This window comes from Aureimonas fodinaquatilis (assembly GCF_008369445.1).
In the GTDB taxonomy this organism is placed as follows: domain Bacteria; phylum Pseudomonadota; class Alphaproteobacteria; order Rhizobiales; family Rhizobiaceae; genus Aureimonas; species Aureimonas fodinaquatilis.
This window is the reverse complement of sequence record NZ_VTWH01000002.1, coordinates 746,324-802,191: the sequence shown is the minus strand read 5'-3', so window position 1 is coordinate 802,191 and position 55,868 is coordinate 746,324. Positions and strand designations below refer to the sequence as shown.

Here is a 55,868-nt window from a genome sequence, read left to right as displayed (position 1 = left end):
CCGAAAACGAAGAGATTTCGGCGTGAATGGCAATCTGGATCCCCGCGCGACTTTGAATTTGATTTAATTTTGTGCGATTGCGTCAGATGCCCGAGACTTGTTTCGCAGGTGGCAAAAAAGGACATCGCCGAGAGCTGCTGAGTCGCGGCGCTTCAGGCAGTCCAAAATCGTTTCATGCTCGCGCATGGCCTGTGCCCAGCGGTCGTAGGAGTTGGACTGGTTTGCTGCGAAGCGCGCTCGTTGCAGCCGAGTGGAGTAGCTCTGATGCAGGCTCGCAAGAGCCCTGTTGCGTGTGGCGTCAACAATGGCACTGTGAATTGCCTGATTGCAGCGAAAATACTCCGGCAAATTCCGGCGCATGTAGTGACCGTACATCTCATAGTGGAGGGTTTCGATTTCCAGTACCTCTGCATCTGTTATCCGCTCGCAGGCAATTCTGCCTGCCATGGATTCTATGCCTCCCATAATATCGAAGAGGTCGCTCAATTCCTGGCCGGTAAGAACTGGCACTCTGGCACCGCGATTGGGCAGCAATTCAATTAGTCCTTCTGCCGCCAGCACCTTCATTGCCTCACGCAGAGGCGTGCGCGAGATTTTTAGAGTTTCGCACAATTCCCGTTCCGGTATGCGCTCTCCGGCATTGAACTGACCTTCAATTATTTTGGTGCGAAGGCTGTTGAGCACCTCAGAATGAAGGCTGCTTTCCTCTGTCGGAAGAGTGTCGGCGCTCATCTCACCTCCATATTGCATTCAAAAATCTATCCGGTCGCTTCCATAAAAATACATTTTTGCGCCGGAGTTGTCGAGCCGCCCGCTTCATCCTTGCACGGGGCAGTCAAAAACCAAAAACGGCTACGGGCTAATCTGGACAAAATATGAAACTGTGTTTTATATATTGATAAAGAGATTGGCTGATATGATACCGGGAACACGTTCGGAGGAAGAAATGTCGAAGATCGAGATTACTCGCAGACGAATTTTGATGGCGGGTGGAGCGGGAGCAGCCTTGGGCTTGTTCGGGGGAGCCTTTGCAGCATTTGCACAGACATCGGGGCCTACAAACCTGAACTCATGGTATTTTGCGCAGGAACCTAACAACACTGTTCTGCAAGCGATACTTTCTGCCTATGCGACGCAGGGTGGCGGACAGGTGTCTACATCCGGGGTCGCGTTTAACTCATATCTCGACCAGGCCATTCTTGCCGCGCGCTCGCGCCGCCTGTCCGGTGTGCTGCATCTGGACTTCAATTGGCTTCCTGCCATGTCGCAGCTTGGAATTCTGCGCCCAATGGACGACCTGATGGAAACGCTGGGGTATACGCAAGCCGGCAAGCAACTGGGCACTTTGGACGGCAAATCGCTGGGCCTGCCTGTTACAGCGGCCACCATCAATATGGTCACCAATAGCGATTTACTCGAGGCGGCTGGCATCGCTGCAGTTCCGTCCACAACTGCCGAATTCGAGGTGGCGCTGGACAAGCTGAAGGTGCTCAAGGCGGATATGATCCCCTACGCGCTGAGCACCGTTCCGTCTGAATCCATCGATTACCTTGTGTGGATGTGGCAATTTGGCTCCGAGGTCATGCGGGGGCGCGAATGTCTGATTGGCGATGAGCCGAGCGTCAATGCGATGGAGTGGATCAAAGGGCTCTATGATGCCGGCTACATGGCACCTAGCGTGACACGAGCCGATGCTCGCGCAATGTTTGCACAGGAGCGAACCGGCTTTTATGAGGATGCAATTGTTGCCCGTTCAAACGCCATTGCCGTTTCCGGCAATCCGGATTTTGGACGCAAGGTTGTGCCAGTTCCGCGGCCGGGGCTAAAGGCTGGAGACAGGCCGCGCTCTTCGCTATGGGGCAATGTTATGACCGTGATTGACGATGACGGAGCTGCCAATGGCGTTGAGCTTGCAACCTATCTGACTGCAAACACCGACACGTCTGTGGCGCTCTACAATGGCATCGGCCTGCCACCTGCCACCGAGGCGGGATTGAAGCTGCCCGAAATTGCCGAGGACGAATACACATCCATCTGGAGCAACCAGATCACCGCCTATGCGGACATCAAGCCTTTCGGCCGTTTTCCCCAGGTGCTTCGATTGGAAGGGCTGGTTGGTGAGGCAGTGCAGCGCATACTTCTGGGCGGAATTCCGGCCAAGGAAGCGCTGGAGCAATGTGCCTCCGAAGTTCGCAATATTCTGGCATAGGACCGCGATCCCCGTGTTAAATATTCTCCATTGGGCCGACACGAATGACAGTGTTGAATCTGTTTTCAAAAGCCTGGCACCCGCCAACTGGCGCTACATTTCGGCGCGCACGCTTTCTGATCTTGAGCGACATGAAGAGTTACGCAGGGCTGACGCCGTTATTGTCGTCAATCTCGATTTTACTGCAAGCGAGATAGACGTGCTGGAACACTGCAAATTGGTGGTTCATCAGGGCGTCGGCACAGACAATGTGGATGTTGACCGGCTCCTTCAGAGAGGCATTCCGCTTGATGTAACCTCAGCAGGCACAACCGAAGAGGTTGCCGAATATGCAATCATGCTGATGCTTGCATCATCCCGCTTTCTGAAGGCAATCAGTGGCGAGGTAGACGCGAGGCGATGGCCGACATGGAACTACCGCTCGGTTTCGCGGAGTCTGGCCGGTCGCAATGTCGGGTTGGTGGGCTTTGGCAGGATAGGTCAGGCTGTAGCGAGCAGACTGCTTGCCATGAAAGCGCATGTGCATGTTTTTCCTGGGCCGGGGCGTGACCTTTCTGTCGATTGGCAGGGCCGTGTTAACACGGCACCATCGCTGGAGGCTCTTTGCAGGGCGGTCGACCTGTTGAGTCTTCATGTGCCATTGCGGGCTGATACAGCGGGAATGGTTGACGCGAAGATGCTTGATTGCCTTCCGCATGGTGCCATGCTGGTCAATACGGGTCGCGGTCAATTGATTGACGAAATAGCCCTTGCCGAGAGGCTTGCGGATGGGCGTCTGGCGGCTGCAGCGCTTGACGTGGTGGTGCCAGAACCGCCGCCAGCAGATCATCCATTGCTTGGGCTGCCCAATGTGCTGGTAACGCCGCATTTGTCGTCCGGCACCCGCGACTCTCTTGAGGCAAAAGTACACTCGATCATCAGCCGTATCAGCGCTACACTGGCACCCACTTCCGCTGCTGTAAAATGACGGAAGCTACGCGGCAAATGGGGATTGGCCAGTTGCTGCGCAGTTTTTCCGACGGTTTGTCGCCTGTTACAGTTGCCGAGGAACTGCTGGCTGAAGCGCGGCTTGCGGGCGAACGACATCACCACATTCTGGCCATGGATGCTGATGCAGTTATCGCCAGCGCAAGGCTGAGCGAGAACCGATGGAAAACAGGCACAGCGCGCCCGCTGGAGGGAATACCAATCGCATCAAAGGGCAGCGTTGAGTTTTCCAATCTGCTGGCAGATGCGGGGGCTTACATGCAGTGCGTGGTTGTTCCAAATGCAGGTGGTACTCCGCTCAATCAACCGGAGGGCATGGACCCTACAAACCCTGGGGCTGAAGCTCACATGCCGGGCGGCTCCTCCACTGGCTCAGCGATCGCGCTTGCATGCCGGCATGTTCCTGCAGCTATTGGCTCGGATGCGGCGGGCTCCATACGCATTCCCAGCCTGTGCTGTCATGTTGTGGGGCTAAAGCCGAGCCGGGGTGCGCTCGGGCCCGCCCTGCAAGGTTTGTCTCCCACGCTGTGTGAGATCGGGCCCATGGCACGGTCGGTTGAGGACGCAGCTTTGCTTTATGCGGCAATGAGCGGACAGGCCGCAGGCGAGCCTCTTGCAAAGCCACCGATTTTCGGGATTTTCGACGATGCCTCACTTCCACCAGCCATGATGCAGCACCTGAATGAGGTCGCCAATAGACTTGGTGCGCAGGGCGCATTTGTGGTCAGGCGAAATATTCCGGACTTTGCGCTTTCGGCGGAAGCTGGCTGGACAGTCCTGTGTTATGAAGCAGCGCACAACATGGCCGACATGCTTCCTGCTTTGCGCAATTCCCCGACGAGCTATCTGAAATATGTTGAAAAAGGGCTTTCCATCACCGCAACAGCCTATCAGGCTGCCTTGGCTTTCGGCGCGCAATTTGCTGCAGGACTGGATCGTGTATTGGAAGGCTTAGACGCCCTTATGTGCGCAAGCGCCTGGTCAGCTGTTCCGCGTCGGAATGACTCGGATATCGCGGAAATCACTGCGAAATGGGGTGAGTTGTGTCTGCCGTTCAATTTGAGTGGTCATCCGGCACTGGCTTTGCAAGGGCCAAACCATAACGGCCTGCCAACCGGTTTTCAGCTTGTCGGCCACCGCGGCAGTGAAGTGGAATTGCTGGCTTCTGGTGTCTGGGTTCAGCGCAGCACCGACTATCATCTGGCAATGTAGCTCAAACCCGGGCCGAACGTGCATCGCGCTCAACCTCTGTAGAAGCGGCCCTTGCCCAGGGCGGGTTTTGCGGCGGGTGCATTTTAAACTGGAGTGGCTTTCCAACTTTCCTGAAAATGCTTTACACCGGGCGTGCTGTTGGGGGACGATATGCGCAAAGCCAAAACATCGCCGGATAAAGCCAAGGTTTCTGACTCGCCTGTAGCAGGCACCGCTTCCCTGACCAAGGGTTTGCAGGTTCTGCTTCTTCTCGGTGAAGAATCCCAGGCCATGCGCTTTACGGACCTTGCAAACAGGCTTGGCCTCAGCAAGGCAACTTTGCACAGAATTCTCTCTGCACTCGCACGGTTTGATTTGGTTCGCTATGATTCCAGCGAGCAGGTTTATGTGCTTGGCCCGCGCTTTCTGGCTCTGGCTCATTCCGTTTGGGGCAATGTGGATGTGCGCAGCGTTGCCGCTTCGGAAATGGAGCGGCTGGTCATTGAGTTGCAGGAAACGGTAGGGCTGGCGCAGCTGGATGAGCTGAACATCACCATTGTTGACGAGCGGGAGACTGATGCGCCGCTGGGCGTGCGTTTTGCCGTTGGTCGCCGGGATCCGGCATTCTGTACCGCACCGGGCAAGATTATGCTGGCCTATCGGGATGCAGAGCAACGGACAGAGCTGCTGAATGCCATTCCGTTTCAAGCATTTACGGACAAGACTTTAACCGATGCCCGTGCCTTTGAGGCGGAACTGGAACTTTGCCGGGCGAGAGGTTACGCAATTTCAGATCAAGAGCAGATTGCGGGCGTGCGATCGGTCGCTGCCCCGGTGTTTGCGCCGAACGGTATAGCAACCGCAGCCATATTTGTTTCAGGGCCCACTGTGCGCCTTGATATGGAGCGTCTGCACATTGTCGGGCGTGACCTGATGAAGGTCGCGCATCGCATCACCGGCAATCTGGGCGGAACTGCCTTGCATCTGGATACGCCAGAAGCCGCAGCGGTCCCGACTCGCGGTGTTGAGCTGCTTTATGAAACACATGCGTTGCTGGGGGATTCACCCTACTGGTCCATGCGCGACCAGAAATTTTACTGGGTGGATATTCTTCATCCGTCAGTAAGCCGCATGACTCTTGGCGGCAGCGATGTAGAAACTGTAGCATTGACTGAGCTTGTCGGCTTTGTGGCAGATCGTCAGGCCGGCGGCTGTGTCATTGCCACCCAGAGTGGTGTGCAGGGGCTGCATTTTGAAAGCGGCGCCCTGACTGCTATTGCTGACCCCGGCGAAACTCGCGCCTTCATCCGTTTCAACGATGGCAAGTGTGACAGGGCCGGGCGGCTGTGGGCCGGAACAATGAGTATGGACGTAGCGCCTGAAAAAGGCAGTCTTTACAGTCTGGATAAAAACCTTCGGCTTAAGCGCATGGTCTCTGATGTTACGATCAGCAATGGCCTTGCGTGGAGCCCGGACAATCGAACCATGTATTTTGCCGATTCCGGCAAGCAAACAATCTACGCTTATGATTTCGACTTCGAAACCGGGGAAATTTCCGGGCGTCGAGAGTTTTACAACGGCAGTCGCCTGCAAGGCAGACCTTCAGGTTTGACCGTGGATGCAGAGGGTGCGGTGTGGTGCGCAATCTGGGACGGATGGTCGGTCATTCGTCTGCGTCCAGACGGGCAGCTGGATCGCACAATCACACTGCCGGTGCCGCGCCCTACAAGCTGCTCATTTGTGGGTGAAAAACTGGACATTTTGGCCATAACTTCCGCGCGCATTCGCCTTAGCGAGGCCAGCCTTAAGGCAGCACCGCTCTCTGGCAGCATCTTTGCCTTTACCCCAGGGGTGAGCGGTCTGCCGGAAGTGCCGTTCCACGGCTGATTTTACCGCTTCGCAACCTGTCTCTTTCCTATGTTCAACAGATTTCCCGGCTTCAGATTTGGGGCTGGCAGCAGCGACATGTCTTGCCATCGCTTGCGCTCACCGTTATCATTATGTAAAACAGTGGTTCATAATGTGAAATAAGGGTGGAGGAGCAGGTGAAGATCAAGTCCATTGACCATTGGGTCGTGAGCATTCCCTACCGTGAACAGATCGCCTTCTCTTCCACCGCCCGCAACAATGCCACGCGGCTTGTCGTGCGGCTTGAAACGCAATCGGGTGTTGTTGGTTGGGGGGAGACGCTCTGTCTCTTGGACTTTATCGAACCTGTGCTCAGATCAACGGTCATTCCGACGGCGCTTGAGCTTGAGGTGCACGAAATTGAGCGGCTGTTTCGGCTTGTGGAGGCGAGCGGTTACTACCACCACCAGCGTGCAGGGGTCATGGCAACGAGCGCTGTTGAGATGGCGATGTGGGACGCATTCGGCAAAACGCTGGGTGTGCCATGCCATCAGCTTTGGGGCGGGCGCTTCCGCGATAAGGTGGAGATCGCGGCCTACACCATGTCCGGCGACATTCGGGCGTTTGAAACGCATCTGCGCGCCATGCTTGAGCGCGGCTACCAAACATTCAAGATCAAGATCGGATTTGGTGAAGAGCTTGATCTGGATATGGTTCGGTTGGCGCGCAAGCTTGTTGGCAACCGAAAATTGCGGGCTGATGTGAATGGTGTGTGGACTCAGGCAACCGCGCGCAGAATCTTGTCGAAACTGGCAGATTGCGACCTGCAATACATTGAGCAGCCGCTTCCGGTTTCCGACCTTGCTGGCCACGCAGAACTTCGCAATGTGCAGTCGGTGCCGGTGGCACTGGATGAAAGTGCCTACACCACGGGGGATGTGGGTGCCATAATCGCCGCCCGGGCGGCGGATGCGCTGCTGCTGGACCCGAGTCAGGCGGGCGGCATGTGGGAAGTGCGCAAGCAGGCTGCGGCAGCCGAGGCAGCCTTTCTGCCGGTGGGCTTGCACTCCGGGGGAGAGATGGGGCCTTCCATCGCCGCCTACATACAGCTTGCTGCCTGCACTCCAAACATGTGGCTGGCGATTGACTGGTCGGCGGAACACATGAGCGATGTGCTGTGCACCAATATTCAGTATTTGCCGGAAGGTGGCTTTGTTTCCGTGCCCACGGCGCCGGGCCTGGGCGTCGAGATTGATATCGACAAGGTCGAAAAATACGCGGTCACCAGCATTCCATCTTCTTACCGGCCACCCGCACGGGTTGATGGTTACATTCCAATCAAGCCGCATTACTGAGAGAAACGATGTCCAGAACCGTTAAAAGACGCGGCTTCAGTGACACACAGTTTGCAATCTTTCTGGTCGTCCCAGCGATGGCGCTTTTTGCTCTGGTGTCGCTTTATCCGCTGTTTTCCTCGCTTTCGCTCGCGTTTTTTGAGAGAAGCCTGCTCTCTTCCGACATGCGCTTTGTCGGGGTGAGCAATATTGTTCGCGTGTTTAACGCGTCATTCCTGCCCGTTCTCTGGAACACAATTGTCTTTTCTGTCGGCTCTGTCCTGTGTTCGACCTTTCTTGGATTCATAGCGGCGCTGCTGTTAAATCGGGGCATTCACGGGCAGGCTGTTCTGCGCGGCATATTGCTCTTCCCCTGGGTTACACCCAGTGCGGTCGTCGCCTTTATCTGGCTGTGGATCTACAATCCCAACTACGGCGTTCTCAATGGCGCGCTGCGGGTTATGGAGGTTATCGACACCAACGTTCACTGGCTTGGATCTCCAACGCCAGCAATGATCGGGCTGATTGTTGCCAAAACCTGGTCCACCTTTCCGTGGATGATGACGATGTTTCTTGCGGGTTTGCAAACAGTGCCGCGAGAACTGGTTGAGGCATCGGCGATTGATGGTGCAGGGCCGGTACGCCGCCTCTGGTATGTGACCATTCCACATTTGCGCAATCTCTTTGCTGTAGTGCTGCTGCTCGGCACGATTGGCAATTTTCAGCACTTCGAAACAATCTATGTGCTGACCGAGGGTGGGCCCTTTGGTTCAACCACCACTCTGGCTGTGGAAATGTATCGGCGCGCATTCCAGTCATACGATCTTGGAATGGCCGGAGCGCTCGGACTGCTGTGGATGGTTGTGCTCAGCGTTCTGGCAATCGCATATTTCTGGGTTTCAGAACGCACTGCACGCCGTGAGGGAGCAATCTGATGATCTCGTTTGCCAATTCCTCAAGCCCTGCAATGCGCTCTTCGCTTGCCAACCAGTTTGGTGTTGCCGTCAGCCTGATTGTGTTGGTGGGTTTTGCTGTTTTCCCGATGTATTGGATGATCAAGACGTCACTGACACCTTTGGAAGATGTCTTTGAATTTCCCCCACGCTTTTTCTCCAGTGATTGGACGATCGACGCTTACTCTCGGCTCATGGACAACGCGACACTGCTGAATTTCATGAAGAACAGTCTCATCGTGTCAGTTCTGAGTGCGTTGGGAAGCCTTATCGTGGCGACATTTGCCGCATATTCCTTTTCGAAATTCCGGTTCAGCGGTCGCAACAGCCTGATGTATTTGATTCTTGCGGGGCAGATGATTCCGGAGGTGTTACTACTTGTGGCTCTTTACCTTCTGTTCGACTCACTCGGGCTGATTGAAACTTATGCGGCGCTGATCCTGTCATTCGCCACTTTCACGCTGCCTCTATGCATCTTCATGCTCAAATCATACTTCGACAATATTCCAGACGATTTGCTTGAAGCCGGGCGCATTGATGGCGCATCGAATTTCCAGATCATGACACAGATTTTTCTGCCGCTTGCCCGCCCGGGTCTCGTGGCCGTGGGGCTGTTTGCCTTCATCCGTGCGTGGAACGACTTCATCTACGCGCTTACCTTAGGTGGCCAGACGCGCATGACCCTGCCGCCGGGTCTTGTGTTGCAGTTCGGCGGCGAGTTCCGGTCGCTCTGGCCGGATCTCATGGCGGCCTCCTTTGTTACGGCACTGCCCGTGATGATCTGCTTCATGTTTCTTCAGAAGCATTTCATTGAAGGGCTCACCGCCGGCGCTGTCAAAGGGTGAGACGCGGCAGCGTTAGAAAAAGGGAGGTGAAAAAATGGCAAATCTGAGCGTCGATAATGTCGGCAAATTTTACGGCAGTCACGAGGCAATGAAGAATGTTTCGGTCGAGATTGCAGATGGCGAGTTTGTTATTCTGGTCGGGCCATCCGGCTGCGGCAAGTCCACATTGTTGCGCATGATTGCCGGGTTGGAGGCGATTTCTTCCGGCACCATACGGATTGATGACACGGTGGTGAACGAGCTGCCGCCCAAAGAGCGCGACATTGCCATGGTGTTCCAGAGCTATGCTTTGTATCCCCACATGACGGTAGCGCAGAATATGGGCTTCGCGCTTAAAATTCAGGGTACTTCGCGTCAGGAAATTCAGACAAAAGTCAGCAAGGCCGCTGGTATCCTGAGCCTGGAGACCTTGTTGGACCGCTACCCCCGCCAGCTTTCAGGCGGCCAGCGCCAGCGCGTCGCCATGGGGCGTGCCATTGTACGGGATCCAAAGATATTTCTGTTCGATGAGCCGCTATCCAATCTGGACGCCAAGTTGCGGGTTCAAATGCGATCTGAAATCAAAGAGCTGCACCAGCGTCTGAAGACAACAATTGTTTATGTAACTCATGATCAGGTTGAGGCCATGACCATGGCAGATAAGATAGTGGTTATGCGAGATGGCGTTATTGAGCAGATTGGCCCGCCAATTGAATTGTATGACAGCCCGGAAAATCTGTTCGTTGCCGGTTTTATCGGTTCACCGTCAATGAATCTTATCAAAGGTAAGGCAGCGGAAGCAGGCTTCTGCACTCTGGATGGCTTGATCGTGCCTTACAACGACAGAGTGCCACCTGAAGCGGTAACATACGGCATCCGACCCGAGCATATTATAATAGATCACTCGGGCGTGCCGGTCGAAGTGGCTGTGGTTGAGCCTACCGGCTCAGAAACCCAACTCATCATGCGTATGGGAGAACAGCTTATAACCGGGGTGTTCAGAACCAGACTGCACGTGCGGGCAGGCGATAAGATAGCAATTCTGCCGGAAGCAGGTCATGCGCATTTTTTCGATCGGCAGGGGCGGCGCATTTCGTGATGCAATGATGACTGCCAGAGGCAAAGAATTTGCGCTCTGGCAGTGGTCTTAAGCGTTGGCCGCTTCCTGATTTCCGGTAGCAACGCCCTTTTGTGCTAGAAAATCCTGCAATTCGCCAGACTGGAACATTTCGCGGATAATGTCGCAACCGCCGACAAATTCACCCTTGACGTAAATCTGCGGAATTGTCGGCCAGGAACCATATTCCTTGATGCCATTGCGCAGCTCGTCTGAAGCCAGGACGTTGACGCCCTTATAAGTCACGCCCAGATAGTCCATGATCTGAACAACCTGACCGGAAAAGCCGCATTGCGGAAATGCCGGCGTTCCTTTCATGAAGACGATGACATCATTCGTCTTCACTTCATTATCAATCCATTCCTGAATGCCGCTCATATCGGGCTCCAATTTCGAGATAGTTTAGGATTTTTCCGGGACGCTGGTTTGCAGTGCCAGAGCATGCAACACGCCGCCCATATTGCCCTGCAAAGCCTGATACACCATCTGATGCTGCTGAACGCGCGTTTTGCCGCGAAAGCTTTCAGCCACAACCTCTGCGGCATAGTGGTCGCCGTCGCCTGCCAGATCGCGGATAGACACAACCGCGTCCGGGATGAACTCTCGGATCATCTTTTCGATGTCTTGGGCGTTCATAGCCATTGCCAAGCAGCTCCCTCTTTTAAACTCGTAACCAACCCACCACGCGCGCCGCGAGATTGCCGTTCAACAAAGAATAGGCATTCACAGCAGGTCTCGCAATGTCTGACGCTATTCTGCTGCTTCCCGCACAGGCGAATTGCCTGCCATGTAATTCGGGAACCAGCTCTCATGCGCCTGGGACAGCGCTGCCAATGGCAGATCAAGCACGCCCTGCACAACAAGATTTGTGCCGCCAGCCGTGCCGAGGTGTCGCACTGGTACGCCTGCGCTTTGGGCCGCAGTCACCGTCGTCTGCAGGGCCGCAGAATCAACGGCAATGACATAACGGGCCTGATCTTCACCAAACAGCTCTGCATGGCGTGGGCCAGTGCCCAGAGCAATGGCAGCACCAACGCCGGAAGCCATGCACATTTCCGCCAGCGCTACAGCCAGCCCGCCATCTGACAGATCGTGGCAGGTTTTGACCGTACCGGAGCGGATGAGGCCGCGGACCAGATCACCGTGCCGTTTTTCAGCGGCAAGGTCGACCATTGGCGGGGCGCCGGCCTCACTTCCCGCAATCTCCCGCAGGAAAATGCTGGAGCCGAGGTGGCTGCCATCCACACCGATCAGCAAAAGTTCCTGCCCGGCTTGCAAAGTGTCGGTGCGCGCAGTGAATGCGCGGTCATCGATCAGCCCGACACCACCAATAGTCGGCGTTGGCAGAATGCCTGTTCCCTGAGTTTCGTTGTAAAGCGAGACATTGCCTGAAACGATTGGGAACTCCAATGCTTCACAGGCTGCGCCTATGCCCTGAACGGCTTTGACGAACTGCCCCATCGCCTCAGGCTTTTCCGGATTGCCGAAGTTCAGATTGTCGGTGGCAGCCAATGGTTCGGCGCCAACGGCAGTCAGGTTGCGCCAGCACTCTGCCACGGCCTGTGCGCCGCCTTGATAGGGATCTGCCTCGCAATAGCGCGGCGTAACGTCGGACGAAAAGGCGAGTGCCTTGGTGGCATGGCCATCGACCCGAACAACCCCGGCATTGCCGCCCGGGCGTTGCAGCGAGTTGCCCTGAATCAGGGTGTCATATTGTTCAAAAACCCAACGACGGGATGCGATGTCCGGTGATCCGATCACCGACAACAGCGCCTGTCCATAGTCCTTCGGCTCGGAAACATCCACGGCGTGAACCGCGGCAGCAGGGCGCGGCTCCATCCATGGGCGATCATATTCCGGTGCCTCGTCGCCCAGTTCTTTGATCGGCAGATTGGCGACCTCGACCCCGTCAAACAGGATGCGGAACCGCAAATCATCCGTGGTGTGGCCAACGACCGCAAAGTCCAGACCCCATTTGCGGAAGATCGCTTCTGCCTCTGCCTGACGTGATGGTTCCAGAACCATCAGCATCCGCTCCTGACTTTCAGAGAGCATCATCTCATACGGAGTCATGTTTTCTTCGCGGACCGGCACCGCATTCAGGTTGAGCTCGATACCCAGATCGCCCTTGGCACCCATTTCCACGGCCGAACACGTCAGTCCGGCTGCACCCATGTCCTGAATGGCAATGACCGAGCCGGTGGCCATCAATTCCAGACAGGCTTCCAGCAGGCATTTTTCCGTAAACGGATCACCAACCTGAACCGTGGGGCGCTTTTCTTCAATCTTCTCGTCGAACTCTGCCGAGGCCATGGTTGCGCCGCCAACGCCATCACGGCCGGTTTTCGCACCCAGATAAACCACCGGCAAACCAATGCCTTCTGCCTTGGAATAAAAAATGGCATTGCTCTTGGCCAGTCCGGCAGCAAAGGCGTTGACCAGGCAATTGCCGTTGTATCGAGGGTGGAAATTCACCTCGCCTCCCACCGTCGGCACGCCGAAGGAGTTGCCGTAACCGCCGACACCGGCCACCACGCCCGCCACCAGATGACGGGTTTTTTCATGGTTCGGGTCGCCAAAGCGCAGGGCATTCATGGCAGCAATTGGTCGCGCGCCCATGGTGAACACGTCGCGCAGAATGCCGCCGACACCAGTTGCCGCGCCTTGATATGGCTCAATAAAAGAGGGGTGGTTGTGGCTTTCCATCTTGAAAACCACGCAGTCGCCATCACCAATATCCACCACGCCGGCATTTTCGCCCGGGCCTTGAATAACGCGAGGGCCCTTTGTCGGCAGCGTGCGCAACCACCGCTTGGATGACTTGTAAGAGCAATGCTCATTCCACATCGCTGAGAAAATACCGAGCTCGGTAATGCTTGGCACACGCCCGATCAAATCCAGAATCCGCTGATACTCATCCGGCTTCAAACCATGTGCGGCGATCAAATCGGAGGTGATGGCGATCTCGGTCATAGTGCGGTTTCCTGAGGCGGCAATGGTTGGTCAGTGGCTTGCGGAGGTTGATGTCTGGACCGTTTCAGGCGATCTCATGATCAGTTGAACCGGTCCAATTCTGTATTGTCTTGCCGCTGAACCGTAACCGTTTCAACGGGGAATGCTCAAAGGCAGCGTTCATTCACAATGTAGTCCAGTTGCCGGGGCGTTCGCCCAGCTTCCGGCAGGGCAGGGTTTCTGTGGCCGAACGCAAAATCACCACGTCATCCGCTGCCTGCGGGATATAGTCATCGGTCACACGTCTTTGCAGAACCAGCAACGCATAGTCCGCTGGCTGCGAACCTGTGGCCGGCGCACGTACACATACCGCATAACCGCTGCCACCGGTGAAGAGGAAGCCTCGTGCCCGCTCTATCGGCTTGCCGCGAAACAGGGATCTGCCCGTCTGCATGACATAATTGTGCTCTGCAGGGGTCAACGCCAGCTCTGGTTCGCTGGTTGATGCACAACCACTCAACATCAGTGCCAGCGCAAGACTGATTTGGCAAAACCGGTTGCGCATGGCGTCAGGCATCGGAGCAGGTGCGGTTGCCACCCTGCCAGCGCGCTATATCATCGGCAATGCGTTTGCCGTCTTTTCCGTGCAGCATCGGACCGAAACTGCTGATACGGGCAGGTTTGCCCTGTCCCTCAACCACCAGAAGCGGCAAGCCGCCGGGATTGCTGGCTGGAACAATCAGAATGCGTGGACGGCCGGAATGCGAATCCAGCTCTGGGGCCAGGGTATAGCGGGCAAAGGCCGGGTCTTTGGCACGAAACCAGCAATCACGGGCTGAAAGCGCGACTCGTTCCATGATTTTCAGCGCCGTTTCACCGCCGGGGGCAGCTACTGGCTGCTGTGGAGCCTTGCTGGCGCAAGCGCCAAGACCAAGTGCGATGCCCGCTAGAAGTGCAATGCTCAGCGCACGCTTCACGCTGCCAAACCTTTTTGTGCCAGACCCAACACACTTTCAAAAAGGCCGCGCCCATCTACGCCGCCATGCTCCGGCTCGATAAGGTTTTCCGGATGCGGCATCAGGCCCAGCACATTGCCACTTTCATTGAGAATGCCGGCAATATTGTTGATGGACCCATTTGGATTGGTGTTTTCAGCGTAACGGAACACAACCCTGCCATCACCCTCCAGCCGATCAAGAGTGGCGGTATCGGCAAAATAATTGCCATCATGATGCGCCACCGGGCAGCGAATGATCTGCCCCTGTGTATAGGCCGAGGTGAAGCGAGTGTTGGCATTGGCCACTTCCAGCTTAACCTCGCGGCAAACGAAGTTCAGGCTGGTGTTGCGCATCAAAGCGCCTGGCAACAAACCGGTTTCACACAGAATCTGGAAACCGTTGCAAACGCCAAGAACCGGCACACCGGCCCGTGCACGCTCCGCCACCGCCTGCATGACAGGGGAGCGAGCGGCAATGGCCCCACACCTCAGATAATCGCCAAATGAAAAGCCGCCCGGTATGACAATCAGGTCAACTTCCGGAATTCTGGTTTCAGTTTGCCAGATTGTCAGAGGCGCTTGTCCGGAAATTTTGGTCAGCGCGGCGATCATGTCGCGGTCGCGGTTCAAACCCGGCAAAAGAACGACGGCGGATTTCATGGGAATGCTCCGGATCAGAAAAGACCTGTCAGGCGAAGGCCACAACAGGTCAGAGAATTTCCACTGCGAAATTTTCTATCACGGTGTTTGCCAGCAGCTTTTCGCACATGGCTTTCAATTCAGCTTCGGCCTTTGCCTTGTCTGTGCCTTCCAGCTCCAGATCAAAAACCTTGCCTTGCCGCACTGAACCCACGCCGGAAAAGCCGAGATTGCCGAGTGCACCCTCGATTGCCTTGCCCTGCGGGTCCAGTACGCCGTTTTTCAGTGTGATAACAATGCGCGCCTTGATCACTGTTTAAGCCTGCCTTGCGAATATATGAGTCTAACAGCCGGAGTTGAGCGTAACGGAGGACTTGACGTTACTTCACCAACACCGGCCCTGAGGGGCGGGGCTGGTCATTTTCGTTCATGATGCCAAGCCGCCGTGCAACCTCTTGATAGGCTTCCACCAGGCCGCCCATGTCCCGCCGGAAACGGTCCTTGTCGAGCTTGTCCTGGGTGTTCACATCCCAAAGGCGGCAGGAGTCAGGTGAAATCTCGTCCGCGACGATGATTCGCATCATGTCGCCTTCAAACAGCCGGCCGGTTTCAATCTTGAAATCCACCAGTTGAATGCCAACGCCAAGGAACAGGCCGGACAGGAAGTCGTTGACGCGAATGGCCAGAGCCATGATGTCGTCAATCTCCTGCGGGCTTGCCCAGCCGAAAGCCGTGATATGCTCTTCGGACACCATAGGGTCGTCCAACGCATCGGCCTTATAGTAAAACTCGATGATCGAGCGAGGCAGAACCGTGCCTTCCTCGATTCCCAGCCGTTTGGCCAAAGACCCGGCTGCGATGTTGCGCACCACAACCTCAAGCGGAATGATTTCCACTTCCTTGATCAACTGCTCACGCATGTTCAGCCGGCGGATGAAATGCGTCGGAATGCCGATCCGGTTCAGATGCGTGAAGATATACTCGGAAATCCTGTTGTTCAGGACTCCCTTGCCATCCACGACTTCATGTTTTTTCTTGTTGAACGCCGTAGCGTCGTCCTTGAAAAACTGAACTAAAGTGCCAGGTTCCGGGCCTTCATAGAGAATTTTGCCCTTGCCTTCGTATATACGGCGGCGACGTGTCATGGATAAAGCTCTATCGTGGTGGGTCGGCGCGGGTGGGAGGCCCCGTCGAAAACTAGATTAAGCCGGGTCAATAGACCAAAGCGCGCATTTTCACAATCACTATGCCAAAATTCCTGCGCCCTGACATAATTCTTATCATGTCACGCCTTCTAATGCGCGGTATGAGCGACTAAATAATTTCCGACATGGCAGCAACGAGGAGAGCACGTTTCCATGACTTTTGATGACCGTAAGAACGAGTTCGAGAACCGTTATGCCCATGATGCGGAATTGAAGTTCCGAATTGAGGCGCGACGTAACAAACTGCTGGGCTTGTGGGCGGCTGAAAAAATGGGGCGCAGCGGCGCAGATGCAGACGCTTACGCCATGGAAGTGGTGAAGGCTGACCTTGCAAGCCACGGCGAGGAAGACGTTTACGCCAAGGTGCACGGCGACTTTGCGGCCGCTGGCGTGCAGCAGTCCGAGCACCAGATTCGTCGCCAGATGGCGGAGTTGCTGATCGAGGCTGAGGCGCAGGTTCGCGCCGCCTGAATCTGAGAATGACTAATTAAAAGCGATTCGGCCTTGCAGGTCATGCAGGGCCGTTTCAAAGCGGTCAGGTCATTGTCTGGTCCATAAACCGCTTCAGAGTTTCAGTTTCGTCTGAATGTCCAGCCGTGGAACAACTCCGTTCCGCCGACAGATACATCAGTGATGGTGCGGTGGCGCCTTTAACTGTGACAAAAACTTGCCGAAGGTCAAAAGCCCTTCTGGCCACGGACCATGCCCGCTCTCTGCGTTGATATGGCCCACCTCTCCGGCATCAATGAACAGTGAGCCCCAGGCGGCAGCAATGTCTTCAGCGGCTTCAAATTTTGAATAGCCGTCATTGCGGCTGGCCACGACAATTGACGGAAATGGCAGTAGGTCGCGCGGATAGGGGCCAAACGTCATCAGGTGCTTTGGCCGAATATCCGGGTCTGCCACGTCTGGCGGCGCTACAAAAAACGCACCGGCAATCGGGCGTTTGAACAATGGCAATGCCTGGACGGCGATGGCCACACCCAGCGAATGGGCCACGAGAACCACGGGTTTCTGTGCCTGGTTCACGGCGTCTGCCACTTCATGAACCCAGTCTTCACGAACCGGCTTGGTCCATTCGGCCTGCTGCACCCGACGCGCAGTGGAAAGCTTGCTTTCCCAGCGGCTTTGCCAGTGGTTCTCAGAAGCGCCCATATAGCCGGGAATGATGATGATGTCTGTTTCTGATGCTCGCATGCCTGCGCAAATGTGCGGTAGGCAGTCGGATGTCAAGTTCAGAACGCACCGGCATCTACAGCAGCGGGCTGATGAGGCGCATGATATTTTCCATCAATTGCGTGGCAAAACCGCGTTTGGCCCATTGGTCCGCATCCAGTCGATGACTTTTGGTGCGGTAGTCCTGCTCAATCTTCCGCAACCGGGTGACAAGTCCGTTGTCGTAGACCAGCAGCGTCACTTCCGAGTTCAGCTCAAAAGACCGCCGGTCCATATTGGCCGAGCCGATAACCGCTATGTCTTCGTCGATCGAAAGATGTTTTGCGTGCAAAAACCGCTCGCGATACAGCATGACCTCCACACCGGCGGTCAGCAACTCTTCATAGTAAGAGCGTTGGGCATGGTCGATGAGAAAGGAATTGGTGGTGGAGGTGACAAACAACGTCACCTGCACACCCTTTGACACCGCAGTCTGAAACGCCTGTAACAATGGCTCGTTGGGAATGAAATAGGGCGTGGCAAGCACCACTTTTTCACGCGCATTGTAAATCAGGTCCGTGAAAAGAATGTCTACCTGGGAACCGGGGTAATCGGGACCAGACGGCAGGACCTGCGCCTTTGCGCCATCGGTCATGTCGATAAAATCTGAAAACGGCATCAACTCCGGCGAACTGATATCCTCGCCGGTTTCCAGATACCAATCGCCGATGAAGATGGCCTGCAATTCCAGAACCACTGGGCCGATGACGCGGGCCATGACTTCGCGGTAAAAGGTCTTGGGTTCATATTCAATGCGATGCATGTTTTGAGAACCGACCCAGCCAAGCATGCCGTCTACGACCACAATTTTCCGGTGATTGCGCAGATCTGCCCGTGTGGCGCGGTTCCAGATGCTGAGGGGCAGAATCACCCGTAACTGCACGCCGGTTCCGGCGAGCCTGCGCGCAATGGCGCGCCGGTCACCGCTTGAGCCGATGGCATCGATCAACAGGCGGCATTGCACGCCGCGTTCCGCGGCTCGCTCCAGCGCGCTCAGCACTTTGTTGCCAGCCTCGTCATTCTGCAAAATGTAAAACATCAGGTGCACGTGATGGGTGGCGCGGTCGATATCCCCGGCTATCCTGTCCACCACGCGGTTGTAATCCGCATCCAGATCAATGTGGTTGCCGGCAAGGCAGGGCAGGCGCCCAATGTTGCGAACCAGATTGGCCGTCATCTGGTGGCGCGGTGCAAGGCCGACGCGGCCGGATTTTTCATCCAGTGAAAGATGCCCCAGAGCTTGCTGGAGAATGCCCGGCAGCTTTTTCAACCGCTGCTGCCGCCAGCGCGGATGTTCTGTATGGCCAAACAGGAGGTAGATGAGCAATGCGGCAATCGGCAGAAAAAAGAACAGAATCATCCAGGCTTGCGCCGCCGCCGGCGACCGGCGGAACGGAATGTAAATCAGCGAACCGAAGATGATGGTCCAGTTGGCAATCGCTATTGCGATGGACCAATATGACCAGTGTGAACCGTCAAACTGCATGAAACGCGCGACCCGGAAACAAAATTTGCCCAACCTTATCACATAGTCTGCATCGCCAGCATGAGTTGAAACCGGCAAAGACTGTGCCAATATAAGGCAAACCCTCTGATGTGGGCTGGGCCGGAAAATCCGGGAAGGTAAAGCAGTGCGGATTGTTTATGCCAATTTGGGCTATGCCCGGGATATCGACGGTTCTTTCACCAAACATGTTAAGCGGGTCCACCATCACATATTCACGCCAAGGGATGTACAGCTTCGTGGTCTGCATTTTTTGAAGCAGACCTTGCGGGAGCTGCAACCCGATCTCTCGTGCTTTCTGGAAATTGATCAGGGGTCGCTGACCAACGGCTTTTTCGATCAGTTTCCCCTGCTGTGTGAAGCCCATCACCAGACTGTGCGGATTGACGGCAAGTACAGCGCCGACAAGCAGTTCCGGCGGCTTTCCATCTCACGGGGCAAATCCAGCGCCTTTCTGGCAACCGGACAGCTACCCTATACAGCGCGCTATCTGCAGCACGGCAAGAAGCGGCTGGTTTACGATATTGACCTGCCGGGAGTTCGCGTGCTGCTGGCGCATTGTTCGCTGCTGGGCAAAGTGCGTGAGCGGCAGTTGCATCAACTGGCGGATTGGGCAAGCGAGCGCGACACACCAACCATTGTCATCGGTGATTTCAACATGTTTCGCGGGCCGCGAGAACTTGCACCCCTGCTGAAGGACGGGCGGTTCACTTATTTGAATGAAGCGCTTGGCCCGACATTCCGGCTGGGGCCATGGCGTGCCAGCCTGGACCCATGTCTGGTTTCCAGTGATCTGGCCTCGCGCTGCCGTGTCGAAATTGTCGATATGCCTTTTTCCGACCATCAGATGCTGATGCTGGATATTGGTGAGCCACACGAGCTGCAGACGAGTCTGGCCAAACCGGATCTGGCCAGAGCCGGTTGAAACGGCTGCCGTTGAAGCTGGCTCGCTTCAACGGTTGGACAATGAGGCAATTTCGCAACGAGACGTATCAGCCAAACACTCTGTCGAAAATCGTGCCGACATGCTTGGTGTGATAGCCAATGTCGAACTTTTCTCGAATATCGCTTTCCGACAGCGCGGCCATCACTTCCTTATCGGCCAGAAGCTCGGTCATGAAATCTGCGCCATGCTCCCAGACCTTCATGGCATTGCGCTGCACCAGCCGGTAGGAATCCTCACGCGACAGGCCAGCCTGCGTCAGCGCCAGCAGCACGCGCTGCGAGTGAACCAGCCCACGGAACTGGTTAAGATTGCGGTCCATACGCTCTGGATAAACCAGCAGCTTGTCGATGACGTTGGTCAGGCGGGCCAGTGCGAAATCCAGCGTAATCGTGGCATCCGGCCCGATCATGCGTTCAACTGAAGAGTGCGAAATGTCGCGCTCATGCCAGAGGGCAACATTTTCCATTGCAGGCATGGCGTAAGAGCGGACCATGCGGGCCAGACCGGTGAGATTTTCCGTCAACACCGGATTGCGCTTGTGCGGCATGGCGGAAGAACCTTTTTGCCCTGGTGAGAAATATTCCTCAACCTCAAGCACTTCGGTGCGCTGCAGATGACGGATCTCTGTTGCCAGACGCTCAATGCTGGAAGCGATGACGCCCAGCGTGGCAAAATACATGGCATGCCGATCACGCGGGATCACCTGCGTGGAAACCGGTTCCGGCTTCAGGCCCAGTGCCTTCGCCACATGCTCTTCCACTCGCGGGTCAATATTGGCAAAAGTGCCGACCGCGCCGGAAATGGCCGCGGTGGAGATTTCCTCCCGCGCAGCAACAAGGCGGGTGCGGCAACGCTCAAATTCGGCATAGGCAAGTGCCAGTTTTACGCCAAAGGTCGTTGGTTCAGCATGAATGCCGTGGCTGCGCCCGATGGTAACGGTGTCGCGGTGTTCAAATGCCCGCCGCTTCAAGGCCGCCAGCAGCGCATCCATATCCGCCAGCAAAATGTCGCTGGCGCGCTTGAGCTGAATGTTGAAGCAGGTGTCCAGCACGTCCGATGACGTCATGCCTTGATGGATGAAGCGTGAGTCCGGGCCGACAAACTCGGCAAGATGCGTCAGAAACGCAATCACGTCATGCTTTGTCTCACGCTCAATCTCGTCAATCCGGTCAACGTCAAATGTCGCCGCATTGCCGGCTTCCCAGATTTTTTTCGCCGATTCCACCGGTATCACGCCAATTTCGGCCAGGGCGTCACAGGCATGCGCCTCGATTTCAAACCAGATCCGGAATTTTGTCTCCTGCGACCAGACAGACACCATTTCGGGGCGGGAGTAGCGAGGGATCATTGGCGGGGGTCTCACATCAATGTTGAAATATCTGCCTGCCGTCTAACAGACCAATGGCCGCGCCTCAACTTTCATCCGGCAAAGGTACCGGCAGGGCGATGTAGCGCATGTCCGGTCCTTCAAAACCAACGCTGCGAACGCCAATCAGAACCACAGCCCGCCATTCACCCGGCATGGTGCCATGCACCTGTACCTGGGCTAGTGTGTAGTCATACGGGCATCTGCGACTGTCCGGTATGGTTTCATCTTCAAACAGCACGCGGTTTTCGCCATCCAGTTCCTGGATCAGACGAAAGCCGGAAATCTCATGACCAAAGGCCGTGCAATGCTCCTGCGTTTCCAGGGGAAAGGTCTCAAGCTTCAGAACAATCGGCGTGTCGGGCGTCGGTTCGACCGCGCGCGGCAAAAAACGAATCAGGTCCGGCGTGGTGTTCAGGTGGGTGGGCAGATTGGCCGCAACCACAAGGCCGGGTTTAAACGGGCCATGTTCTTCCAGCAGTTTTGCCGCCTGACTGGCTGCGGCCTGCCGCGCGTCTGCCAGATCTGCAGACTCGTCGTCCAGCCTGATCCTGATCGGCGACCCGGCAACAAAATCGTCACGGTCGAGGTCAACGAAAAATATTTCGGAATAAGGAAAGCCGGAACCATCCTGAATGCCGTGCTGCTCAAAGGCGAAAACATTGCCTTCGGGAGAGAAGCCCAGTGTTTCCAGCGTTGCAAAATCCCCGGCACGGGCCGTACCTGCCGTAAGCAACAGACAGGCAATCAGAGTTCGGACCAGCATGGCAAAAAATCTCCGGTTGCAGGGCGGGCTGCGTAAACGCCACGGGCAATGGCTCTTGCCATAGTTGCCGCCGCCGCAGCGCCAAGGTCAACCTGCGAGACAGGGTCCAATGGGCCGTCCAGCTCGCCAGTGGCAACGCCGAACACCAGATCTCCGTCGAAATTGGTATGGGCTGGCCAAAGAGCATGGGCAAAACCATCATGCGCGGCAATAGCCAGACGCTTGGCTCCGCCTTTGTCCAGCCGAGCGTTGGTGGCAATCACCCCGATTGTCGTGTTGCCGCCGGGCGTCGGGTTGAACTTCGTTGGCGGCGAGCCGTCATGAATGTAAGTTGTCCGGGGCAGGCCCAGATTGCCAAATTCACCGTTCAGCTCAAAACCCGCAGCACGAAAATGCTTGCCCGTTGGAAACAGGGGTGAGCCAACGGCATTAACCGCGACCAGCGCACCAATGGTGATGCCATTGGGCAGCACGGTAGAGGCTGAGCCAAGGCCGCCTTTGCACTGGGCGGTGGTGGCACCATAGCCCGCACCAGAAGAGCCGATGTCAAAGCTGCGACCCGCATTCTGTGCTGCCAGATAGCCCAGTTCGCGATAGGGGGAATGCAGGCCCCAATCCTTGTTTCCGCCATTGATCAGATCAAACAGAATTGCCCCGGGCACAATTGGCACCCGAACCCCGGCGACCTCAAAGCCACGTTCCATTTGCCGGAGAAAAGCCTGAATGCCGGAAGGTGCATCCAGTCCATAGGCAGAGCCGCCGGAAAGACTGAGTGCATCGATGCCGGAAACCAGATTTTCGGCATCCAGCAGGGGCGTTTCCCGGGTGCCGGGTGCGCCGCCATGAATGGCGACAGAGGCGGTAACAGCATTGTCGAACAGAATCGCGGTTGAACCGCTGTTGATTGTTGCATCATGCGCATTGCCAACGCTGATGCCGGCAATGTCGGTTATGAGATTGCGTTTTCCTGCCTGCCACGCTGCCATTCATCAGCCTTCCGGTACGGGGTTGAAACGTCCATTGCGCCATTCCACGACCCCGAATGCGGGCAGGTTGGCGTTACCCTCACCATCAAATCGAACCGGTCCGATTGTGGTGGCAAATTCCGCGGAGTTCAGTGTGTCGCTGATGGCCGTATCTGCCGATTGCTGCAAAGCCGTTGCGGCGATTTCGCCAGCCGCCTGACCTTGTGAAAAATAACCTTCCAGTGCCGGGTCGGCGGCATAAGCCATCGAAACAATGGCAACGGCCCTGACACCTTGGGGCAGTTCCACAGTGCCGGCATCGTCCAGCAGGTTTTCACCGCCCAGCGTTTCTATTTGAACGTCCAGTGATGCGGCGTCGCGCAAAATAATTGCAGTGTCTTCTCTGGTGCCAAGCGCCAGAAGGCGTGTCACGCCGCTTTGCGCCAACCGCCGCGCCAAGGGAAACTGGCGCCCTTCTGCCGGGCTGTAATTTTCAATCGCGTTTGGCTCAATGCCGGATTCGGCAAGCACAATACGCAACTGGTCAGCCAGTTCGCGCGCCTGCAAGGAGCCATCTTCGGCAATCGTGAACGGAGTTCCGCTCCAGTTCTCGCGAACATAGGTCGCCAATGCCCGGGCTTCCGCATCTGCCTCGGGAGCCAGCCGCCAGACGAGATTGCCGGTCTTTTCCCGCTGTGCTGTCAGCCGCACCTTGCGCGGACCAACGGCTATTGTGGAAATGCCTGCTTCCCGCAGAATCGGCAAGGCGGCTTCCAGTGCAGGCGAGCATAAAAAGCCCACCGCAATGCGCACATCTGCCTGCTTCATCGCTTCCGCCGTGGCCCGCCCGCCCTCTGGCGTGCAGCTTGTGTCCACGGCGAGCACATCCTGACCTGCTGGTGCAACGCCGTGCTGCACCCCGCTAAGCAGTTGCTGGCCCAGAATCGAGCCGGACCCGGACAGTGGAGCTGCAACGCCAATGGTGTTTTCTGCGGCCATGCCGGTGCCGCAGCAGAACAGAAGCGCTGCGAATGCCAGTTGCAATCTGCGGTGGGCGGGCTTCAAAAGTTGCTTCATTGAAAGGTGGAACTCCAGATGGCAGCAGCCCGTTGCTTCGCCTGAAAGCATGAGGCCGGGCGTAGGGCAGGGTATACAAGTTCAACCGAATTGCCACATTGCGATATTTAGACTTGCGCTTAACATTTCCTGTAAGGCTGGGCTATGTTAGCGGTGCCTCTGGAAGCGACGCCCTTCAAGGGGGAGACTGGAAAATGGATTTGTTGACTGAGCCATTGATAGACCGCTTCGACTTTCGCAATGCGATGAGCCATTTTGCTGCTGCCGTCCACATCGTCACAACCGACGGGCGTGCGGGCATTCGCGGCACAACCGTAACATCCGTCTGCTCGGTGTCAGATATGCCGGCGACCTTGCTGGTTTGCCTCAATGCTTCCAGCGCGGTTAACGACCGGTACGAGAAAAACGGCTGCTTTGCAGTGAACATTCTGGCGGCGGAGCATGAGAGCCTGGCGAAGGCCTTTGCCGGTGAAGGCAAGCTAAGTCTGGACGAGCGCTTTGCGCTGGCCAATTGGGCGCCACTGGTGACTGGCGCGCCGATTCTGGAAAATGCGCTGGCCAGTTTTGACTGTCGCTTGACCGATGCGCGCATTGTTGCCACGCACCGGGTTCTGATTGGCGAGGTGGTTGGTCTCAATGTTGCGCCGTCCGCCCCGGGTCTTGTCTACAAGGAACGGCATTTTCACACCCTTTAAGTCCATTCTTCGCAAGGGTTGGTTAACCAGTCAGGCGCAGCATGGGTGTGCGCGCCAGTTGCCACGCGTATCAACAGCCGGGGTTTTTAGCCCTTCGCTGCCGATGTAAAGTCATGGAGTTAGACACTGGAGCGCCAGCTCCCTTGCGTTAGCGGTCTGGCGCTTTTGTAGCGGAAGGAGCGTAAAATGAGCGTTCGCGTTGCAGACCCTGCGTTTGAAAAGATGCTGTCCGGCTTTTCTGCCACCACAGCCGAGGTTCTTTACCATATTCCTGACCATCCGGATTTTTTACAAAGCTTTCTTTGGCAGTTTGAGGATCTGGCTCCCGGCTTTCCGCGCCTTCGGCGGTTTCTGGGCTATTGGCAGGTGGAAGTTCACGCGCGGATCCATTCAGTGCACGTCATGCATCATGGCTTGATAACCCCGCGAGAGCTGCGCTTTGCGGCAGAACATCAATTGCAATAGCATTTGAGTTTCAGATGTAGCGGGATTTGCGCAAGCTTACTGAATTGGCACGGCCCACAATCACATGGTCATGAACCTTGATGCCCAAAGGCTGAGCCATATCAATGATCTGGCGCGTCATCTCAATATCGGCCATGGAAGGTGTCACGTCTCCCGACGGGTGATTATGGACCAGAATAATGGCCGATGCGTGCAATTCCAGCGCCCGGCGCACCACCTCGCGCGGAGTGACGGGCGTAAAATCAACCGTGCCGATATGCTGCACTTCATCGGCGATCAACCCGTTTTTCCTGTCCAGAAACAACAACCGGAATTGTTCGCGCGCTTCATGCGCCATCACCGCACGGATGTAATCCATCATCCGGTCAAATGAGCCGATGATATCGCGATCGCTGACCTCGGTCCGCAATGTACGCTGGTTAAACGCGGCTATGATTTTGATGTCCAGCGCTGTGGCATTGCCGACACCTTCCACCTCTGCCAGCAGCGGCACAGGGGCGGCGACAATTTCTGCCAGATTGCCAAAACGCGCCAGAAGCGCCTTGGCTATCGGCTTGACATCCCGCCGGGGGATCGAACGAAACAGCACAAGCTCCAGCAGCTCATAATCAGCTACGGCGTTCGGCCCGGCCTTTGAAAATCGTTCCCGCAGCCGGTCGCGATGCCCGGCATGATGAGGGACGGCAGCATCCTCGACCGTGGGCCTGACGCGCATCGGCTCGCGAGGGCGAGCCTGGCCGAAGTCCAGTCCCGTGCTCTCTTCAAGGCCAGTCCTGGCCCGCTTTACCATGATTTCTGCTCAGATGTTTTTGTTGTCGAATACCAGTCCGGGCGTGTCCAATCCGCCGGGAGAGAAGGTGAAAACCTCACACCCGGTTTCTGTTACGCCGACCGTGTGCTCATACTGGGCCGTCAGTGAACGGTCGCGGGTCACCGCAGTCCAGCCGTCCGACAGAACCTTGACATGCGGGCGTCCCAGATTGATCATCGGTTCGATGGTGAAAATCATGCCCGGGCGCAATTCCGCACCTTCGCCCCGACGCCCGTAATGCAGAATGTTGGGGGCGTCATGAAAGATCTTGCCAACACCGTGGCCACAAAAATCCCGGACAACCGAGCAACGCTCCGCCTCGGCATAGTCCTGTATGGCAGCGCCGATATCACCCAGACGGTTGCCGGGGCGCACCTCGTCAATTGCCAGCATGAGCGAGTGGTAGGTGATTTCGCACAGACGTTCTGCAGCACGCTTGATCTTGCCAACCGGGTACATACGTGAGGAATCGCCGTAAAAGCCGTCAACTATCAGCGTAACGTCGATATTGACAATGTCGCCCTCACGCAGCGGCTTTTCACTCGGAATTCCGTGGCAGACAACGTGGTTGATGGACGTGCAGACGCTCTTCATGTAGCCGCGATAATTCAGCGTGGCGGGCAGGGCGCCGTTGTCCATGGCAAAGCGCAGCACAAAGTCATCAATCACCTGCGTTGGCACTCCAGGCGCCACCAGTTCCGCCAACTCGTCCAGACAACGCGCCGTCAACTGGCATGCGCGGCGCATGCCTTCAAATGCGGCTTCGTCATACAGGCGGATAGTGCCGGTATTGCGCTGCGGGTTAGCTTCGGCTTGCAGGTATGTGATCATCTAAACGCAATCGATCGTCTGGTTAAGTTCAGGGCCTTGCGGCATGGCTGTTGTACTTAGTCTGTTTTGGCCGGCGAGGAAACTCTAAAGCTTTATGCTCCGGGCCTGATCTTCGGCATTCTGGTCATTGTCTATTCTCGAACATATCGCCCGGGTGCCGGTTCAATTGTCTTGCCACGCACACCCGGTTTCCGGGCTTTGACCTTCGGGCCTGCGTGCGGCTCAACCCATGATTGCCAATGCGGCCACCAGGATCCCGGCTGTTCCGGCGCATCTGCCACCCAGTCCGCAAATGCCACATCGGCTTTGGGTGCCGGGCCTGTCAGATATTGGTACTTGTTCTTGTGCGGCGGATTGATAACTCCGGCTATGTGGCCCGATCCGGCAAGAACATAAGTAACCTCGCCGCCAAACGCCAGACACCCCTGATACACGCTGCGCGCCGGCGCAATGTGGTCTTCACGCGTGGCGAGGCTGTACACCGGCACTGTAACGTCCGACAGGCTGATCCGGCCGCCATCAAGCTCCATCAACCCGGCGGTCAGCTGATTTTCAAGATAGAATTTGCGCAGGTAGAAAGAGTGATTGGCCTTCGCCATGCGCGTGGCGTCTGAATTCCAGTACAACAGATCAAAGGGCGGTGGCTCCCGTCCCTTCATGTAGTTGCCCACAACATATGGCCATATCAAATCGCTGGAACGCAAAAGGTTGAATGCCGTGGCCATATGCCCGCCATCCAGAGTGCCGGATGGCGTCATGACCGCTTCCAGTGCCGCGATCTGGCGCTCATCCACAAACACTTTCAAATCGCCCGCATGCTCAAAATCCACCTGCGTGGCCAAAAGCGTTGCTGTTTGAATGCGCGTATCACCACGTCGTTTCAAAAGTGCCATGCCAGCGGAAAGCAGCGTGCCGCCAACACAATAGCCAATGGCGTTCACCTCTGTCTCACGCGTGGCTTTGGCAATCGTGTCGAGTGCGAAGACCAGTCCTTCGTCAATATAGGACAGCCAGTCCTTGTCCGCATGGCGCAGGTCCGGGTTGATCCATGAAATGACAAAAACCGTGTGCCCCTGATCCACCAGCCAGGCGATAAAGCTTTTCTCCGGCGTCAGATCCAGAATGTAGAACCGGTTTATCCAGGGCGGGCAAATCAGGATCGGGCGCTTGAATACGGCTTGTGTGGTCGGCGCGTATTGGATGATCTGGCAGAGGTCGTTCTCTGCTACCACGCTGCCTGGTGTAACTGCCAGATTGACGCCCACCTCAAAACTGCCCGGCCGGGTCTGACGCAGTTTCAGGTTTCCTGCGCCCCGCGTCATGTCTTCGGCAAACATCTGCATACCGCGCACGAGGTTGGCACCATTTTCCTCGACCGTCTGGCGATATAACTCGGGGTTGGTGGCAATGAAATTGGATGGAGAAATGGCGTTAACAATCTGATTTACATAGAAATCCGCCTTGTTGCGGGTTTCCTCGTCCAGCCCTTCTGCTTCCGTTACGAGACTTCGGGCCCAGGCGCCGGTCAGAATGTAAACCTGGCGCATGAAGTCAAAAAACAGGTTTTCCCGCCATTCGGGATCGTTGAATCGCTTGTCCGGCGTTTCGACTGCAGTGTCGTGTGTGGCGTCACCTGAAACCTTGCGAATGGATCTGGACCAGATGTCCATGTAGCCAGCCAAAAGCCGGGTTTGCGCTTCCAGTGCGCGGTGAGGATCTGCCAGCCAGTAATTGCCGATTTCAGAAAATGCCGAAACCATTTCGCCATAAATTGCATTGCTCGGATCAACCGGGGCATTGCTGGCATCGCGCGGTGCAAGCCATGCCGAAGCTGCCTTGCCGGCCTGTTCAACAGCGCGGGCCACGTTAAGTGCGAAAGCCTGCGGATCCCGCACGACATAGGGTGCAAAATCACCTTGGCGCGGTTTTTCAGATTCGCTCATGGCCAAGCTCCCTCATTAACAAGAAAACATATAGCGCAATTCGATTGCAGCGATACATTTGCGCAGAACATGATGCCGGATTTAATTTTTGCGCTTTTCAGCACCGCGCCGCACCATTAAGGATGGTGTATAAAATGCGAGGTTTAAGCGTCATGATGGCAACGGGCAAACACAGGATGTTGGTGGCATTGGCTTTGTGCCTGCCGCTTGCGGCCGGTTGCCAAAGCTACCTGCCGCAAAACGATACGCCGGTGCGCATGTCACCCGTTGCGGATCGTATGGAGCGGGGGCCTTCCGGCCAGCGGCTGGACGACAAGGGCTATCCGATTATTGGTGCATACCCCAGGGCTGCCACGCAGCAGGTGGCCGATGAAGTGGTGGCGCAAACGCAGGCTCAGTACGCAGGCGCAGCCAATCGTGCCAATGCAGGTTCTGCCGGAGACTATCAGCGCAAGCTTGCCGAGTTGCAGGCTACCGCGGCCCGTCAGCGGGCAGCCAATCCGGCCATTACCAACTAGGGGCTGATGCTTTTACACTGGTAAAAGCAGCCCTGAACCGGCTCTCGCCACCCGTCTGTTCCGTTGCGAATGCCGCCCCCAACATTAGTGCAAGGACGTTCCTGTCATGGAAGAATTTCATAAGGTTCGCAGGCTTCCCCCCTATGTTTTCGAAGAAGTGAACCGCAAAAAGGCCGCCGCGCGGGCCCGTGGGGTGGACATTATCGACCTGGGCATGGGCAACCCGGATCTGCCGACGCCGAGCTTTGTTGTCGATAAACTGTGTGAAGCGATTCGTGATCCACGCACGCACCGCTACTCTGCATCAAAAGGCATTGCCGGCCTGCGCCGGGCTCAGGCTGGCTATTACGAGCGGCGCTTTGGCGTGAAGCTGAATCACGACACGCAGGTTGTGGCGACGCTGGGTTCCAAGGAAGGGTTTGCCAATATGGCGCAGGCCATTACCGCGCCGGGCGATGTGGTCTTGTGCCCAAATCCGACTTACCCCATTCATGCATTCGGCTTTCTGATGACGGGCGGCACCATCCGTTCCATTCCTGCCAAACCCGACGAGGAGTTTTTGCGGGCGGTGGATCGGGCAGTGCGCCATTCCATTCCCAAGCCGATTGCCATTGTGCTGAACTTTCCCGCCAATCCCACGGCCTATCTGGCGGACCTCGATTTCTATCGCGAGATTGTGGATTTTGCTCGCAAACACGAAATCATTCTTCTGTCCGACCTGGCCTATTCGGAAATTTATTTTGGCGATTTCCAGCCGCCATCCGTGTTGCAGGTTCCGGGTGCCATGGATGTGGCGGTTGAGTTCACATCCATGTCCAAGACATTTTCCATGCCGGGCTGGCGCGTTGGCTTTGCCGTTGGAAATGAACGGCTGATCGCGGCTTTGGCGCGGGTTAAATCCTATCTTGATTATGGTGCATTCACGCCCATTCAGGTTGCGGCAACGGCTGCACTGAACGCGGGTGACGCAGCGGTTGCAGAGGTGCGGGATGTGTACCGCCATCGCCGGGATGTTCTGGTGGATTCCTTTGCGCGTGCCGGTTGGAGCGTGCCAGCGCCGGAGGCGACAATGTTTGCCTGGGTGCCAATTCCGCAGGCATATCGCGAAATGGGTTCGCTGGAATTTTCCAAGCTGCTGATTGAAAAGGCTGATGTCGCCGTGGCCCCGGGAATCGGCTTTGGCGAGCACGGTGATGACTATGTGCGCATTGCCCTGGTTGAGAACGAGCATCGAATTCGACAGGCTGCGCGAAATATCAAGCGTTTCCTTGCAAGCGAGGCTGATGCGGGGCAAAAGGTTGTCACCGCTGGCTGAGTGCTTTGCAGCAAATCAGCCATGGATGCAGCAAAAGACAGAGCATTTTCCTTTGAACGGGGATCGCTTCCACGACAGGTCAATGCGGCAAAGTACAGAGTCAGAGTGTTTCAGGTGGTCGAAGCATCATCTGAAACTCTTCAGAGATATTTCGAATTTGTTGGCAACCGATTTTGTAACAGGCCTTCGGGCCGCGAGAGTGCATTGAGGATCATATGGATCGCCCCTTGAACTTAGGATTGGCCGGAATTGGAACTGTTGGTGCCTCGGTGGCCCGTATTCTGACCGAGAAGCAGGAACATTTTTCAAAGATGACCGGGCGGCCTATTGAGATCAAGGCGGTCAGTGCGCGGGATCGCAACCGTGATCGCGGCGTCGATCTCTCCGGTGTTGATTGGTTCGATGACCCGGTCCGTCTGGCGCAGGAAGCCGATATCGATCTTTTCGTCGAGCTTATTGGCGGAGCGGATGGCCCGGCGCTGGAAAGTGTCAAAGCGGCGCTGGGGCGCGGCATTCCGGTTGTCACCGCCAACAAGGCGCTGCTGGCTCATCATGGGGTTTCGCTGGCGCGTCTGGCGCAGCGCAAAAACGTCACCATCCTGTTTGAAGCGGCCGTTGCCGGTGGCATTCCGATCATCAAGACCATGCGCGAGGCATTGCGTGGCAACACCGTCAGCCGGGTCTATGGAATTCTCAACGGCACCTGCAACTACATGCTGACACGCATGGAGCGTGAGGGCGTGGCGTTCGAAGACGTGCTCCGCGAGGCACAGGCACTGGGTTATGCAGAGGCTGACCCGACGTTCGATATTGGCGGCTTTGATGCGGCTCACAAACTTGCCATTCTGACCTCTCTGGCGTTCGGCACTGAAATAGATCTGGCCTCGATTTTCATCGAAGGCATTTCCGAAATTTCGCTCGATGACATCAAGGCGGCGGCGGAGCTTGGATATCGCATCAAGCTGCTGGCGGTGGCACAGCGCACCGATAGCGGCATTGAGCAGCGCGTTCACCCGACAATGATTCCGGCAGGCTCGGCACTGGCGCAGGTGGATGGTGTCACCAATGCAGTGGCGGTTGATACCGACCTGCTCGGCTCTATCCTGATTGCCGGACCCGGTGCCGGCGGCAACGCCACGGCTTCTGCCGTTTTGTCCGATATTATTGACGCGGCAAATGGTGTGTACGTGTCTACCTTTACCGTGGTTCCGCAAAGTCTGACCGCATACAAACGCGCCAGGATGCGAGCGCATGAAGGCGGCTATTACATTCGGCTGCGCGTTGCGGATGAGGTCGGAGCATTTGCCTCCATTGCCCGCCGCATGGCGGAAAACCAGATTTCGCTGGAATCAATTGTTCAGCGTAAGGCCTCGGATGATGATGGAAGCGTTGCACCGATCATTCTTATCACGCATGAAACAACTGAGGCAGCGGTGCGCAAGGCACTTGAGGCTGTGTCACGCGATGGCCATTTGCGGGGCGAGCCACAGACGATCCGGATTGAAACTCTGGCATAAGACCTTGCTGGCGGGGGAGGCATCATCATGAGTGCAGACACCAACAGATCCAACCCACTTGACCGCGTGCTTTCCATTGAAATTGCCCGGGTGACGGAACGGGCCGCTGTTGCGGCGGCTCTCTGGCGCGGGCGTGGAGATGAAAGGGCGGCGGATCAGGCGGCGGTAGACGCAATGCGTCAGGAGCTCGACAAACTGGACGTCGATGGTGAAATTGTCATTGGTGAGGGAGAGCGAGGCGAGGCTTCGTCCCTGTTCATCGGCGAATCCGTTGGCAATCCGGAAGGGCCGGGGGTCGATATTGCTCTGGACCCGCTTGAGGGCACGACCATCTGTGCCAAAAACCTGCCAAATGCCTTGACCGTCATTGCTATTGCCGCAAAAGGCAGCCTGTTGAAAGCGCCCGATGTCTATATGGAAAAAATTGCCATCGGACCCGGCTATCCGGCAGATCTTGTCAATCTGGAACAAAGCGCAACGGAAAACCTGACAGCAATGGCCAAGGCAAAAGGGGTGCCGGTTTCGCGCATTACCGCCTGTATTCTGGACAGGCCGCGCCATGCCAAACTGATAGAGGAAATCCGCACGCTTGGGGCATCCATCCGGCTCATCGGCGACGGCGATGTGGCCGGTGTTATCCACACCACGGACCCGGAAGAGACCGGAATCGACGTGTACATGGGCATTGGCGGCGCGCCTGAAGGCGTGCTGGCTGCGGCAGCGTTGCGGTGCACCGGCGGGCAGATGCAATGCCGTTTGCAGCTGAACACCAATGAAAAGCGCGCTCGGGCGGAAGAAATGGGAGTGTTCGACCCTTATCGGATCTACACTCTTGAAGACCTGGCTGGCGGCGATGTCATATTTGCGGCAACCGGGGTGACGGACGGCAATTTGCTGGATGGCGTGCGGATTTACGCAAATCGCATAGAGACCCACACTCTGGTTATGCGGTCTTATTCGCACACGGTTCGAGATATTCGCGCCCGGCATTACAACCGGGGGAAGTTTGGTGTTGAAGTCTAGCGCTTTTCAATCTGAACAGAGTGCCGAACGGGCATTTCTGGATGTAAAGGCATCGTTGAGCGGGCGCAGATGGCTGCATGCGCTGGACCCGCGAGCAGACGCGATGGCCATGCAGATGGCGCAGAAATTTGGCTTGCCGGATATTGTCGCAAGGGTTTTGGCCGGGCGTGGAATTTCCCCGGATGAGGCGCAGGGATTTCTTTCGCCAACCCTTCGCGATCTGATGCCCGACCCCTCGCTGCTGACCGACATGGACAAGGCAGCGGCGCGGTTGGCAGATGCTATTGCGCGCCGGGAATCCGTGGCAATCTTTGGCGATTACGACGTGGATGGCGCAGCGTCTTCGGCCTTGATGCACCGTTATCTGCGGCATTTCGGCATGTCTGCGCCGGTGCGCATTCCAGACCGGCTGACGGAAGGCTATGGGCCAACTCCGGCAGCCATGCGAGACCTCGCGGAAGATGGCGCAAGCCTCATCATAACGGTGGATTGCGGCACGACCAGTCATGCGGCCATAGATGCGGTGAGCGGCAGGGCGGATGTTCTGGTGCTGGACCATCACCAGACTGGCCCGGATCTGCCGCAGGCGAAGGCTATTGTGAACCCCAATCGTCAGGATGATTTGTCCGGGCAGGGGCATTTGTGCGCAGCAGGCGTGGTGTTCCTGACGTTGGTTGCCACTTCCAGAGTGCTGCGCGCACGAGGCGTTGGGCCGCTGCCCAACCTGATGCAGATGGTTGACCTGGCGGCGCTTGCAACAATTTGCGATGTCGTGCCGCTGGTCGGCTTCAACCGGGCTTTGGTTGTGCGCGGGCTTGTGGCCATGCGCGCGCAAAACAATGTCGGCATTGCCGCTCTGGCACGGGTTGCCCGGCTTTCAGGGCCTATCGACGCTTATCATCTGGGTTTTCTGCTCGGGCCCCGCATCAATGCCGGAGGGCGGATTGGCGATGCGGCGCTTGGCAGCAGGCTTTTGACACTGGACAGCTCGGCCGAGGCCGAAACCATTGCTGCTCAGCTTCACATGCTGAATGAAGAGCGTCAGGCCATGGAACGCGCCATGCTGGAAGAGGCGGAGGCAGAGGTTTTTGCCGAAATTGGCAAAGGCGAAGGCCCGCCGGTGCTGATAACCGGGCGTGACAACTGGCATCCAGGGATCGTTGGTTTGCTGGCCGCGCGGTTGAAGGAGCGTTACAACCGGCCCGCGTTCGCCATAGCGTTCGATGCTGCGGGAACCGGCACCGGTTCGGGCCGCTCAATCTCCGGCTTTGACATAGGCGCACTGGTGCGCGAGGCAGTTGCGCGTGGGCTGTTGGTCAAGGGCGGCGGGCACGGCATGGCCGCTGGCTTGACCATTCAGCGGGCGAAACTGGGAGAGTTTCGCGCCTTTGTTGAAGACAACGCGCAACAGACAGTGAGTCGCCTTCGCGCAGCCGATGGATTGAAGATAGATGGCGCAGTGAGCGCAATGGGCCTGACCCAGCAACTGGTTGAAACGTTGCAGAAGGCAGGGCCCTATGGCTCGGGCCACCCGCAACCGATCTTTGCTCTGCCGCGGCACCGCGTTGTTTCAGCGCAGTCATTTGGCAATGGTGGCCATGTCCGGGTGCAGTTGAAGGCGCTGGAAGGCGCGGCCATTGGTGCAGTGGCGTTCCGGGCGGCAGACACACCTCTTGGCCAGAGGCTGCTGGCTGGCAGTGACCGTCCGTTGCATGTGGCCGGCACAGTGTCGATAGACCATTATCAGGGTCGCCAGTCGGTGGCTTTTCGAATTGTCGATGCGGCAGATACGGTGGATTGAAGCTTTTACGTCAACAGAGTCTTAATCGTCTGTCATTAGGGTCTGGCTGCACCGGAACTCAGCCAGAGAGAAGCTTATGCTTCACCCCCACGCGCGGAATGCTCTAATTCTTTTCGCCCTTCTTGCTGTATCGGGCTGCGCTTCCAAGCCGGGTCGTATGAGCGAGCACGAGTGTATGGCACGCGTCATGTATTTCGAATCCAACCGCTCGAGCGAAGACGGGATGGTGGCTGTCGGCACCGTTGTCATGAACCGGGTGAAGTCCGAGAAATACCCGAACAGCATTTGCGCCGTTGTCGGACAAAAAAACCAGTTCGCACCCGGTGTTCTCAGCAAACCCATGGCCGCAGGGCGTGAGCTTGCCGAACGAACCGCCACCAAAGTCATGCGTGGCGCGCGCCATTCGGGAGTTGGATCCAACGCCTTGTTTTTCCACACGGCCGGTTACTCCTTCCCATACAACAACATGCATTATGTTGTGATTGCTGGTGGAAACGCCTTTTACGAAAAGCGCAAAAACCCGACGCAGACTCAGGCGATGGTAACACCGCGCAGAGAGCCGGTGCCTCGGGCTTCGCCCCGCACCCAGCCGCGTGTATTGGCCGTGTCAGCCACACCATCAGCCATGCCGGCCATGTCCATTGAAGATATTATTCAAAGCGGCGCGGCCTATTGACGCTGCACGACTATTCTTCAATCACCAGCAGCTGCCAGCATAAATGCTCTGATGGCTAAACGCCAATCAGTTCACGCCTTGTTGCAGAGGCCAGAAATGCGGAACGTGTCATGCCACGACCTTTGGCAGTTTCGTCAATGGCGCGCAGCAAGCCGCGCTCCAGTTTAACATTTATGCGTTCAACCGCAGTATCGGCAGGAATATAAGGCACAAGCAGCAATACGCCTCCAGCCGCCAATCCATCAGTCACGTCCTTGCGCTCACGAACAACGCTGAGTGACATTGGAGCCACGTCTGGCTGATCTTCAAACCAAAGATCAAGTGCCTCCGTCGCTGCAGCAGGTATAGCATCCCAAGAGTCTGCGGCGGCAAAGCAGCCTGGAAGGTCAGGGAAAGTAAGCCCGTACGCGCTGGCACCTTCCTGATGGATGATCGCTGTGTAGTATCGCATAGGTTGATTCCTTACGTTGCTTGAGCGGGCGATGCTGACGAACCTGACCTGGACAGCGTGCGGGAATCATCCAAACCTCGATCACTCAATACCATTCGGAAAAGCTTCCTGGACATGTGGGAAATTTTACCTGGGACCATGTTTTCCGCTCTCTGCCTATGGCTGGGGGCGTTGTTTCTCGCGCCAAGGATTGCCCGCTCTCTCCGAAATGGTGCGTGGACCTTTCGAAGCGTTGAAATCACCCGATCGCGACGTCCATTTGTCTTTTGGGGCGCCATTACAGCCGTGACTATAGTTGCCTTGGCAGCCACGCTTATCGGCGCTTTGGGTATCATCGGCCTTTTGCAGGGGACGGGCTTTCTGCCTTACGATCCCTAGAAGCAATTTTAGAGCCCGCCACTGATCGATTCTGTTGGCTATTTCCTAACTTCATCGTTTGAAGCTGACATAGACCGGAGGGGATCGCATAAGGGGAAGGGTATTCGTGAAATAGTGTTCGTCCAGGACAGGACGCCGTAGTGCGCGTCCGTCGCGGACATTTTATCACGTAGATTACACGAGAATAAATTTGCCGACCGAACCTGTAGAAAAGGTTGGTACGCCCAAGGGGAATCGAACCCCTGTTTGCGCCGTGAAAGGGCGCCGTCCTAACCGCTAGACGATGGGCGCGGCAAGGGCGTGTATAGGGTGAGTCGGCGGGATGCGCAACCCACCAAAAGCGGGTTTTGCAGGAAATTATCCGAGTTTTTTCACTCTATCGATTGTTGCCTATCAGTGGGTGTTTAACTTCATCCCCAGCCTTGGCCCCATAGGTAGCAGCGGCGCCGCCGTTAATCTCCAGCACAAAACGCACAGGCCCATCAGAGGCTATGGTGTTCAAGGAAAGTGGCTGCGCGTTTCTTGCAATATTGGTGATTTTTCCATCAGCGCCGATGAAAATCATATCCAGCGGAATGAGGGTATTTTTCATCCACATTGTCACCGGACGCGGGGTTTCAAAATCAAACAGCATGCCGTGGCCAGCTCTTAGCGTTTCGCGGTTCATCAGCCCTGTGGCACGGCTGGAGTCGGTATCGGCAATTTCCACCGAAACGCGATGAGCACCACTATCCGTGAACAGCACCACGGTTGAACCAACCGTGCCGGATGTGAAAATGAAATAGGAAGCGATAGCCAGCACAATGGCGAATGCGCCAACCAGAATTCGGTTTCGCGCAGGAGCAGCAGCAGTTTTCATAAAATTCGATCTCTATTCTTCCGGGGTTGCCGGTCGCACTTCCGCAGCCATCAAGCCTTTGGCGCCTGTACCAAATCGAACCAGCAATTCCTGTCCCGGGCGCAATTCCGTCATGCCGTAAAGCCGCAGCGTTTCCATATGCACGAATATATCTTCCGTGCCCGAACCGCGAGACACAAAACCATAGCCTTTTGTCCGGTTAAACCACTTTACCGTGACATGTTCCAGGTCACTTGTCGGCTCCACCTGAATACGCGTGCGTGCAGGCGGCGGGTTATGCGCCGGCCCATTATCCGGTTGCTCAAGCGAAATGATGCGCGTTGCCTGCAATCCACGCGCAGACCGTTGAACCTCGCAAACAAGCCGCGCACCTTCAACCGCGGTTGAAAAACCGTCGCGGCGAAGACACGTAACGTGCAGAAGTATATCCTCCCCCGCATCGTCCGGAACGATGAAACCAAAACCCTTGGCAACATCGAACCACTTGATCTGCCCCGAGACCGTCCAGCTTTCCACGCCTTCAGCCTGCTGGCCAACTTGCTTTTCCATATCTGTCAAAGCTGTGGGTTCCGCCATCTGCAAACGTCCATTTCTCCTGCAAGGCGAATCAAGCATGAATGAAGCCCTGCGCCAAGCCGTTTTGTCATTGTAGCCTAACTCAGACCACGGCCAGTTCCTGCCAGTGCCTCATGCATTATCTGGGCCACATTCACGAAACGGGAATGTCTGCCTCTCGTTTGAACGGGAAAAATTCCCGGAGCCTGCATCGTCGTTCAACTCCCGGCCCAGTTCCCGGCCCTGAACCATTGTGCACTTTTGCTGAATTTGGTTTTTTCTTTCCGCAATTCCGAACGCAAAACCGTTTCACACTTTCGCCGAATTTGGTTTTTTCCTATCGCAATTCCCAGCGCAGCACCGTTTCACACTTGCTGAATTTGGTTTTTCCCAATCGCAATTCCGAGCGCAGAACCGTTTCACACTTTTGCTGAATTTGGTTTTTCCTGTCGCAATTCCGAGCGCAGAACCGTTTCACACTTTTGCTGAATTTGGTTTTTCCCAATCGCAATTCCGGGCGCAAAACCGTTTCACACTTTTGCTGAATTGCTCTTATAACCCTCCTGACAATCGCTATTGTTGGTTCGCTGCCAAGCAATCAACAATAGCAAACTGCCAATCGAAGGATGAACCATGCGCTATCTTCACACTATGGTCCGTGTCACGGATCTGGACGCCTCCCTCGAATTCTACTGCGGCCTGCTCGGCATGCAGGAAGTTCGGCGCAGCGAGCATGAAGCTGGACGCTTCACCCTTGTCTATCTGGCTGCACCTCATGATATCGACGCTGCCAAAGCGAATCGCGCACCCATTCTTGAACTTACTTTCAACTGGGACGCAGAAGACTATTCCGGTGGCAGAAACTTCGGCCATCTCGCTTATGAAGTAGACGATATTTATGAGACATGCCTCAACCTGCAGAATGCCGGCGTCACCATCAATCGTCCGCCGCGCGACGGCAACATGGCTTTCGTCCGCTCCCCAGATGGAATTTCCATCGAATTTCTGCAAAAAGGCAGTGCAAAAGCTCCCGCTGAGCCATGGGTTTCCATGAAAAACACCGGCGAATGGTAAACTGCAGTTGCTTTTAACACCCGAGATAAATTAACTTACGGTAATGTTGCCGCAAGATTGCCATCATTGTGAATGGTTATGCGGCGCAGTTCCTTCATGCATGTCTCGGCAAATGCCAGACTGCATTCTGGGGTAGGGGCGGATTTTGATCGTTTTTATCGAGGCACCATATCCGAACCGGAATGCGGTCTGTCCTGTGTTCAGACACAGAAGAAGGTGGAGCAGATTTTGATTTTGCGGGGATCTTCGAGGGGGCGTAATCTTCTGCGCGGAACGGCGTTGTCCATGATGCTCGTTGCGCTTTCCGGTTGCATGTCTGCACTGGACGAATCTTCTGCATTTGGCTTCAATCAATCTCAGGCTGCCGCAGAGGCGAAAGACGCCGGCGAAGCCGCAGACACTGCAACCGTGGCGACCGCCGGAGCGGAACAGAACAGCGCCGAAAATCTTCTTGCAGCCGCTGCCACGAAGCCGGAAACAGCAACGGCTGAGGCAAAACCAGTTGAGGTTTCTGCCGCAGAACCTGCCGCACCCGCAGCGCCGGCAGCAGAAACTCCGGCCAAGCCGCAGGTGCTTGCTGCCTATTCTTCAACACCTGCACCTGCTCGCCGCGCTGAAAGCTCGCTTTACGCCACGCTTTTCGAAAGAGCCGAACGTGAGCAGCCTGCCGCAGAGCCGCTGGCAGAGCCTGTTTCGCACCGTGTCGTGGTTACACAGACCAATGGCGCGGGAAAGCCAAGCGTTAACGAAGCTCTGCCTGGCGTCGACCCATCCTCACTGTTCCAGATTGGCCGTCGCGCTTCCGTGGATTCAGAAGATCTGATGGACGATATTGGTGGCTCCTATCAGATTGCATCATTGGGCGGCATGGCGCGATTGGCGCCAAACGGCCTCATGGTTCAGCGCGACGATGTGAACACCAGTTGCTTCGGGACGGATCTGGTGCGCTTGCTGCGCCAGATTGAAGGCCGTTTCGGCAAGCAGGTCGTTATAACCTCCGGATACCGTTCTCCTTCGCACAACCGCCGGGTGCGCGGTGCAAAAGCTTCGATGCATATGGCTTGCAAGGCTGCTGATTTGCACGTTCCCGGTGTGAGTGGTCAGGAAGTTGCTCGTTTCGTAAGGGCTCTGCCAGGGCGCGGTGGCGTAGGCACCTACTGCCATACAGCAGCGATCCATGTTGACGTGGGGCGGCAGCGGGATTGGAATTGGCCTTGCCGTCGGCGAGGTTAGTTCGCATTGGAACTGCAGGCCCCGGCAGGCGTTTATGGGTTGCCCTGTCAGGAGAGTGCCATGAGTCCGAAAGATCCGAAATTCCCCAAGCCTGAAGCGCCAGAAGACCAATTGGAATCTGACGAAAAAATAAGCGTGATCTCAAATGCGATTCAGCGGGTCGAAAATCGCTATCGCGGTGTGCCGAACGATCCATCCCTCATTGGTCATGACCTTCCCGAAGAGGAAGAGGATGAAGACCGCGACCCATGGGAGGAAGAGGAAGACCCGGACAAGGATCGTTGGGAAAAGTAGCTGACTATCTGCCAGCCAGACCTGCTGATCTTTGACCAAGCGTCGCAGGCGCGGGACAGTGGTTCGCTTTTCAATTCGGCACGATGTGCTTTTCGATTGTGTCAATGACTGGACCTTGCTCATCCGGGCGCCATTGCAGCCGAACCGTGTTTAAGATGCCGTCGTCTAATCGCACAAACAGAGTCAAGCCGTCATCATAGGGCAGAAAGCTGTGGCGCAGGAACGTCCAGCTCTCACCTGTCGGGTGGTATCGGCCATCGTAGTCTGTAAAGCCTTTCGTCACCCGATAGCGTTTGCCAGGTTCAAGATGTTTAAAGCTTGTCAGTTCAGGTTCTCTATTGAGCAGTTTGAAGCGCACGAGCATTGGTGTGAGCAGTCGGGCGAGAAAGGTCTTCACCTGGATCTCTGCCACGTTGTGTAATCCACACCGGTGCAGCCCCTTTCCTGCGCAGCCCACAAGGTGGTTGTCATGCGGTAGTAGCTTTTGGTGTCACATAAGTCATACGAGTTGTGACGCATCAGCAGCGCATTGACGAAATTGCCTCCCATCATCAGCCCGACCCCGAGCGCGAGGCATGCAAGAACACCGCCGAATATTGCGCCAGCATGGAGATAGGCCCACGAAATCCGCATGGCTCCCAACAGCCCGACAATTCCGATTCCAAAAAGTGATACCGCAACGAAGATGATGCCGATCATATCGCTGGATGTCTGAACAATCGCATCCCGGACGCGCAGAGATGTAAGCAAGGCCTCGATTCTTGTCAGTACGTAGAAGATGATCAGAAGAGCTGGAATCAGAAAACAGAGGCTGAACACGGCGGGCTTCCACCAGTGTCCTGCCTGCCGTGCAAGAATTTTGAATTCCGCTTCGACTTTGCGCCGCGCACGGGCTTTGCGGGCGCGGTCTCGTGCCCGCGTGGCATCAGGTTGATCCGGCGGGCTCATCCGCCGCTCGGCGCAGCAAGGGCAAGATCGGCGGCCTTGATCCATCCGCGTGCGGGCGGAACGCTTTCAACATACTCAACCCGCGCCCAGCCGTCTTGTTGGTCGAGCACTGCAACCGTGTCCCATTTCACCAAATACGGCTTACTGCGCCGGGCATCTTCATGCGGTTCATCGTGCAGAACGGTGCGGTTGGAAGTAATGAGCCCAACCGCTGTCCATTCAGGGTGCGCTTTCTCAAGCCACCATTGCTGTCCGTCGCCGGTCATGTTGGAAACCATAGCGCAGCCCGGAGGGTTTTCTTCAAACCGCACTCGAATCTGATCTCCCTCCATCGTCAATGTTCCCGAAATCCGCGATGTATCATCAGGCAGCCAGGCTTTCATCTGCGCGCTATCTTTGGCAAGAAGGCCGGACATCAGCGCCTTGCACATGAATTGCGGCGCATCGTCCGAGCCATTGCCTCTTGCCACATCGCTGATCACCCCGCTCAAACGATCGCCATCAACGACAAGGAGGGCTGGCCCGTAACGCCCGGAGACTGGTTCGGCGTGAGACATTGTCGCCATTGCCAGCGCGACAGGCAGTGCAAGGAATGGTTTCATACTACGTCTCAGCGATTCAATGCTTCATCATGATCGGGCCTGAGAGCCTTTTGTCGAAAGGGTCGAAGCTTTCTTTTCGTACCGAAACCCGTCTACCCAGAAATTATGATCGGCCGTGCCGGGTGGAAAAGGGTTCATGGCGATCTCGCCTTTTTCGCGATAGCCGAGCTTTCCCGCGTTCCACGCGCGCTTTTCGGTTTCCGCGGAGATCATTGCCTGCGCCAACCTGCTGATAGTGGCTTCCATTTTGCTCCTCCGCTCCGGGTGTTGATGAGCAATTGTGAAGCTTTATGGTTAAAATCCGATTGCCTGAATCGACTGAAGCCTGAAGGTCATTTGCGGCGCACAAATGCGACGACCTCGTATCGGCTGCACCGCTTCATAAAGACTTTGATCATTGATCTTGAAAAAGCCTGGCGCATTTTACCGTGGGCAAGTTCTGGCAACCTTGCAGCGTCATCAAATGGCACCAGATGGTGAAGAATCACGATTCGACCACCCGGCGCAAGGGCATGTTCAAGGGCCTTGATCAATTGGTTCAATGCGCGGGTTGAAAGGTAATAGGCGATCTCTGACACGACGATCAGATCGAAGGGACCGCGCGGAGTATCCTGAGGAAGGACCGCATATCTGTACTGGATACGCAGGTTCGGATTTGTCAGTCGCCTTGCTTCGGCAAGCGCTGTCGGAGCGCCATCCACCGCAGTCAGCGTCAGGCAGTGCGGCAGCAGGGCGCGTGATGTTTCGCCATTGGCGCAGGCGACTTCCAAAGCTCGGCCTGCTTTTCGGCTGCCACATGCCTGTATCAGATGACGGCGCTTGATGGCTTCAAACCGGGAAGATCGATAATTCCATGGGTCGCCGGAAGCGCGAAACAGTTTCTCGAAACCATCCAGATCAATTGGTTTCATGGCAGAGGCCGCCAATAGCTTTCGATGGGTCCAACAAGCCTGTCGATGGTGTGCGGCTTCAGACAGAACGCCTGCTCATCATCCGTTATGACATGGCCTGTCTGCGTCAAATGCGCTTCAACCGCTTGGCGTTTGGCTGCTTCAGCTTCTCCAATGTGAAAGTTGATCCGCTCCATTTCGCTTTGTTCGGGGCGGTCCTGCGGAGTCCCAAGCTCATCCAGCCATATGGCATATTCCATTGTTGAAGGCTTTAACCCTGTCTGCGCAACAGCCTCTGTGAAAAGCTTCCATGCATCGCGGTGGTCTCTATGAGGATCGCGACGCCACGGCAAAATCACCAGATCAGGCCGCGCATGCAGAACTATGTCCGCCGCCGTGGCAAGCGCGGTTGCATATTGATCACTGCCCTCCATGGGCATATCGGCATCACGCAACCTCATGAAATGCCGGACTGAATGCGCATGTCCAAGCCGAAACAGCGCTTTCTCAGCCTCTTTCTCGCGTTCATCGGCAAGGCGATGGCGCGGCCAGGTTGGCGAATTCGGGTGTGATGCGCCGCCATCCGTCACAAATGCAAAATGCACCTCCCGGTTCAGGCGCTGAAAATGCCAGAGCAATCCGCCACAACCCAGACTTTCGTCGTCCGGATGCGGGGCAACCACCAATATACGGTCGGCCGGCAATTCCTTAAAACTGAGGGCAGGAGGGTTCATGTGCGCGGCTGCTGGTAGCAAGCACCCGGGTGCCAATCGCCCGCAGCCAGCGCGCTTCCAAGCGCGGCCTGTGCTCCATCCGGATCAGGCTGGCGAAGATAGGTGCGAAGATCACGAATAATGCGTTCCAGCGGATGCGGCGCGATCATGCCTGCTGCACCAACTGACTTTTCTCCGTCTTCCAGGACTGACATGGCCGCCGCTTCAACAAATCCACGGGCGGCATTAACCGTCGCAATCAATCCTGCAGCCGGATGGGAGCCTGCCGCCACCGCCGACCACTCTGCCGCTGCTCTGTCCAGCCAGCCATAGCCGCTTTCGACTGCCGCCCCCATGCGGGCAATGCGCTGCAACTGATAAGGTGCTTCAATGCGTCTGGTCTTTCGCAAATGTTCCAGAACAATATCCAGAACTGCGTGCATGCCACCGACATGAACGGCAACAAAGCGAATTGCGCCTGCCGCAAACCATGGACGTTCCAGATAGGCATCCGGTGCACCCAGAATCATGTCATCCTGCACCTCCATGCCGGTGAAATCGACGATGTGGCTACCCGACGCGCGCATTCCCATCGGTTGCCACCACGATCTGTCAACAGGCAGATCCTCTAGCGGCACCACAATCATCAGCCTTCCCTGTGGCACATGCGCCGTAACAATGGCATGCGACAGCCCGTCAATCCCTGAAGCATATGTTTTGCGGCCGACCAGGCGACCGTTAACCAGCTTCAAAGGATGCTCGGGGTGATCGGTGTTCCAGATACCAAACAGATGTCCCTTCCGGGCGAGGTCCTGATAGTGGCTTGATTGAGCCGCTGGGCTGTGACGTTCGAGAAGCGCAAGCACGTTGACATGCCCCTCAAATATCCGGCCAACAGGCAAGTCACCCCTTCCGACTTCAGCCAGAAGCCGCAGCAGATGCCTGAAGCCGTCTGGCTTCAGGGAAGGCGTCGTCAATCCACGTGCTTCCAGAGCGGCAAAACCAGCAGACGGAAATCCGCCGTCAACGTCCCGTTCGGCTGATTCCGCCCTCAGTTCCAGATGCAGCGGACGATCATTTTCAGCCAGCAGCAATGGATTATGCAGCATCTGTCGTTCCTTCAACTTCCGAAATAATCCTGCATATGAGTTGTGTTGCCTCGGCCACTTTCACGGTGGCCGGTGCGTCCGGCTCATCCGGTGCCAGCAGCTCAACCAGTGCACAGGAAGAATCCGCGCTTTCACGAATTGCCCGCCGACGCGCCAGCCGCGCCAAAACACGCTCCGGGTCCTCCACCAGAATGGGGGCACCTTCGGCTTCGGCGCGGATCCAGTTTTTGAGGCAATCCGCCATGCCACCTTGAGCGCGCCCGGCCAAGCGTGCCGAAACCTCAACCCGCACGTTCAGAGGATGCACAAGTTTGCCGCCAGCCGATCGGGCCATGGAAACAAGGGCCAGATCCTCACGGAGCGGAATTGCCGGAAGGCCACCCAAGGACTGATATAGCTGCGCTTTGATGGCCAGGCTTCCACCAGTGTTGTCGCTGTGGCGCGGCCAGGGGTCATGCTCCAGCGGGTCGATGAGAGAAGCCAGACGATCGCACAGTCTTGAATATTGCATGACCGCTCTTGCACGGGCGGCAAAGCCTGGTCCAAGTTGCGCTTCTTCCTTTCGATTGCCGTTCAGGCAACCGCCAACAAGGTCCGCCCCGGATGAAATGGCTGCCAGATTTGCCTCAATCCAGTTTGCTTCCGGAATGGCATCGGCATCTGTTGTCAGTATCACGCCGCCCTCGGCCGGACAGGCCGACGAGGCAAGGTCCATGGCCAATTTTCTGGCCGAGCCGACATGCGCCAGATCAGGTGGAAAATTGACAACCGCAATCTCGGCGCTAAGCCCGGGCTGGTTATCAAGCGCCAGACGCGCCATCTCCAGACTTTTGTCAGTGCTGTTGTTGATGACGATTTTCACCACGATGGGGCGAGCAGTAGCACGCAGCCATGTTTGTGAGCCAAGGGCAGAAAGCAACAGCGGCAGGCGCTGTTCTTCATTTCGCGCTGGAATGGCAATAACGGGATAGAAATGGTGAATTGGAGAATTGGTCTTCACGCTGTATCCGGTGGAGTGGCTGATCGCAGAAAACGGCAGGGTCAACTCTGATCTCCATGGCTTCCGGACGTTTCTAAGCGTGAGAGCGAACCCGGTGTTGCCGGGCTCGCTAGGTTGTTTTCAGTTTACAGCGGGCGTCGTGCCGGAATGACCCGATCAGCATAAATCGGGTGAACAACTCCCGAGCGTCCGCCCAGCCACGCTGCCACTGCTCCCAGCACCAGTGAGAAGAAGGCCAGAATCGCGCCAGTGGAAATGACCGACGCTGCTGCGTCCGCTGCCTCGGTTGCAGCCTGTTGAGCCTGAGCAACTGTCTGACGATAGCGCTGCTCTATCTGGGCAACTTGTTCCTGAGCCTGTTCCGGCGGAATTCCGCGAGCATTGGCAAGTGCCTGAACGGCTTGTTGCCTTGCCTGCTCAGCCCCGGCCTCGTCGCTCATGGCCAGCGCTCTCAGTGCATTGACTGCATTTGCGCGCAGGGCTTCAGGATCTGTGCCTGTTGCGGCAACCTGATCGTCAATAGCCTGCAATGGGTCGGCATCTGCCAAAGCGGGTGCGGCGGTCTGCGCAACCGTGGAGGCAATGCCGCCAACCGCAGTGGAAACGCCGCTAAATACGCCGCCTACCAGACTGCCGACGGAAGATGTGAGGAAATAGAGAACCAGCAATGTGGTGACAGCCCAGGTTGCAAGTCCATGCAAGGCGCCTGTGGTGGGAATGGTTTTGCCGGACATTCGCGCGGCAATGTATCCGCCGATGAAAGCAGCAATCAAACCGCTCAATAAATACCAGATCCCGGCGACCACAGAGAAAGTGGTGACGCCCGGATTGTCGCCAGTGCCTGGATCAAGCGTTGCCACGCCAAGCCCGACCCCGAGCATCGTCAATAGCACTTGAACGACCAGAGCAACTGCGACGCCGGCGAAGATCGCGCCCCATGAAACCTTGTTGGCCATGATTGCGTGTGCGTCGGCAGCAACTGCAGTGTCAACGGACACGTTGTCTCGAACAGTTCCGTCTCTAGTGGTGCGATAATTATCACTCATGGCTCAATGCCCCGATTGGCGCTATCAGCGCGCGGTGATGGATAGAGTGAGCCAGTAACGTGCAATTGTATAAATGGTTCAACTTGCACGCATTTACGCGATATCGGCCTTTGCAGCAGATGGCTGACTTCGTAAAATGGCGATGGGCGTTGAATAGAAATATGTCGCAGTGAACTGCGGAATAAAAAATGGCGGTAATTCAGCTAACTTATTGATTTTAATGGCGACCCCGGCAGGATTCGAACCTGCGACCATCGGCTTAGAAGGCCGGTGCTCTATCCTCTGAGCTACGGGGCCGTAGGCAACGGCGAAACGGCCGTCAGTGTGTCCAGGGCTGCGAACGGTCGTAGCGGAAATTGTCGGAATAGGAAACCTTCGAGCGGGCAATCCGCGGAGTTTCTTCCACCTCAAACGCAATGCCATTGCGCTGGCAGTATTCAACCGCCTGTTCCTGAGTTTCAAACTTCAGACGAACCTGCTGGCGCATATCGGATGTGGATGTGTAGCCCATCAAAGGCTCGACCTGCTTGGCGCGCACAGGTTCGTAATCAAGCACCCACGCATGGGTTTTTGCCTTGCCAGATTGCATCGCGTTGCGTGCCGGCCGGTAAATTCTGGCAACCATGTGGAATCCTTGCGTCGGGCACTACCAAAATGCCGGAAAAGCATCTTGGTCGGAGCGGCAGGATTCGAACCTGCGACCCTCTGGTCCCAAACCAGATGCGCTACCAGACTGCGCTACGCTCCGCTCAATTGCTCACACCCGGCAAGCAATGCGGTTACTAGCGATGTGATTGCGCAGAAGCAAGCCCGATTTTGAATAACTTCACAGCATCGGCATCTCGAAGTGGAAATTTCTCAGGTTTTTCATGCTTTCTCTTTCAAAAAATCTGCCTATCTGGGCGAAAGAGGACAACCGGGAGCCCGGAATTTTGCAGCATATCAGCGTGGTTTTAAGTCGAATCGCCAAAGCGCTAACAGCTCGCCCGCAGGCGGAAACACCCCCCATATTCACAAGCCAGATGTTGATTCTGGGGGCTGGTGCCAGCGCGCTGTCTGTGGTCTGCTTTGCGCTGGACCGCCAGATCAGCCTTGCAATGCTGCATGAACCCGTTGGAGTGATTGCGTTCTGGAACATTGCAACCGATGCTGCTCTTGTGCGCTGGTACCTCTATCCGTCAATTCTGGTCCTGCTGGCAGCCTTTCTTATAGAGTGGTCGAGCCGGCAGGAGATCAGAGCATTCTGGCCCAGCGCTGCTACAGGGGTGGCGGCCTATCTGTTCAGCAGTGTTGCACTGGCGGCCATTGTCACAAATTTTCTGAAGATTGTGTTCGGTCGTGCGCGACCGTTGCTGATGGATGACTACGGCAATTTCAGCTTCAGCCTCGGCCGGTTCGGCCACGACTATTCCAGCTTTCCATCGGGCCATTCCACGACGATTGGTGCAGTAACTCTCGTTGCTGCAGTTCTGGCACCATCGCAGCGGGTTGCAATCCTTATCGCGGGCTTTTGCATTGCGCTTAGCCGCATTGTGGTGCGTGCGCATTATCCAAGTGATGTGGTTGCGGGATTTGCCATTGGCGCATTGACCGCCATTGCAGTTGGCCGATGGCTTGCCAGCCGCAATCTGTTTTTTCGCTTTGATCACGCCGGGCAGGGTTGGGCCGGGCTTCTGCCGCGCGCCGCCACATGAAGGGCCGGCACTACCTGACGTGATGTGTCTGTTGAAATGCCGTTAGAAAGGTTGGGGCAACCTCTGCAACTGCGCTTAACGAGTAACCACCTTCCTGCACAATCACTGTGGGCAGCCCAAGCTCGGCCAATATCTCACCAATCTGGTGATATGCAGCGGTCGAGACGTCCAGCCGCGAAAGCGGGTCATCTCGATGGGCATCCCACCCGGCAGACAGAACCAGTGCTTCCGCACCATAGGCGGTCACCCTGTCAGCCAGCCGCCGAACGGCTTCGACAAATTGCCGGTCACCCGATCCCGGCGCAAGCGGCAGGTTAAGGTTGTAACCTTCACCTTCGCCCTGACCAATTTCATCGTCATAGCCGTAATAGTGCGGATAGTATGATGCCGGGTCCGTGTGCGTGGATGCAAAAAACACATCGCTGCGATTGTAGAAGATCGCCTGTGTGCCATCGCCATGATGCGTATCAAAATCAACAATGGCCACTTTGCCAAACCGGTCACGAAGTCGCTGCGCCGCAATCGCCGCGTTGTTAAGAAAACAAAAACCGGATGCCCGGTCACGATAAGCGTGGTGCCCGGGTGGCCGACATAGTGCAAAAGCCGCATCTGCCCCACGCAGCACGTCGTCCGCTGCGGCGATGGCGCTTTGTGCTGATGCATAGGCGGCTTCATAGGTGCGTGCCATCATCGCGCAGGACAAGTCGCCAATATACCAGCCAGTTAAACCCAGAATGCCGGTCGTGCGGGGCAGCGCGCGTGCGAAACCATCATGTGGTGCCGCCATATATGGATGTACATTTGGCAAGACCTCCGGCCCGGCATTTGGCAGGGCTGTGAACTTTTCATACGCAGTTTGCAGAAACGCCACGTAGGAGTTGCAATGAACCGCCAGGATCGGCCCCAGTCCTGCATCTTCCGGCTGCTTGGGCGCTGCACCGCAGGTTTTCAGTGCGGCAATCAGTGTGTCCAGTCTGGAAGGGTTTTCCAGCGGCTCAACTATCCGTCCGTGAACCATGTACTGCTTCGGTTGATGGGCAGACTGACGGAGGTCGTAAAAGAGCTTCAAGACAAATCCTTTCGGTGACAGAGGGTCGCACCTGAAAATTATGAGACGGACGGAACTTTAGCGCCAGTTCTGAATTATGGGAGCATATACCGTATGGGAGTTGACGATGGCACAGAAGATCAGTCCTCTGGTGGACATAAGGCAGTGCGACGATCGCTACTCGCTTTTTTGGGATGTATACGAGCTGAGCGATCTGACATTTGAGGAATCCGAACGCGCGCTGGACGAGATTTGTGATGCGACATTCGATCCGAAACGTTGGAGAAGCTGCCATCTCAAAATTGCTTTCCTTGACAAGGAAAAAGCATTGAGAGGTCATGCTGCCTGAACGGTTCACGCTTATCACTTGATTTAAATTCATAGTTCTTCGGAGGCCGTCCATTCAGATGAGTGGGCGGCCTCAATCGTTATGGTTGTCGAAAACTCACCGTTTAGCGGCAACCGGTTGAGTCTTTGGAGTTAGATTCGCGCCGATTCCACTCCTTAAAGCTAACTGTTTTAAATCATCCCATGGCATACATGTTCAGCAATCTTAGCCTGTTTTGTAGGCAAACATAGATTATATCTTTGAATTTTAACTATTTTTTTGAAAATGGTAGAAACTGTCATGATTAAGTCCAAGCTAATGGCCGGTTCGGCCTTTTCTTCTATTTTGATATTGTCTGTTTCTCCGGTTTTTGCTCAGACTGCGCCGGATTTATTTGTGAGTGGTGGAGCAACTCGTTCAATTATAGCTGGTGAAACTGTCACGGCCGGCGGGGTATATATCGGGGCGGACGGTGCGCCTGGTATTCCGTCAACGGGCAATCTGCAAATCGGCTCCGGCGGAAGCCTGACGGCCAGCGGCCCTGTGGTGATTGCCCCGGCAGCCGGATCCGTAGGCACCCTTGCCATCGGCGCCTTGCGCGGTTTTGACGAAATTGCGCCCGGCGCTTTTGTTGCACCAACCGTTTCCTTTGGTGATGGTGCGGGGGAGCTGATATTCAACCATGACAGCGACAATTACAGTTTCGACTCCGCGGTCAGTGGCGGACCGGGGAGTCTTATCGAGCTGATTTCCGGCTACACAATTTTCACTGGCGATTCCTCAGGATTTACCGGCTCCACAATCGCTCGCGGAAGTTTCGGCTCCGTATCCGGTGTCGGTACAACCCTGCAGGTTGATGGCACTCTGGGCGGCAGCCTGATGATTGAAAGCACGGCGTGGCTGGCGGGTCGTGGCACGGTTGGCGATACGCAGAGCTTTGGTGTCATTCGTCCGGGGTCGCCGGATTCAATGTTTGGTACATTGACCATTGATGGCGACTATATAGGCGAAACCGGCAGTTGGCTTGAAATTGACTCTGTGCTTGAGGGCGATGCCTCGCTCACCGATCGACTGGTTGTAACCGGCAACACAAGTGGCAGCACCATCGTCTGGGTTGCCAACCGTGGCGGTCTTGGCGGCCTTACCACCGACGGTATTCTGCTGGTGGATGTTGGCGGTTCATCCGACGCCGTTTTCACCCTCATGGGTTACTATGAACTGCCCGATGGCACGATGGGCATCATCAATGGCGCCTATTCCTACGGCCTCTACCAGGGAACTCCAACGGATCCTGCAAATGGCAACTGGTATCTTCGGTCTCTGATCAAGACGGATCCGGTTGATCCAACCGATCCGACTGATCCCACGGACCCGACAGACCCGACAGACCCCACCGATCCGACCGATCCAACGATTCCGGTTTTTCCAGTCGATCCAACTTCGCCCGCACCGGGCGGGCCGGGTGGCTACGTTCCCGGCCTGTATCAGCCAGGGGTTCCGCTTTACGAAGCCTATGCGGGCCATCTGTTCCAGATGAACAGATTGCCGACGCTTCGGCAGCGGGTCGGAAACCGGATATGGAGCGGCACGGATGATCCCAAACCCTTCAAAAAAGGCGCGCTGACAGCCACCGCACCCATCGATATCATTGAGAGCCGTGCGGCCTGGGGGCGTGTGGAAGGTTGGGGCGGAAAAATTTCACCCGACGCCTCATCCAGCCTGTGGGAGCAGGATTTCAACGGTTGGCGCCTGCAGACCGGTCTGGATTTCTCGCTGTACGAAAATGCCGAAGGATCGGCTTTGATTGGCGGGCTTTCTGTCCATTACGGTCAGGCAAAGTCCGATATCACATCATTCTATGGCGCTGGTTCGCTTGATACTTCAGGTTACGGTTTGGGTGGCTCCCTTACCTGGTATGATCAGTCCGGCCTTTACATCGATGGTCAGGCGCAGGTTACATGGTTCGATACGGATATTTATTCTGACACTTTGAACTTGCTGGAAGCCGATTCCAACAACGGCATGGGTTATGCCGCCAGCATTGAGGTCGGCAAAAGCTACGCCGTGGCGTATGGCTGGGCCGTTACCCCGCAGGCACAGTTGATCTGGAGCAATGTGGACTTTGATCCGTTCATCGACGCGTTTGGCGCCGAAGTGTCTTATGGCGGCGGCAACAGTCTGCTGGGTCGGCTTGGCGTTTCGCTAGACCGCGAAATGACGTGGGAAGACGCCTCCGGAGATGTGAAGCGCATGCAGGTCTACGGGCTGGTGGATGTGACTTATGAGTTTCTGGGTGACTATTCCGTGGCTGTTTCCGGCACTCAGCTGGAATCAACCGACGGTCGGGTCTGGGCGGGAATCGGCGCAGGTGGAACCTACAATTGGGGAAATGATGCCTATTCACTCTTTGGAGAGGTAGCTCTGCGCTCAGACGTTGAAAACTTTGGCGACAGCTTTCTGATCAACGGAACTGCCGGACTGCGCATCAAGTTCTGATTCGGATAATGGCAGCAGTATGAATGACATAGGCGGCCTTCGAGCTTCTGACAAAGCTCGAAGGCCTTTTGCCGTCCTGCTCAAGACAGGACCTTTGTCCTGCCCCCGGCGCAATTTAGCCAAAGCTTTGCCACATGCGTTAACGCATTGGTGTCATTCTTTTCGTCATACCTACCATGTACAGGTGGGGCCGTAAGTTGAATGCCTAGGAATAAGGTCTTGTCTCACAGACAAGCAGAAATTTTATTGCATCTCTCCACAGTCTGCATTCCGTTGTCGGAGCTTAACCCTGATCATTGGGAAGCGCTTCGGGAATTGCACCAGATGGGGTTGGTTACAATCGAGGCGACACGCGGGCACGTGCCGTGGCTTGCCCTGTCGCTTCGTGGTCAGAGACTGGCGTTCAAACAGCTGCTCTGAGGATGGCAGGCAACAGCCGCAGCGAGACCTATACCAAGTACCGCATAATTGGTACGCATGTTGCGCAAAAGTATCATCATTTTCCAAGCGGTTTCGCTATCAACAGTTGCGCTGGCAATTATGCCCGCACTCGTTGAGGATGAGACATTGCCACTGCCAGTTTATAGCGATCATTCAGAATTGTTCATTCAGCGGCGCCGTTCAGTTGGAAGCGCTAATGTTATTGCCGCACTTTTGTGCACGACGGCTTTAACATTTGCCTTGCCGCTTGCAGGATCCGGGCTGGGCCTGGGGCAGGCTTTTGCTGCCGGGGGCATTGGTGGAACATCCGGCGGCGCTGGCGGACAGGACAGCCAGGGCACCGTTGGTGGCACTGGCGGCAACGGCACACCTAATGCTGGCGGCGGCGGCGGCGGTGGCGCTGGCTTCATGGGCGGACAAGGCGGCAATGGTGGTTATGGCCCGTCCCTGGGTGGTGCCGGAGGTGTTGCCGGAGTGAATGGCGGCAATGGCGGTGATGGGGCCGCGAGCTTCAACGGCGGCGGCGGCGGTGGCGGCGGTGCTCATGGCATCGTTACGACTACCGGGTTGGGTGGCGTTTTTGTTGGCGGCAATGGTGGAAATGGCGCCAATGCAGGCACAAGCGGTGGAAGTGGCGGCGGCGGCGGCGCAGGTGGCTATGGTGCCGTATTAATTGACCTGATGTTCACGCCAACAGCCATGTCGGGGACGATTTCCGGCGGTAATGGCGGCAATGGCGGAGTGCCATTTTCATCATTCAGCGGCGGCAGCGGCGGATCGGGCGGCATTGGCCTCAACGTTACTGGCTCAAACGCGCCGCTAACTATCTCCGGAACCATAACTGGCGGAAATGGCGGCCTGGCTGGTGGCGGCGGTAACTCGGTGGCAGGATTTGCCGGCGCAGGGGTGTCCGGCAGTGGGATGAATCTCATCATCCAGGATTCAGCTCAGATTACGGGCGGCGTGAGTGGCCTGACAAGAGCTGCAGCAATCGTGTTTGATGGCGGTGGAACGCTCACTTTTGGTAGCGGCGTTACGAGCTCAAGCGATCATCTGACTGGTGCAATAACAACCAGCGGTGTTTTAAACTTAAGCCAGAATGGCGATCTTGTTCTTGATAACTTCATCACCGGCACCGGTTCACTCAATAAGACTGGTTCGGGTTTCGTTACGCTGAATATAGCTAACACCTATACAGGCGGTACGACCGTATCATCCGGTACACTGGGCGTAACGGGAAATACCTCGCTTGGTGACGGCGCAGTTACCTTGGCAGGTGGAGCGCTGGCTTTCGACCGAGACGTGTACCTGTCCCAGGTTTTCAACGTTTCCACAGGCACCGAAAGCACGGTTAACCTCAGCAACGCAGCCAATGTCACACTGACGCCGTTTTCAGTCATGACCGGAGATGGCCGGCTATCTGTGGTCGGTGATGGGACATTGACCCTCAGCGGCACTTCCACCGGTTTTACCGGCAGCGTGCGTGTTTCCGACGCCACGATCAGCATGTCACCCGTTCCTAACTTCCGGGTTGCGGAAAATCAGAGCCTCGCCATTGGCGGCTGGTATGGACAGGCTGCTGAAAGCGCCGGTTGGCTCGATGCGGGCATACTTCTGCTGGAAGCCGCGTTCAGCAGCGATCCGGCCCGCAGCATGCTGGTTTTCAATCACACAGATCAGAACTATCAGTTCAACAACTCGTTGGCCGGACTTGGTGAAATTCGCCATGTTGCCGGCACCACCACCATGACTCGCACTGCAATGCCTGGCTTCGCCGGCTTCACGTGGGTTGAGGGCGGTACGCTTCGGCTGGGCGCAGACAATGCAGTCGGTTCCGATCTGCTTTCGGTAACGCCTGGAGCGACATTCGATACCAACGGCTATGTGCAGCAAGTTCGGCGGTTGGCCGGTGCAGGCAACATCATTCTGAACGGCGACGGATCCGGAATTGAGGTCAATGGCACCAGCAGTCCAGAATTCAACGGCGTTATCAGTGGTTCAGGCAGCCTTGCTGTGCGCAATTACTCAACTTTGTGGTTGTCCAACACCAACAGCTATTCCGGTTGGACCGTGATTGGAGACAATGCCGAAGTCATCGTGAATGCCGATGGCGCGCTTGGTTCGAGCACTGTCATACTTTCCGAAAGCGGCGTCTTGAACATCAATGGTTACACTCAGACGGTCTCCGGGCTGCAATCATCCTCAGGGGGTACACTGGTCGTTGTAGGTCCAAATATGGACGTGCCATCGATGTCGAGCTCTTTGACGGTTGATCGTGACACGACGCAGTTTTTTGCCGGTGCATTGGCTGGCGATGGCTCGCTGGCTTTCGAAGGCAGCGGCCAGACCATACTGGCGGGTGATGGCACAGGCTTTACGGGCACCATGGCAGTGCGCGGCGGGTCGTTGAATGTGGATGGTCTGTTTAATGCCAGTGTTCAGGTAGGAGCGGGCGCCACACTGGGTGGCACTGGAATGGTGGGCTCCACCACGCTGGCCGCAGGTTCAACCATCTCACCGGGCTACGGTGCCGGCTCAATGGCCATTTCGGGTGACCTGGCATTTCAGCCCGGCTCGTCCTATTCGGTGGAAATTGAATCGGGTGGCGCAGCAGACCTGATCAATGTTGCCGGTACGGCGACGCTTGGTGGTGCAAATTTTGTCATTGCGGCCCTTGATCCAACCGTCAGCTATCAGAATGGCCAGAGCTATCTGGTGCTTGATGCTGCTGGTGGTCTTTCAGGTGCGTTTTCAAGTCCCACAGGCTTTGACTCCGCTTTTCTGACGCCTTCACTCTCTTATACAGATCAGCAGGTTTCGCTGAACCTGCGCCTGGCCAATCAGATTGATCCGGAACCACCGGTCATTCCGGGTGAGCCACCATTGCCACCAGTGCAGCCGGTGCCCCCATTGGCTCCAGGCGCGCCGCTGTTCCCGCGTGAAGCACGCACGGCGAACCAGTATGCGGTTGCCACTGCTCTCGACACTTTGGATCAGACAGCAGGTTCTGCCTCGTTGA

General features: G+C 56.3%; 57 protein-coding genes and 3 tRNA genes (1 of these 60 cut by a window edge). 25 read left to right on the top strand and 35 right to left on the bottom strand.

All coding sequences use genetic code 11. The annotated features are described in order from the left end of the window. Nucleotides 1-63: 63 nt before the first annotated feature. Nucleotides 64-732 (bottom strand): GntR family transcriptional regulator, encoded by a 669-nt coding sequence (locus FPY71_RS09805; protein ID WP_246160280.1) that lies wholly within the window; start codon nucleotides 730-732, stop codon nucleotides 64-66. Between the two features lie 214 nt (nucleotides 733-946). Between FPY71_RS09805 and FPY71_RS18480 the strand changes: the two genes are divergently transcribed. From FPY71_RS18480 to FPY71_RS09770, 8 genes are all read left to right on the top strand, one after another. Next, nucleotides 947-2,209 (top strand): extracellular solute-binding protein, encoded by a 1,263-nt coding sequence (locus FPY71_RS18480; protein ID WP_188052290.1) that lies wholly within the window; start codon nucleotides 947-949, stop codon nucleotides 2,207-2,209. Between the two features lie 13 nt (nucleotides 2,210-2,222). Next, nucleotides 2,223-3,176, top strand: a complete 954-nt coding sequence (locus tag FPY71_RS09800) for an NAD(P)-dependent oxidoreductase (protein WP_188052289.1) — start codon at nucleotides 2,223-2,225, stop codon at nucleotides 3,174-3,176. Beyond that, nucleotides 3,173-4,408, top strand: a complete 1,236-nt coding sequence (locus FPY71_RS09795; protein WP_149300029.1) for an amidase — start codon at nucleotides 3,173-3,175, stop codon at nucleotides 4,406-4,408. The genes FPY71_RS09800 and FPY71_RS09795 overlap by 4 nt, the downstream gene beginning before the upstream one ends. 150 nt (nucleotides 4,409-4,558) lie before the next feature. Further along, on the top strand, nucleotides 4,559-6,274 hold the full coding sequence (locus FPY71_RS09790) for an SMP-30/gluconolactonase/LRE family protein (RefSeq protein WP_149300027.1): 1,716 nt from the start codon (nucleotides 4,559-4,561) through the stop codon (nucleotides 6,272-6,274). 158 nt (nucleotides 6,275-6,432) lie between these two features. After that, nucleotides 6,433-7,590 (top strand): mandelate racemase/muconate lactonizing enzyme family protein, encoded by a 1,158-nt coding sequence (locus FPY71_RS09785; protein ID WP_149300025.1) that lies wholly within the window; start codon nucleotides 6,433-6,435, stop codon nucleotides 7,588-7,590. An 8-nt stretch (nucleotides 7,591-7,598) separates the two neighbouring features. Further along, nucleotides 7,599-8,504 (top strand): carbohydrate ABC transporter permease, encoded by a 906-nt coding sequence (locus tag FPY71_RS09780; protein WP_149300023.1) that lies wholly within the window; start codon nucleotides 7,599-7,601, stop codon nucleotides 8,502-8,504. Continuing rightward, a complete protein-coding gene (locus FPY71_RS09775) occupies nucleotides 8,504-9,367 on the top strand; it encodes a carbohydrate ABC transporter permease (RefSeq protein WP_210246269.1) in 864 nt (287 codons plus the stop codon). Before FPY71_RS09780 ends, FPY71_RS09775 begins: the two co-directional genes overlap by 1 nt. 34 nt (nucleotides 9,368-9,401) lie before the next feature. Then, nucleotides 9,402-10,445, top strand: a complete 1,044-nt coding sequence (locus FPY71_RS09770) for an ABC transporter ATP-binding protein (protein WP_149300021.1) — start codon at nucleotides 9,402-9,404, stop codon at nucleotides 10,443-10,445. A gap of 48 nt (nucleotides 10,446-10,493) precedes the next feature. Here the strand turns inward: FPY71_RS09770 and grxD are convergent, their stop codons facing one another. The 8 genes from grxD to purC form a co-directional block, all read right to left on the bottom strand. Then, complete coding sequence (gene grxD, locus FPY71_RS09765) at nucleotides 10,494-10,841, bottom strand: Grx4 family monothiol glutaredoxin (protein WP_149300019.1); 348 nt, start codon at nucleotides 10,839-10,841, stop codon at nucleotides 10,494-10,496. A 24-nt stretch (nucleotides 10,842-10,865) separates the two neighbouring features. Then, nucleotides 10,866-11,105: a BolA/IbaG family iron-sulfur metabolism protein gene (locus FPY71_RS09760; RefSeq protein ID WP_149300018.1), complete on the bottom strand. Its 240-nt coding sequence runs from the start codon at nucleotides 11,103-11,105 to the stop codon at nucleotides 10,866-10,868. 108 nt (nucleotides 11,106-11,213) lie between these two features. After that, nucleotides 11,214-13,436, bottom strand: coding sequence for a phosphoribosylformylglycinamidine synthase subunit PurL (purL, locus tag FPY71_RS09755; protein WP_149300016.1), 2,223 nt, complete (start codon nucleotides 13,434-13,436; stop codon nucleotides 11,214-11,216). A gap of 163 nt (nucleotides 13,437-13,599) precedes the next feature. After that, complete coding sequence (locus tag FPY71_RS09750) at nucleotides 13,600-13,992, bottom strand: hypothetical protein (protein WP_149300014.1); 393 nt, start codon at nucleotides 13,990-13,992, stop codon at nucleotides 13,600-13,602. Then, nucleotides 13,985-14,392 carry a hypothetical protein gene (locus FPY71_RS09745; RefSeq protein ID WP_149300012.1) on the bottom strand — a complete coding sequence of 136 codons (408 nt, stop codon included), beginning with the start codon at nucleotides 14,390-14,392 and terminating at the stop codon, nucleotides 13,985-13,987. Before FPY71_RS09745 ends, FPY71_RS09750 begins: the two co-directional genes overlap by 8 nt. After that, entirely contained in the window at nucleotides 14,389-15,072 is a 684-nt protein-coding gene (gene purQ / locus FPY71_RS09740; RefSeq protein ID WP_149300010.1) for a phosphoribosylformylglycinamidine synthase subunit PurQ, read from the bottom strand. Before purQ ends, FPY71_RS09745 begins: the two co-directional genes overlap by 4 nt. Nucleotides 15,073-15,121: 49 nt before the next feature. Then, a complete protein-coding gene (gene purS, locus FPY71_RS09735; protein WP_149300008.1) occupies nucleotides 15,122-15,364 on the bottom strand; it encodes a phosphoribosylformylglycinamidine synthase subunit PurS in 243 nt (80 codons plus the stop codon). Nucleotides 15,365-15,431: 67 nt separating this feature from the next. Then, complete coding sequence (gene purC, locus FPY71_RS09730) at nucleotides 15,432-16,196, bottom strand: phosphoribosylaminoimidazolesuccinocarboxamide synthase (RefSeq protein WP_149300006.1); 765 nt, start codon at nucleotides 16,194-16,196, stop codon at nucleotides 15,432-15,434. A gap of 213 nt (nucleotides 16,197-16,409) precedes the next feature. On the opposite strand from purC, the gene FPY71_RS09725 reads away from it, so the two are divergent. Next, complete coding sequence (locus FPY71_RS09725; RefSeq protein ID WP_149300004.1) at nucleotides 16,410-16,727, top strand: DUF1476 domain-containing protein; 318 nt, start codon at nucleotides 16,410-16,412, stop codon at nucleotides 16,725-16,727. 156 nt (nucleotides 16,728-16,883) lie between these two features. Here FPY71_RS09725 and FPY71_RS09720 read toward each other — a convergent pair whose 3' ends face one another. Both FPY71_RS09720 and cls read right to left on the bottom strand, forming a co-directional pair. Beyond that, a complete protein-coding gene (locus tag FPY71_RS09720; protein WP_149300002.1) occupies nucleotides 16,884-17,453 on the bottom strand; it encodes an RBBP9/YdeN family alpha/beta hydrolase in 570 nt (189 codons plus the stop codon). 55 nt (nucleotides 17,454-17,508) lie between these two features. Beyond that, nucleotides 17,509-18,957 (bottom strand): cardiolipin synthase, encoded by a 1,449-nt coding sequence (gene cls, locus FPY71_RS09715; protein WP_149300001.1) that lies wholly within the window; start codon nucleotides 18,955-18,957, stop codon nucleotides 17,509-17,511. A gap of 145 nt (nucleotides 18,958-19,102) precedes the next feature. Here cls and FPY71_RS09710 point away from each other — a divergent pair, with 145 nt between their 5' ends. Next, nucleotides 19,103-19,900 (top strand): endonuclease/exonuclease/phosphatase family protein, encoded by a 798-nt coding sequence (locus FPY71_RS09710; protein ID WP_149299999.1) that lies wholly within the window; start codon nucleotides 19,103-19,105, stop codon nucleotides 19,898-19,900. A 67-nt stretch (nucleotides 19,901-19,967) separates the two neighbouring features. Here FPY71_RS09710 and purB read toward each other — a convergent pair whose 3' ends face one another. The 4 genes from purB to FPY71_RS09690 form a co-directional block, all read right to left on the bottom strand. After that, nucleotides 19,968-21,269, bottom strand: coding sequence for an adenylosuccinate lyase (gene purB / locus FPY71_RS09705; protein WP_149299997.1), 1,302 nt, complete (start codon nucleotides 21,267-21,269; stop codon nucleotides 19,968-19,970). Between the two features lie 64 nt (nucleotides 21,270-21,333). After that, nucleotides 21,334-22,053 carry a DUF2259 domain-containing protein gene (locus tag FPY71_RS09700; protein WP_149299995.1) on the bottom strand — a complete coding sequence of 240 codons (720 nt, stop codon included), beginning with the start codon at nucleotides 22,051-22,053 and terminating at the stop codon, nucleotides 21,334-21,336. Then, complete coding sequence (locus FPY71_RS09695) at nucleotides 22,035-23,039, bottom strand: P1 family peptidase (protein ID WP_149299993.1); 1,005 nt, start codon at nucleotides 23,037-23,039, stop codon at nucleotides 22,035-22,037. The genes FPY71_RS09700 and FPY71_RS09695 overlap by 19 nt, the downstream gene beginning before the upstream one ends. A gap of 3 nt (nucleotides 23,040-23,042) precedes the next feature. Further along, entirely contained in the window at nucleotides 23,043-24,095 is a 1,053-nt protein-coding gene (locus FPY71_RS09690) for an ABC transporter substrate-binding protein (RefSeq protein WP_188052288.1), read from the bottom strand. 194 nt (nucleotides 24,096-24,289) lie between these two features. On the opposite strand from FPY71_RS09690, the gene FPY71_RS09685 reads away from it, so the two are divergent. Together FPY71_RS09685 and FPY71_RS09680 are read left to right on the top strand one after the other, a co-directional pair. After that, on the top strand, nucleotides 24,290-24,790 hold the full coding sequence (locus FPY71_RS09685) for a flavin reductase (RefSeq protein ID WP_246160277.1): 501 nt from the start codon (nucleotides 24,290-24,292) through the stop codon (nucleotides 24,788-24,790). 186 nt (nucleotides 24,791-24,976) lie between these two features. Beyond that, nucleotides 24,977-25,255 (top strand): hypothetical protein, encoded by a 279-nt coding sequence (locus FPY71_RS09680; protein WP_149299989.1) that lies wholly within the window; start codon nucleotides 24,977-24,979, stop codon nucleotides 25,253-25,255. Nucleotides 25,256-25,265: 10 nt separating this feature from the next. On the opposite strand, the gene radC is transcribed toward FPY71_RS09680, so the two are convergent. The 3 genes from radC to phaC all read right to left on the bottom strand — a co-directional run bounded on the left by radC (nucleotide 25,266) and on the right by phaC (nucleotide 28,840). Next, a complete protein-coding gene (radC, locus tag FPY71_RS09675) occupies nucleotides 25,266-26,045 on the bottom strand; it encodes a RadC family protein (protein WP_188052287.1) in 780 nt (259 codons plus the stop codon). Between the two features lie 9 nt (nucleotides 26,046-26,054). Next, nucleotides 26,055-26,897 carry a type I methionyl aminopeptidase gene (gene map / locus FPY71_RS09670; RefSeq protein WP_149299987.1) on the bottom strand — a complete coding sequence of 281 codons (843 nt, stop codon included), beginning with the start codon at nucleotides 26,895-26,897 and terminating at the stop codon, nucleotides 26,055-26,057. A 131-nt stretch (nucleotides 26,898-27,028) separates the two neighbouring features. Further along, on the bottom strand, nucleotides 27,029-28,840 hold the full coding sequence (gene phaC, locus FPY71_RS09665) for a class I poly(R)-hydroxyalkanoic acid synthase (RefSeq protein WP_149299985.1): 1,812 nt from the start codon (nucleotides 28,838-28,840) through the stop codon (nucleotides 27,029-27,031). A gap of 134 nt (nucleotides 28,841-28,974) precedes the next feature. Between phaC and FPY71_RS09660 the strand changes: the two genes are divergently transcribed. The 6 genes from FPY71_RS09660 (at nucleotide 28,975) to FPY71_RS09635 (ending at nucleotide 35,690) form a co-directional block, all read left to right on the top strand. Next, nucleotides 28,975-29,358, top strand: coding sequence for a hypothetical protein (locus tag FPY71_RS09660; protein ID WP_149299983.1), 384 nt, complete (start codon nucleotides 28,975-28,977; stop codon nucleotides 29,356-29,358). Nucleotides 29,359-29,464: 106 nt separating this feature from the next. Continuing rightward, nucleotides 29,465-30,673 carry an LL-diaminopimelate aminotransferase gene (locus FPY71_RS09655; RefSeq protein WP_149299981.1) on the top strand — a complete coding sequence of 403 codons (1,209 nt, stop codon included), beginning with the start codon at nucleotides 29,465-29,467 and terminating at the stop codon, nucleotides 30,671-30,673. A 215-nt stretch (nucleotides 30,674-30,888) separates the two neighbouring features. Beyond that, the gene (locus FPY71_RS09650) at nucleotides 30,889-32,190 is read left to right on the top strand and encodes a homoserine dehydrogenase (RefSeq protein ID WP_149299979.1); all 1,302 of its coding nucleotides are present in this window, start codon (nucleotides 30,889-30,891) and stop codon (nucleotides 32,188-32,190) included. Between the two features lie 27 nt (nucleotides 32,191-32,217). Then, nucleotides 32,218-33,213, top strand: a complete 996-nt coding sequence (gene glpX / locus FPY71_RS09645) for a class II fructose-bisphosphatase (protein WP_149299977.1) — start codon at nucleotides 32,218-32,220, stop codon at nucleotides 33,211-33,213. Next, the gene (recJ, locus tag FPY71_RS09640; protein WP_425457875.1) at nucleotides 33,200-35,014 is read left to right on the top strand and encodes a single-stranded-DNA-specific exonuclease RecJ; all 1,815 of its coding nucleotides are present in this window, start codon (nucleotides 33,200-33,202) and stop codon (nucleotides 35,012-35,014) included. The genes glpX and recJ overlap by 14 nt, the downstream gene beginning before the upstream one ends. Nucleotides 35,015-35,171: 157 nt before the next feature. Then, the gene (locus FPY71_RS09635) at nucleotides 35,172-35,690 is read left to right on the top strand and encodes a cell wall hydrolase (protein ID WP_210246268.1); all 519 of its coding nucleotides are present in this window, start codon (nucleotides 35,172-35,174) and stop codon (nucleotides 35,688-35,690) included. Between the two features lie 55 nt (nucleotides 35,691-35,745). On the opposite strand, the gene FPY71_RS09630 is transcribed toward FPY71_RS09635, so the two are convergent. From FPY71_RS09630 to FPY71_RS09615, 4 genes are all read right to left on the bottom strand, one after another. Continuing rightward, nucleotides 35,746-36,141, bottom strand: a complete 396-nt coding sequence (locus tag FPY71_RS09630) for a type II toxin-antitoxin system HicB family antitoxin (protein WP_149299973.1) — start codon at nucleotides 36,139-36,141, stop codon at nucleotides 35,746-35,748. Nucleotides 36,142-36,735: 594 nt separating this feature from the next. Further along, nucleotides 36,736-36,810, bottom strand: a tRNA-Glu gene (locus tag FPY71_RS09625). A gap of 85 nt (nucleotides 36,811-36,895) precedes the next feature. Further along, nucleotides 36,896-37,378, bottom strand: a complete 483-nt coding sequence (locus FPY71_RS09620) for a DUF192 domain-containing protein (RefSeq protein ID WP_149299971.1) — start codon at nucleotides 37,376-37,378, stop codon at nucleotides 36,896-36,898. 12 nt (nucleotides 37,379-37,390) lie between these two features. Continuing rightward, nucleotides 37,391-37,954 (bottom strand): cold-shock protein, encoded by a 564-nt coding sequence (locus FPY71_RS09615; protein WP_149299969.1) that lies wholly within the window; start codon nucleotides 37,952-37,954, stop codon nucleotides 37,391-37,393. 612 nt (nucleotides 37,955-38,566) lie between these two features. Here FPY71_RS09615 and FPY71_RS09610 point away from each other — a divergent pair. From FPY71_RS09610 to FPY71_RS09600, 3 genes are all read left to right on the top strand, one after another. Further along, nucleotides 38,567-39,007, top strand: a complete 441-nt coding sequence (locus FPY71_RS09610; protein WP_149299967.1) for a VOC family protein — start codon at nucleotides 38,567-38,569, stop codon at nucleotides 39,005-39,007. A gap of 285 nt (nucleotides 39,008-39,292) precedes the next feature. After that, nucleotides 39,293-40,240: a YcbK family protein gene (locus FPY71_RS09605; RefSeq protein ID WP_188052286.1), complete on the top strand. Its 948-nt coding sequence runs from the start codon at nucleotides 39,293-39,295 to the stop codon at nucleotides 40,238-40,240. A 60-nt stretch (nucleotides 40,241-40,300) separates the two neighbouring features. Next, complete coding sequence (locus tag FPY71_RS09600) at nucleotides 40,301-40,534, top strand: hypothetical protein (RefSeq protein WP_149299963.1); 234 nt, start codon at nucleotides 40,301-40,303, stop codon at nucleotides 40,532-40,534. Nucleotides 40,535-40,604: 70 nt separating this feature from the next. Here FPY71_RS09600 and FPY71_RS09595 read toward each other — a convergent pair whose 3' ends face one another. The 12 genes from FPY71_RS09595 to FPY71_RS09540 form a co-directional block, all read right to left on the bottom strand. Then, nucleotides 40,605-40,946, bottom strand: a complete 342-nt coding sequence (locus FPY71_RS09595) for a DUF3601 domain-containing protein (protein ID WP_149299961.1) — start codon at nucleotides 40,944-40,946, stop codon at nucleotides 40,605-40,607. Beyond that, nucleotides 40,928-41,482 carry a hypothetical protein gene (locus FPY71_RS09590; protein ID WP_149299959.1) on the bottom strand — a complete coding sequence of 185 codons (555 nt, stop codon included), beginning with the start codon at nucleotides 41,480-41,482 and terminating at the stop codon, nucleotides 40,928-40,930. The genes FPY71_RS09595 and FPY71_RS09590 overlap by 19 nt, the downstream gene beginning before the upstream one ends. After that, nucleotides 41,479-42,084 (bottom strand): SH3 domain-containing protein, encoded by a 606-nt coding sequence (locus FPY71_RS18590; RefSeq protein WP_210246288.1) that lies wholly within the window; start codon nucleotides 42,082-42,084, stop codon nucleotides 41,479-41,481. The genes FPY71_RS09590 and FPY71_RS18590 overlap by 4 nt, the downstream gene beginning before the upstream one ends. 27 nt (nucleotides 42,085-42,111) lie before the next feature. Beyond that, a complete protein-coding gene (locus tag FPY71_RS09580; RefSeq protein ID WP_149299957.1) occupies nucleotides 42,112-42,330 on the bottom strand; it encodes a hypothetical protein in 219 nt (72 codons plus the stop codon). 86 nt (nucleotides 42,331-42,416) lie between these two features. Then, nucleotides 42,417-42,995, bottom strand: a complete 579-nt coding sequence (locus FPY71_RS09575; protein ID WP_149299955.1) for a class I SAM-dependent methyltransferase — start codon at nucleotides 42,993-42,995, stop codon at nucleotides 42,417-42,419. After that, nucleotides 42,992-43,708, bottom strand: coding sequence for a PIG-L deacetylase family protein (locus FPY71_RS09570; protein ID WP_149299953.1), 717 nt, complete (start codon nucleotides 43,706-43,708; stop codon nucleotides 42,992-42,994). Before FPY71_RS09570 ends, FPY71_RS09575 begins: the two co-directional genes overlap by 4 nt. Further along, complete coding sequence (locus FPY71_RS09565) at nucleotides 43,705-44,796, bottom strand: acyl-CoA dehydrogenase family protein (RefSeq protein WP_149299952.1); 1,092 nt, start codon at nucleotides 44,794-44,796, stop codon at nucleotides 43,705-43,707. Before FPY71_RS09565 ends, FPY71_RS09570 begins: the two co-directional genes overlap by 4 nt. Continuing rightward, nucleotides 44,786-45,841, bottom strand: a complete 1,056-nt coding sequence (locus FPY71_RS09560) for a glycosyltransferase family 2 protein (protein ID WP_149299950.1) — start codon at nucleotides 45,839-45,841, stop codon at nucleotides 44,786-44,788. Before FPY71_RS09560 ends, FPY71_RS09565 begins: the two co-directional genes overlap by 11 nt. Nucleotides 45,842-45,921: 80 nt before the next feature. Beyond that, nucleotides 45,922-46,842, bottom strand: coding sequence for a flagellar export protein FliJ (locus FPY71_RS09555; RefSeq protein ID WP_149299948.1), 921 nt, complete (start codon nucleotides 46,840-46,842; stop codon nucleotides 45,922-45,924). 221 nt (nucleotides 46,843-47,063) lie between these two features. Next, nucleotides 47,064-47,139: transfer RNA gene (locus FPY71_RS09550), tRNA-Arg, on the bottom strand. A gap of 22 nt (nucleotides 47,140-47,161) precedes the next feature. Then, nucleotides 47,162-47,467: an ETC complex I subunit gene (locus tag FPY71_RS09545; protein ID WP_149299946.1), complete on the bottom strand. Its 306-nt coding sequence runs from the start codon at nucleotides 47,465-47,467 to the stop codon at nucleotides 47,162-47,164. Nucleotides 47,468-47,513: 46 nt separating this feature from the next. After that, nucleotides 47,514-47,590, bottom strand: a tRNA-Pro gene (locus FPY71_RS09540). A gap of 199 nt (nucleotides 47,591-47,789) precedes the next feature. Here FPY71_RS09540 and FPY71_RS09535 point away from each other — a divergent pair. Continuing rightward, nucleotides 47,790-48,536, top strand: coding sequence for a phosphatase PAP2 family protein (locus tag FPY71_RS09535; RefSeq protein ID WP_210246267.1), 747 nt, complete (start codon nucleotides 47,790-47,792; stop codon nucleotides 48,534-48,536). A 10-nt stretch (nucleotides 48,537-48,546) separates the two neighbouring features. Here the strand turns inward: FPY71_RS09535 and FPY71_RS09530 are convergent, their stop codons facing one another. Then, nucleotides 48,547-49,554: a histone deacetylase family protein gene (locus FPY71_RS09530; RefSeq protein WP_246160268.1), complete on the bottom strand. Its 1,008-nt coding sequence runs from the start codon at nucleotides 49,552-49,554 to the stop codon at nucleotides 48,547-48,549. Nucleotides 49,555-49,711: 157 nt separating this feature from the next. Here FPY71_RS09530 and FPY71_RS09525 point away from each other — a divergent pair, with 157 nt between their 5' ends. The 3 genes from FPY71_RS09525 to FPY71_RS09510 form a co-directional block, all read left to right on the top strand. Beyond that, a complete protein-coding gene (locus FPY71_RS09525) occupies nucleotides 49,712-49,933 on the top strand; it encodes a hypothetical protein (protein ID WP_149299940.1) in 222 nt (73 codons plus the stop codon). A 375-nt stretch (nucleotides 49,934-50,308) separates the two neighbouring features. Further along, nucleotides 50,309-52,408 carry an autotransporter family protein gene (locus FPY71_RS09520; RefSeq protein WP_188052284.1) on the top strand — a complete coding sequence of 700 codons (2,100 nt, stop codon included), beginning with the start codon at nucleotides 50,309-50,311 and terminating at the stop codon, nucleotides 52,406-52,408. Between the two features lie 477 nt (nucleotides 52,409-52,885). Next, nucleotides 52,886-55,868, top strand: partial view of an autotransporter domain-containing protein gene (locus FPY71_RS09510; protein ID WP_188052283.1) — the 5' portion only. Its footprint extends 1,055 nt past the window's final position; only the first 2,983 of its 4,038 coding nucleotides appear in the window; the start codon lies at nucleotides 52,886-52,888; its stop codon lies off the right edge, out of view.

Excerpts from the sequence above, each read along its gene's own strand:
- FPY71_RS09805 (WP_246160280.1), bottom strand. The coding sequence starts at position 732 with ATGAGCGCCGACACTCTTCCGACAGAGGAAAGCAGCCTTCATTCTGAG.
- FPY71_RS18480 (WP_188052290.1), top strand. The coding sequence starts at position 947 with ATGTCGAAGATCGAGATTACTCGCAGACGAATTTTGATGGCGGGTGGA.
- FPY71_RS09795 (WP_149300029.1), top strand. The coding sequence starts at position 3,173 with ATGACGGAAGCTACGCGGCAAATGGGGATTGGCCAGTTGCTGCGCAGT.
- FPY71_RS09790 (WP_149300027.1), top strand. The coding sequence starts at position 4,559 with ATGCGCAAAGCCAAAACATCGCCGGATAAAGCCAAGGTTTCTGACTCG.
- FPY71_RS09780 (WP_149300023.1), top strand. The coding sequence starts at position 7,599 with ATGTCCAGAACCGTTAAAAGACGCGGCTTCAGTGACACACAGTTTGCA.
- FPY71_RS09775 (WP_210246269.1), top strand. The coding sequence starts at position 8,504 with ATGATCTCGTTTGCCAATTCCTCAAGCCCTGCAATGCGCTCTTCGCTT.
- FPY71_RS09770 (WP_149300021.1), top strand. The coding sequence starts at position 9,402 with ATGGCAAATCTGAGCGTCGATAATGTCGGCAAATTTTACGGCAGTCAC.
- grxD (WP_149300019.1), bottom strand. The coding sequence starts at position 10,841 with ATGAGCGGCATTCAGGAATGGATTGATAATGAAGTGAAGACGAATGAT.
- FPY71_RS09760 (WP_149300018.1), bottom strand. The coding sequence starts at position 11,105 with ATGGCTATGAACGCCCAAGACATCGAAAAGATGATCCGAGAGTTCATC.
- purL (WP_149300016.1), bottom strand. The coding sequence starts at position 13,436 with ATGACCGAGATCGCCATCACCTCCGATTTGATCGCCGCACATGGTTTG.
- FPY71_RS09750 (WP_149300014.1), bottom strand. The coding sequence starts at position 13,992 with ATGCCTGACGCCATGCGCAACCGGTTTTGCCAAATCAGTCTTGCGCTG.
- purQ (WP_149300010.1), bottom strand. The coding sequence starts at position 15,072 with ATGAAATCCGCCGTCGTTCTTTTGCCGGGTTTGAACCGCGACCGCGAC.
- purC (WP_149300006.1), bottom strand. The coding sequence starts at position 16,196 with ATGACACGTCGCCGCCGTATATACGAAGGCAAGGGCAAAATTCTCTAT.
- FPY71_RS09725 (WP_149300004.1), top strand. The coding sequence starts at position 16,410 with ATGACTTTTGATGACCGTAAGAACGAGTTCGAGAACCGTTATGCCCAT.
- FPY71_RS09720 (WP_149300002.1), bottom strand. The coding sequence starts at position 17,453 with ATGCGAGCATCAGAAACAGACATCATCATCATTCCCGGCTATATGGGC.
- cls (WP_149300001.1), bottom strand. The coding sequence starts at position 18,957 with ATGCAGTTTGACGGTTCACACTGGTCATATTGGTCCATCGCAATAGCG.
- purB (WP_149299997.1), bottom strand. The coding sequence starts at position 21,269 with ATGATCCCTCGCTACTCCCGCCCCGAAATGGTGTCTGTCTGGTCGCAG.
- FPY71_RS09700 (WP_149299995.1), bottom strand. The coding sequence starts at position 22,053 with ATGCTGGTCCGAACTCTGATTGCCTGTCTGTTGCTTACGGCAGGTACG.
- FPY71_RS09695 (WP_149299993.1), bottom strand. The coding sequence starts at position 23,039 with ATGGCAGCGTGGCAGGCAGGAAAACGCAATCTCATAACCGACATTGCC.
- FPY71_RS09690 (WP_188052288.1), bottom strand. The coding sequence starts at position 24,095 with ATGAAGCAACTTTTGAAGCCCGCCCACCGCAGATTGCAACTGGCATTC.
- FPY71_RS09685 (WP_246160277.1), top strand. The coding sequence starts at position 24,290 with ATGGATTTGTTGACTGAGCCATTGATAGACCGCTTCGACTTTCGCAAT.
- FPY71_RS09680 (WP_149299989.1), top strand. The coding sequence starts at position 24,977 with ATGAGCGTTCGCGTTGCAGACCCTGCGTTTGAAAAGATGCTGTCCGGC.
- radC (WP_188052287.1), bottom strand. The coding sequence starts at position 26,045 with ATGGTAAAGCGGGCCAGGACTGGCCTTGAAGAGAGCACGGGACTGGAC.
- map (WP_149299987.1), bottom strand. The coding sequence starts at position 26,897 with ATGATCACATACCTGCAAGCCGAAGCTAACCCGCAGCGCAATACCGGC.
- phaC (WP_149299985.1), bottom strand. The coding sequence starts at position 28,840 with ATGAGCGAATCTGAAAAACCGCGCCAAGGTGATTTTGCACCCTATGTC.
- FPY71_RS09660 (WP_149299983.1), top strand. The coding sequence starts at position 28,975 with ATGCGAGGTTTAAGCGTCATGATGGCAACGGGCAAACACAGGATGTTG.
- FPY71_RS09655 (WP_149299981.1), top strand. The coding sequence starts at position 29,465 with ATGGAAGAATTTCATAAGGTTCGCAGGCTTCCCCCCTATGTTTTCGAA.
- FPY71_RS09650 (WP_149299979.1), top strand. The coding sequence starts at position 30,889 with ATGGATCGCCCCTTGAACTTAGGATTGGCCGGAATTGGAACTGTTGGT.
- glpX (WP_149299977.1), top strand. The coding sequence starts at position 32,218 with ATGAGTGCAGACACCAACAGATCCAACCCACTTGACCGCGTGCTTTCC.
- FPY71_RS09635 (WP_210246268.1), top strand. The coding sequence starts at position 35,172 with ATGAGCGAGCACGAGTGTATGGCACGCGTCATGTATTTCGAATCCAAC.
- FPY71_RS09630 (WP_149299973.1), bottom strand. The coding sequence starts at position 36,141 with ATGCGATACTACACAGCGATCATCCATCAGGAAGGTGCCAGCGCGTAC.
- FPY71_RS09620 (WP_149299971.1), bottom strand. The coding sequence starts at position 37,378 with ATGAAAACTGCTGCTGCTCCTGCGCGAAACCGAATTCTGGTTGGCGCA.
- FPY71_RS09615 (WP_149299969.1), bottom strand. The coding sequence starts at position 37,954 with ATGGCGGAACCCACAGCTTTGACAGATATGGAAAAGCAAGTTGGCCAG.
- FPY71_RS09610 (WP_149299967.1), top strand. The coding sequence starts at position 38,567 with ATGCGCTATCTTCACACTATGGTCCGTGTCACGGATCTGGACGCCTCC.
- FPY71_RS09605 (WP_188052286.1), top strand. The coding sequence starts at position 39,293 with ATGATGCTCGTTGCGCTTTCCGGTTGCATGTCTGCACTGGACGAATCT.
- FPY71_RS09600 (WP_149299963.1), top strand. The coding sequence starts at position 40,301 with ATGAGTCCGAAAGATCCGAAATTCCCCAAGCCTGAAGCGCCAGAAGAC.
- FPY71_RS09590 (WP_149299959.1), bottom strand. The coding sequence starts at position 41,482 with ATGAGCCCGCCGGATCAACCTGATGCCACGCGGGCACGAGACCGCGCC.
- FPY71_RS18590 (WP_210246288.1), bottom strand. The coding sequence starts at position 42,084 with ATGAAACCATTCCTTGCACTGCCTGTCGCGCTGGCAATGGCGACAATG.
- FPY71_RS09580 (WP_149299957.1), bottom strand. The coding sequence starts at position 42,330 with ATGGAAGCCACTATCAGCAGGTTGGCGCAGGCAATGATCTCCGCGGAA.
- FPY71_RS09575 (WP_149299955.1), bottom strand. The coding sequence starts at position 42,995 with ATGAAACCAATTGATCTGGATGGTTTCGAGAAACTGTTTCGCGCTTCC.
- FPY71_RS09570 (WP_149299953.1), bottom strand. The coding sequence starts at position 43,708 with ATGAACCCTCCTGCCCTCAGTTTTAAGGAATTGCCGGCCGACCGTATA.
- FPY71_RS09565 (WP_149299952.1), bottom strand. The coding sequence starts at position 44,796 with ATGCTGCATAATCCATTGCTGCTGGCTGAAAATGATCGTCCGCTGCAT.
- FPY71_RS09555 (WP_149299948.1), bottom strand. The coding sequence starts at position 46,842 with ATGAGTGATAATTATCGCACCACTAGAGACGGAACTGTTCGAGACAAC.
- FPY71_RS09545 (WP_149299946.1), bottom strand. The coding sequence starts at position 47,467 with ATGGTTGCCAGAATTTACCGGCCGGCACGCAACGCGATGCAATCTGGC.
- FPY71_RS09530 (WP_246160268.1), bottom strand. The coding sequence starts at position 49,554 with ATGGTTCACGGACGGATAGTTGAGCCGCTGGAAAACCCTTCCAGACTG.
- FPY71_RS09525 (WP_149299940.1), top strand. The coding sequence starts at position 49,712 with ATGGCACAGAAGATCAGTCCTCTGGTGGACATAAGGCAGTGCGACGAT.